This is a genomic window from Dactylosporangium sp. NPDC000555, assembly GCF_040300025.1.
In the GTDB taxonomy this organism is placed as follows: Bacteria; Actinomycetota; Actinomycetes; order Mycobacteriales; family Micromonosporaceae; genus Dactylosporangium.
In genome coordinates this window covers 1-55210 of the sequence record NZ_JBEPDB010000062.1, presented here as the reverse complement: position 1 = coordinate 55210, position 55210 = coordinate 1, and the positions used below count along the sequence as shown (strand labels likewise).

The following is a 55210-nucleotide window of genomic DNA, read 5'->3' as shown; positions in this document are numbered from 1 at the left end:
TTCCGATCGGCGGGACAGCCGGCCGCCGACCCCGCCCCGCCGGCCGAGCCGGCGCTCGCGGACAACAAGGCCCAGTAGCCGGCGAACACATGCAACGGCCCCATCGCGATCGCGATGGGGCCGTTTCTATGTGCCGGTCACCGATGCCGCGTGACGAACTCGCGGATCGACGTGGCGATGTAGCTGACCATCTCGTCGGTCAGTCCCGGATAGACGCCGACCCAGAACGTGCCCTCGGTGATGATGTCGGTGTTGGTCAGCCCACCGACGATGCGGTACGGCTGATCCTGGTACGCCGGGTGGCGGGTGAGGTTGCCGGCGAACAGCAGCCGAGTGCCGATCTTGCGGTCCTCGAGGAACTGCACCAGCTGCGGCCGGGTGAACGGCGCGCCGGGCAGCACCGTGATGACGAAACCGAACCAGCTCGGGTCGCTGCGCGGGGTGGGCTCGGGCAGCAGCAGGTGCGGCAGGCCGTCCAGCTGTTCGCGCAGGCGTCGCCAGTTGCGCTTGCGGATCGCCACGAAGTCGTCGAGCTTGGCCATCTGCGTCAGGCCGAGGGCCGCCTGCAGGTCGGTCGCCTTCAGGTTGTAGCCGACGTGCGAGTACGTGTACTTGTGGTCGTATCCGTACGGCAGCGTGCCGAGCTGGTGCTTGAACCGCTTGTAGCAGGTGTTCGAGTTGCCCGGCAGGCACCAGCAGTCGCGGCCCCAGTCCCGCAGCGACTCCACGACGCGCGCGAGGACCAGGTTCGACGTGAGCACGCAGCCGCCCTCACCCATCGTCAGATGGTGCGCGGGATAGAAGCTCACCGTGGCGAGGTCGCCGAACGTGCCCGTGAGTTTGCCGTCGTAGATCGAGCCGACGGCGTCGCAGTTGTCCTCGATGAGGAACAGGTCGTGCTGTTTGGCCAGCGCGGCCATCTCCTCGACCTCATACGGGTTGCCCAGCGTGTGCGCCAGGATGATGGCCCGGGTGCGGGGCCCGATCGCCGCGGCCACCTTCTCCGCCGTCGTGTTGTACGTGCCCAGTTCGACGTCGACGAAGACCGGGATCAGGCCGTTCTGCAGGATCGGGTTCACCGTGGTCGGAAAGCCCGCCGCCACCGTGATGACCTCGTCGCCGGGGCGCAGCCGGCGCTCGCCGAGTTCGCGCGCGGTGAGCGCCGTCACGGCCAGCAGGTTCGCCGAGGACCCGGAGTTGGTCAGGTGGGCCTTGCGCCGCTGCATCCGGCGCCCGAAGGCCGATTCGAACTTCTCCGCACTCTGGCCGGCCGCGATCCGCATCGACAGGGCGGCCTCCACCAGCGCCACCCGGTCGTCGGCGTCGAGGTACGCCCCCGACGGCCAGATCTCCGTCTCGCCGGGCACGAACAGCCGGACGGGTGAGACCTCCTCGTGGTACTTGCGCACCTCCTCGAGCAACTGCGCCTTCCGGTCATTCATCTGCGGTTCCTCTCCGTGATCGCGATGCGAGGTCTTCGAGCACGCGGGCCGCGTCGACCGGGGCCGGCTGTGCCTGGATCTCCCGGGACACGCGGAGCGCGGCCGCGCCGAAGCCCGGATCGGCCAGCAGCTCCCGGCACAGCCCGGCGACGTCGTCCGGTGTCGCCTTGTCCAACGGCACGCTCAGGCCGGCGCCCGACGCCACCACCGCGTCGGCGTTGGCGAACATGTCGTCGAACTTGGGCATCACCACCTGGACGCAGCCCGAGGCGAGCGCGGTGAGGCTGCTGCCCTGCCCGCCGTGGTGAATCAGGATCTGGCTGGTCCGCAGTACCTGGGACAGCGGCACCCGCCCGACGTGGCGGACGGCGGACGGCACCCGCGGCAGCCGCTTCGCGAACTCGTCATCGACGGCGACGATGACCTCGACGCCCAGCCTGGCCAGCTCGTCGAGCAGGTCCAACACGAAGCTGGTCAGATTGTCCTTGGCCAGGTGCGGCAGGATCGTGCCGAGGGTCAGGCAGATCCGCGGCCGGTCGGCGGGGCTCAGCATCCAGTCCGGGACCGGCGAGGCGCCGTCGTAGGGCACGTGCCGCAGGCCGAGGTGGTCCATCGCGTAGCTCTGGCGCAGGCTCGGCGGCCACGGGTTGAACACCGCGGCGGGCTCGGGCAACCCGGTCAGCCCATGCTCGCGCAGCGGATCCGCCAGGCGCGAGCGCGCCGCGGCGCGGTACTCGACGAGCTCCGACACGCCCCAGTGCACCTCGGCGTACGGGATGCCGCGGGCTGCGGCCGCGACCGGACCGGCGTACTCCGACCGTTCGGCGACCACCAGATCCGGCCGCCACTGGTCCACGATGGACAGTGTGCCGGCGAGGTTCCTGGACGCCATGAGCGCCAGCACCTCGCCGTGGTCGCGCGGCGCGTCGGCGACGCCGTACGCGGCGCCGGCATCGGCCAGCTCCCACAGGTCGAAGCCGGGTCCACAGCCAGCCACCGGCAGGCCGGTCTGCTGCGCGGCCGGCACGAAATGGTTGGTGGTCGCCACCAGGACCTCATGCCCCCGGGCACGGCAAGCCCACGCGAGCGGCACCAGGGGATAGAGGTGGCCGTGCAGCGGTGCCGTGGAGAACAGGAAACGCATGCTCGCTCCGCCCTTGCTGTCAGGAAGGTACTGCGTTGGCCAGCCGTTGCTGGAGGTCGGCACGCAGCGCGTTCTTGTCGACCTTGCCGACGTTGGTGAACGGGAGGTGCTCGACGATCACCAGCCGCTCCGGCAGCTTGAACCCGGCGACTCCGGCGGCCGACATGGCCGCCCGGACGCCGTCCAAGGTGACGGTGTGCCCGGCGTGCGGCACCGCGTAGAGGCAGATCCGCTCGCCCAGCTCCGGGTCCGGCATCGCGACCGCCGCCGCGAGCCGGACGCCGCCGGACAGGTAGGCGGCGTGCTCCACCTCCTCGGCGGGGATCTTCTCGCCGCCTCGGTTGATGACGTCCTTGTCCCGGCCCTCGATGACGACGTTGCCGTCCCGGCGAATGCACACGATGTCCCCGGTGCGGTACCAGCCGTCATCGACGAACGCGCGTCTGTTGAGCTCCTCGGCCCGGTAATAGCCCCGGGGCGTGTACGGGCCCCGGGTGAGCAGGATGCCGGGCTCGTCCGGGCCCACCGGGCGCCCCTGGTCGTCCACCAGCCGCAGCTCGTCGTCGGGGCAGACCGGCCGGCCCTGGGTGTGGCGGATGACCTCTTCGGGGTCGTCGGGCCGGGTCAGGCACAGCAACCCCTCGGACATGCCGTAGACCTGCTGCAGGGTGCAGCGCAGCACGGGGGTGATGCGGACCGCGACCTGGTCGGGCAGCCGGGCGCCGCCGGACTGCAGCAGCCGCAGCGAGCTCAGGTCGGTGCCCGGGTTCGTCTCGTGGTACTCGATCCATCGCCCGATCGCGGCGGGCACCAGCGAGGTGATCGTCACCCGCTCGCACTCGATCAGGGGCAAGGCCCGCTCCGGCGCCGGCGAGGCGGCGATGACGACTCGCCCGCCGGCGATCAACGTCCCGAAGACACCGGGTCCGGACAGCGGAAAGCCGTGCCCCAACGGCAGCGCCGCGAGGTAGGTGCTGCCCGGGCCGACACCGCAGATCCGCGCGGCTTGCGTGGCCATGTAGGCGAAATCGTTGTGGGTGCGGGGAATGAGCTTGGGCATGCCCGTCGTACCGCCGGACAGGAAGAACAACGCGATCGCGCGGGCGTCCGGCGCGATCGCGTCCAGTTCCTTGCCCGCCACGACCGGGTCGTGCGCCGGTTCGCACAACGCCCGCAGGTCGACGCCGCCCGGCCGGGTGTCGCCGAGCACGAGGACGTGCCGCACGGTCGGCGTCTCGGCGGCCACCTCGTGCGCCATCGCCTGCAGATCAAAGTCCCGGGACACGTCGGGCACCGCCAGCATGGTCGCCTGCGCGTGCCGGGCGACGGTGGATATCTCCCGCCGGCGGTGCGCGGGCAGCGCCATCACCGGAATCGCGCCCAGCCGCAGGCAGGCCGTCATCAGCACGACGAGCTCCCAGCAGTTGGGCAGCTGCACCACGACACGGTCGTCGGGGGCGAGGCCGAGCTCACGCAGCCGCACGGCGGCGCCGTCGGCACGCGACATCAGGTCGCGGCGGGACAGCCGGACGTCACCGTCGACGAGGCAGATCTCGTCGGGGTCCACGTCCGCGGAGGCGAGGTGCTCGCCGAGGGAACGTCCCGCCCAGTAGCCCTTGGCCACGTAGCGCGCGACCGCATCGTCGGGCCACGGCACCATGCCGAGGCGGCTTGGATCGGCGTTGCTTGTGAACATGACGGGCCTCCTCCGGGTAGCCGCGCTATCCCGAACAAGAGGTATCAGCCTGGACTGCGCGCACGCTTCTCTTGAAATGCGGGACAGCGCGCAACGGCGAAGCGGCCGCCGACCTGGGCTGTCGTCCCGAGCGTCGACGACCGGCACCGGCCTCACCGCTGCTGCGCATTTCCAGAGATGCCGGTCAGATCCCCTCGAAGCCACGATGTGCCCAATCCACGCGACAACACGCCGGTCGATGATCCGTCGAGCCGGGTCGGGTGACTTGGAGAGGAGCGCGATGTGAGCGACGACGCGGAGTTTGCCGACGCGATAGCCATCGTCGGAATGAGCTGTAGGTTCGCGCCGGACCTCGACTCATTGGACAAGTTGTGGGCGTTTCTCGCCGCCGGACGCAGCAGTACCAGCGAAATGCCCGACAAGCGGTGGCAGCCGTACGCGGCGACCAGCCCGCAGGCCACCTCGATCCTGCGCAACACCACTCGGCAGGCGTCCTTCCTGACCGACATCGAGGGGTTCGACGCGGAGTTCTTCGGCATCTCGCCGCGTGAGGCGGACTTCCTGGACCCGCAACAGCGCATCGTCCTGGAGCTGGCGTGGGAGGCGCTGGTACACGCCGGCATCCCGCCGTTCTCGCTGCGCGGCACCGACACCGGGGTGTTCGTCGCCGCCAACTCGAACGACTATGGCCGCCGGCTGCTGGAAGACATCTCGCGCACCGGCGCGTGGGCCGTCAACGGCACGACGTACTACGGCATCGCCAACCGGACGTCGTACTTCCTGGACCTGCGCGGGCCGAGCATGGCGGTCGACACCGCGTGTGCGGGCTCACTGACCGCGCTGCACGTGGCCTGCCAGAGCCTGCGGTCCGGCGAGACGCCGCTGGCGATCGTGGGCGGCATCAACGTCATGGCCACCCCGGCGCTGTTCGTCGCGCTCGATGCGGCCGGCGCCACCTCACCCGATGGGCGCAGCAAGGCGTTCGACCGGGACGCCGACGGCTACGGCCGCGGTGAGGGCGCGGGCGTCGTCGTGCTCAAGCGCCTCGCGGACGCGCGCCGGGACGGCGACCCGATCCTCGCGGTCGTGCGGGGCAGCGGCGTGTTCCAGGACGGCCGGTCGGAGGGCATGATGGCGCCCAACGGCGGGGCGCAGGAGCACATGCTGCGCCGGATCTACGCGCAGGCCGGCGTCGCACCGCACACTGTGGACTACGTCGAGGCGCACGGCACCGGCACCCCGGTCGGCGACCGCGAGGAGGTTCAGGCTCTGGCCCGGGTCTTCGGCGCCGGCCGCGCGCCGGACGACCCCTGCCTGCTCGGCTCGATCAAGCCGAACATCGGGCACGTCGAGGCCGGCTCCGGCATCGCCGGCGTCATCAAGGCCGTCCTCGCGCTGCGGCACGAAGAGATTCCGCCGAGCCTGCACACCGCGCCCAACCCGGACTTCGCCTGGGCGGACTCCGGCCTGCGACTGGTCGCCGACCGGTTGCCCTGGCAGGCCAACGGCCACCCGCGCCGGGCCGGGGTCTCCAGCTACGGCGTCGGCGGCTCGATCGCCCACGTGATCGTGCAGGAGGCCCCGCCGCACGCGCAGGCTCCCGCCGCGGACCGGCCGGCGGACGAGCCGCACCGGCCAGCCGGCCCTGTGGTGTTCCCCATCTCGGCGATGTCCGAGGCGGGCCTGCGGGCGCTGGCCGCCGGTACCGCGGACTGGCTGCGCGACCACCCGGACGTGCCGCTCGCCTCGGTCGGGCACACGCTCGCGCGGCGCCGCTCGCACCTGACGGTGCGTGGGGCTGTCGTCGCCGGCTCCACCGCTGAACTGGCGCTGCGGCTCGGTGCGCTGGCCGAAGGTGAGCACGCGCACCAGATCGTGACCGGGCGGGCGCCGAGCGACCAGGCCGGCGGCGCCGTGTGGGTCTTCTCCGGCCACGGTGCACAGTGGCCCGGCATGGGCCGCCAGCTGCTGCGCGACGAGCCGGCGTTCGCCGCCGCCGTCGACTCCCTGGCGGAGGTCTTCCAGGCGGAGCTGGGCTGGACACCGCGCGAGGCCCTGGAGGCCGGCGGGCCGTGGGCGAGCTACGAGGTACAGGCGCTGACCTTCGCCATGCAGATCGGGCTCGACGCGGCCTGGCGGGCACGCGGACTGCGCCCTGCCGCCGTCATCGGCCACTCCGTCGGCGAGATCGCGGCGGCGGTGGCCGCCGGTCGGCTGGCCGTCCAGGAGGCTGCCAGGTTCGCCTGCCGCCGCGCCAAGGCGCTGCGCAGCCTGGCGGGCCGGGGCGGCATGGCCATGATCGGGCTCCCCTTCGCCGAGTGCGCGGCCCGCCTCGACGGCCGGACCGACGTCGTCGCCGCGATCGCCGCGAGCCCGGACTCGACCGTCATCTCCGGCGATCGTGACACGGTGCGCGCGGTCGCCGAGCAGTGGCGCGCCGAGGGCGTCGGGACGCGGCAAGTGGACACGGACATCGCGTTCCACAGCCGTCACGTCGACGCCGTCGTCGACGAGGTGGCGACCGCGGCCAGTGAGCTGACGCCGCACGACGCGCCATCGATCCTGTACAGCACCGCGCTGGCCGATCCGCGCTCGGACGCGGCCCGCGACAGCGACTACTGGGTCGCCAACCTGCGCCAGCCGGTCCGGTTCGCCGACGCGGTGGCGGCGGCTGTCGAGGACGGGCACCGGGTGTTCCTCGAGGTGTCCTCCCATCCCGTGGTCACCCACTCGATCCGGGAATCGATGCTGCGGCTTGACGTACCGGACGGGCTGGCGGCCGGTACCCTGCGCCGCGACACCGACGAGACCGAGATGCTCGCGCGCGGCTTGGCGGCGCTGCACTGCCACGGCGTCGCGGTCGACTGGGCGGCCGAGCACCCCGGCGGCGGGCTGCTCGACCTGCCCGCGATGGCCTGGCAGCACCGGCCGTACTGGATCTTCCCGGATCGCAGCGCGGACGCCGGCCCCGGCGGCGGGCACGACCCCGAGCGGCACACCCTCCTCGGCGGCCGGATGACGGTGAGCGGCGCGCCGGCGCGCCAGGTCTGGCAGACCTATCTGGACATGTCGTCCCGCCCCTACCCGCAGGACCACGAGGTGGTCGACGTCGAGATCACCCCGGCGGCCGTCATCATCAACAGCTTCGCCGCGGCGGCCGGCCACGACGAGCGGCTGCCCGGCCTGTCCGACATCGTGCTGCGCACCCCGCTCGCGGTCACCCCGCCGCGGGTCGTGCAGATCGTCGTCTCCGAGAACACAGCGCGGCTGTCCACCCGGGTCGCCCGCGACGACGGGAGCATCTCCGACGACGAGGAGAACGAGTGGATCACCCACTCCACCGCGATCATCGACTGGAGCCTGGAGCTGCCCGAGGTCACGGTGGACACCGCCGCGATCCGGGACCGGTCTCCCGAGGAGTGGGACTGGAACCGGGTCGACGACATGTTCCGGCGGATGGGGGTCGGCGGCTACGCGTTCAAGTGGGACGTCGACGAACTGCGCCGCAACGACCGGGAGCAGCTCGCGCTGCTCACGATCGAGCCGGACGCGGATCGGGCCGGCAGCTGGGCGCACGTCATCGACGGCGCGCTGACCATCAGCGCCGTGCTCGTCACCCCGGAGTACGCGCGACACCAGTGGATGTCGTCGCACATCGACTCGATCGTGTTCCGCGGCACGCCGCCGGCGAAGATCACGGTGCACTCGGTGCGCGCCGACCATTCGCCCGAGGACACCGTCGACGTGCTGATCGCCGACGAACGCGGCCGGGTCGTCGGCGAGGTGCGCGGACTGCGCTTCTCGCCGATCTCTGACGAGTACGGCGCCGTGGCCGCCCCGCGCGACCTGGTGCACGAGATCGTGTGGCGGCCGCTGGACCTCACCGCGGGTACCGGTGCCGAGACCACCATGCGGCGGGTGCTCGTCGTCGGCGCCGGCGAACTCGCCGACGACCTGGCCGGGCAGTTCACCCGGGCGGGCGTCGCGTGCCAGTTGATCGGCACCCCCGAAGACCTCGAACCCGGGCTGCTCGAAACCGCGGACACGGTGTTCGTCGCACCGGCCCGATCGGTCGCCGGTGAGCCGGTCGAGCAGGCGGCGGAGCGCTGCGCGTGGACGCTGGTCCAGACCGCCCAACTCCTCATCAAGTCCCAGGAGACCCGGGCCGCCGCGGGCGAGACCGCGGGCCCGTCGCCACGGCTGTGGACGCTGACCCACGGTGCCCGGGCCGCGGCCGACGAGTCGGCGCTCGCCCACGCCCCGATGTGGGGGGTGTCGCGGATCATCGCTGGCGAGCACCCGGAGCTGTGGGGCGGCGTCATCGACGTCGCCGGGCCGCGGCCCGGGCTGGGTGAGCGGGTGCTGACCGTGCTGCGCCGGGCCGCCGGCGAGGAGGACGTCATCTCCGTCGACGGCGACGGGTTCGCGGTGGCCCGGCTGGCCCGGATCGAGCGCCCATCGGACGGCAAGACGCTGCAGTGCCGGCCGACCGACACCTATCTGATCACGGGTGGCCTGGGCGCGCTGGGCCTGTTGGTCGCCCGGTGGCTGGCCGACAAGGGGGCCCGCCGCATCCTGCTGGCCAGCCGGCGCGGGCTGCCGCCCCGCACGGAATGGCCCGGGGTCCGCGACCTGCGCACGCGCCGCCAGATCGAGGGCATTCTCGAGCTCGAGGCGCTCGGCGTGACGGTCCGCGCGGTGGCGCTGGACATCACCGACGCCGACGCGATCGCCACGGCGCTCGATCCCGCCACGCATGGGCTGCCGCCCGTGCGGGGCATCATTCACGCCGCCGGCGTGGTCCGCGACGCCATGCTCGACAAGGTGGACCTACGAGGGCTGCAGGACGTGCTCGCGTCGAAGGTCAACGGCGCGATGGTGCTGCACCGGATGTTCCCTCCGGGGTCGCTGGACTTCCTCGTCCTCTTCTCCTCGTGCGGCCAGTTCGCCCGGCTCACCGGCCAGACCAGCTACGCCGCGGGCAACTCGTTCCTCGACGCCCTCGCGATGCATCGGTTCACCACCGGGCACACGGAGACGACCAGCTACGGCTGGACGTCATGGCACGGCGTCGGCATGTCGGAGACGATCAGCACGACGATGATGGAGGCCAACGCTCGGGGTCTGGACGCCGTCTCGACCAACGAGGCGCTGCGGGCGTGGGCGTTCGCCGACCGGTTCCACGGGCCGTACCACGCGGTGCTGCGGGTGCTGCCCACGCCGCCGAACGTGCCGCGGATGCCGATGTTCCGTGAGCTTACGGCGACGGACGCGGGCGGCACGGACGGCGACGCCCAGGGCTTCTCGATCGACTGGGACGGCACCGCGGCCGAGCAGCAGCGCGACCTGATGGTGACCGACGTCCGCGAGCAGGTCGCCGCCGAACTCAACCTCGGCGCCGCCGACGTCGATGTCCGGCGTCCCCTGGTGGAGCTCGGCATCGACTCGGTGATGACGGTCGCGCTTCGGGTGCGGCTCCAGCGCCGGTACGGGCTGGAGATCCCGCCGAACATCCTGTGGAGCCGGCCGACGGTGGTCGCCCTCGCCGCGCACATGCTCGACGGCCTGCGGCCCACGACCGAGGAGGCGCCGGTCTCCTGACCAAGTTGCCGATCGCCCCGCGCGGGCCGTACCGCAACCGCGGTACGGCCCGCGTTTTCGCGGGCGGGCCAGTTTCCGGGTCGGCGATCACGGGCCCTCCGCCACGCGCGGCACACACACAAACGGTGCCGCCCGCACGGGTGTGCGGGCGGCACCGGATGCCGAGGCTGGGGCGGGTGCGCGCTAGCGCCTGGCCGCCGGCGGCGCCGGCTGAGCGAGCGCCGCGACCTGTTCGCGCAATGCGTCGATCGCCGCGGTGTCCACGCGCCCGCCGCGCCACAGGGCAAGCGGATCGGCGAGCAGGAGCTCCTGCAGCCGCTGCCACTGCTCCGCGGCGGCCGCGGCGTCGGCAGAAGGTGGCAGCTCGTCCAGCTGCGCACCGATCCGCTTCAGCCGCTCGCCGGCCTCGTTCCAGACCGTCTCGGCGGCGCTCACCACCTCGGCCGTACGCGCGAACAGCTCCTGCATCCGGGTAACCGCCTCGGCCGGAGTGAGCCGGATCTCGCGCCGGTCGGTGATGTGCCGCTCGGCCAGCGGCGGCGGGGCGCCGCTCAGCACCACCGACGCGCCGGTCAGCAGGCTTTCCGCACGCTCCAGGTCCGCCGCCGGGGAACGGTGGCCGCCGCCGAGCGCCTGCACCGCCGCGTCCACGGCGAGCGAGTACGCGGTGAACAGGTCCCACAGCGTGGTCAGGTCCGCCGTGGCGGCGTCCCAGCGCTGCCGGGTGCCGCCGGTCAGCTCGGAGCCGGCGAGCAACTGCCGGCCGAAGCTGCGTTCCAGGTCGACCAGGTTGGCGCGGATCGCGTCGCGGTCGGCCACGGCCTCCGCCGCGGCGGCGTGGTCCGGCGGTACCGTCGCCTCCGGAACGGCCGCGGGCCGGCCCGCGATCCGCGGCTTGCCGCCCGATGCCGCCCTGCCGCCGGCCCGGCGCAGCCGCCGGTCGGCCCAGGCGGCGATCGGCTGCTCCAGCAGGTAGAAGCTGAGCGTCGCCAACAGCAGGGAGCCGGCGAAGGTGACCAGTTCAAGCTCCCAGAAGCCGACCTTGCCGTACATCTCCCGGATCGGCCTGGTGTCGCCGCTGATGATGCTGCCCGGTTGCAGGTAGAAGTGCATCACCGCGAAGTGCCACAGGTAGATGCCGTAGGAGACCCGCCCGACGAACGCCAGCGGCCGCAGGCCGAGGACGGCGTTCACCAGCGTCGGCCGCGCGCCGGGGGCGATCAGTGGCACGGTCGCCAGGAAACCGAACATCGCCACCATCAGGTAGGTCACCAGCAGGCCGCTCACCGAGTAGATGGCATCCATACCGATGACGCTGAACGGCCGGGCGCAGTTGACCAGGTACACCACGACGGCGCCGAGCCAGAACAGGTACGGCCGCGCCACCGCGACGCGGAACACCTTCGGCGTGTCGCCCGGCGACACCGAGGAGAGCGCCAGCATGACGGCCAGTCCCATGCCGATACCGATGGTGGGTGCGAAGCCCTGCGGCCACCAGAAGACAATCCGGTTGTCCCAGCCGTTGGCCTTGACGAAGAACAGCCACGCGAGGCCGATCCCGATGAGGACCGGCACCGGCAGCATCAGGCGCCGGGCCCGCTGGAGGGGGGTCGCGCCGCGGGCCGCGAACCGGTGCACCGCCCAGGCGATCAGCGGCAGGGCCAGGTACCACTGCACCATGCTGGGCACGGTCCAGGTGATCTCCATGCCGTTCATGAGCTTGGGGGTGAACGGGCTCGGCAGGTACACCTGCAGCAGCAGGAACGGCCGCAGGAAGAACCAGACGCCGTCGATCGCGCCCCGGTTGAGCGCGAGCATCGCCACCAGGCACATCGCGTAGTAGGCCGGCAGCAGCCGCATCAGGCGGCGCACGAAGCCGGCGCCCTGCGGTGGCCGGCGGGTGCCGCTGATGATGGCCTTGGCCAGCGGCAGGTAGAGGAACATCGCCGGCAGCACGAAGAAGACGCCGATGAACGACGGCAGCCCACTGACGAAGAACCCGCCGAGGAAGTTGCTGGGTGGCCGGGGCGGATCCAGCGCCTTCGTGCCCAGCAGTCCGGAGAACATTCCAACGTGGACGGTCATCAGGCCGGCGGCGGCCAGGCCGCGGATGCCGTCGATCGCCGCCGTTCTGTTCGTCGCGCGGCCTCCGGCCGCCACCATCTCGCCGCCGGCGGTACTCACGATCGTCGTCCTTTCCATCGCCGCACCCCTTGCCGTGTGTCAGCTGATAGCGGACTTGAAGAACCCGATCGTCGCCCGGACCTGCGGCTCGTCGAAGAACTGGACCACCCTCTTGAACTCGGGCACGTGCTCGTCGAGCAGCCGCTTGACCACGCGCAGCTCCGCGGAGTTGATGCTGAGCGTCTGGGTGCCGTCCTCGTTATCGCTGATCTTGGGCATGGTGACGCCTCTCTCGTCGATCCGGCCGCTGTCGGTCTTGAGAGTCGCCCCGGGCGGGGACGCCCCGCATCCTTGAAAGTGCGGATCCGCCGGCCCGTCCGCGCCGGAGTACGGCAACGTGGAAGATGTGACCGCCGCGGCCGGCCACAAAGATGGGCACGACGACCACGTCCTGCCGTCCCGCGAGGTCACCCGGAGGAGAGCGGATGAGAGTCCTGTTCGTCCCGCATGCCAACAAGGCGCACCTGCACATCATGCTGCCGCTGGCGTGGGCGTTGCGCACGGCCGGCCACGACGTCCTCGTCGCGAGCAAGCCGGACCTCGCCGACGCCGTGATGGCGGTGGGCTTCACCCCGGCGATCGTGGGCGAGGTGATGAACCCGAACCCCGGTTTCTACCCCGGCCACGTCCCCGCGCCGCCGCCCGCGATGCCGTCTGGACAGCGGCAGGAGATGCCGCGCCAGGAGGACTTCGCGCGCGACGACCCGGCGGACCGGCTCGCCCGCGCGACCTGGGGATTCGGCCTGTTCTCGACGCCGTCGCTGATCGCCGGCCTCATCGGCCTGATCCGGGACTGGCGCGCCGACCTGGTCATCTGGGACCAGATGGTCTACGCCGCGCCGGTCGCCGCCAAGGTGTGCGGGGTCGCACAGGCCCGGATGATGATGGGCCCCGACGGCATCACCCAGCTCCGCGCCGCCGTACGGGACGGCGAGGATGCCCTGCGCGACTGGCTGGAACCGATCCTCCTGGCCCAGGGCAGCGAGTTCGGCGAGGACGTCGCGGTCGGCGACTGGACGATCGAGCCGATGCCGCCGTGGCAGTGGCGCCCCGCCGGGCCGCTCTTCGTGCCGGTACGGATGATCCCGTTCAACCCGCCGGCGCCGCTGCCGGACTGGCTCTCCGAGCCGCAGCAGGGCGATCGGGTATGTCTCACGCTCGGAGCGTCGCACCGGGACGGACGCGGCGCCGAGGCGTCCGCCGCCGATATGTTGCGAGCCATGGGCGAGATCGACGCCGAGGTCATTGCCACCTTCAACGCCAAGCAGCTCGCATCGGTGGACAAGATCCCCGGCAATGTACGCGTGGTGGACTTCGTGCCGCTGGCCGCCCTGCTGCCGAGCTGCTCGGCCGTCATCCACCACGGCGGGGCGGGCACCTTCGCCACCGCGGTCGAGTCCGCCGTGCCGCAGCTCATCATTCCCGGCACGCACTGGGGGTTCCAGTGGTGGGGGCCGCTCGGGCACGCCAACGGCTTGCAGGACCAGGGTGCCGGGCTGTTCGTCGCCGACGCGGATCACCTGAGCGTGGACGCGCTCGTCGAAGATGTCCGCCGGGTGCTCGAGGACCCCGCGTTCCGGGGCAACGCGCGGCGCCTGCGCCTGGAGTCGGTCGCCGTGCCGGCGCCCAACGACGTGGTCCCGGTGCTGGAGAGGCTGACCCGCGAGGCGCGGGACCTGCGTGACACCCCGGCGGTGCGGGCGTGATCGAGCACATCGACATCCCGACACCGGCCGGCACGTTCGACGGGCTCGCCGCGGGCCCCCGGGGCGGCCGGGGGGTGCTGCTGCTGCACGGATTCCCGCAGGGCGCGATCGAGTGGGAGCGGCAACTGGACGCGCTCGGCGCGGCCGGATACCGGGCCGTGGCACCCAACCAGCGCGGCTACACCCCCGGCGTGCGCCCCGCCGATGTCGCCGGCTACGCGATGGACGAACTGGTCGCCGACGCGCTGCGGATCGCCGACGCGCTGGGCTGGGTGCGGTTCGACGTCGTCGGCCACGACTGGGGCGCGGCGATCGCCTGGGTCCTGGCCGACCTGCACGCCGACCGGCTGCGCACCCTGACCGCGGTCTCCATACCGCATCCCGCGCCGTTCGCGGAGGCGCTGCGCCACGACGAGGACCAGCGGCGCCGCTCGGCGTACCTCGAGATGTTCCGGCAGCCGGGCGCCGCGGAGCAGCTGATGCTCGCCGACGGCGGCGCAGGCCTGCGGCGCATGCTCGCGCAGGCAGTGCCGGAGGCGAGCGTCGACGAGTACGTGGCGCGGATGTCCGAGCCCGGCGCGTTCACCGCGGCGCTCAACTGGTATCGCGCCACCCGCCCGGACGAGGTCGAGGCCGGGCCGATCTCGGTGCCCACCCTGTACGTCTGGGGCGACCAGGACGTCGGCGTCGGCGCGGCGGCCGCGCTGGGCACCGAGTCGTGGGTGACCGGGCCGTACCGCTTCGAGGCGCTCACCGGCATCTCGCACTGGGTACCCGAACAAGCCAGTGAGCGGCTCGCCGAGGAACTGCTCTCGCACCTGGGTCAGCACGCGGGATAGCCGCGGGAGAGGATCACGATGACGCAGGACATGACGCCGGTCGCGCTGGCGGGACCCGAGCACGAGCCGTTCGGCTTCCCCATGCAGCGCGACTGCCCGTTCCATCCGCCGGCGCGGTACGAGACGCTGCGCGCCGAGCGGCCGATCGTGCCCGTGCGGGTGCCCGACGGGCAGGTGGCCTGGCTGGTCACCCGCTACGCGGACGTGCGGGCCTTGCTCACCGATCCGCGGGTCAGCTCGGACCGCACCCACCCCAATCTGCCACTCACCGAATCGGTCACCCCGCAGACCCGGCGCAACATCGCCGAGGTCGGCAGATCGCTGATCGGGCTGGACCGCGCGGAGCACGGCCCGCAGCGGCGGATGCTGATCACCGAGTTCACCCTGCGGCGGGCCCAGGAGCTGCGCCCGCACATCCAGCAGACGGTGGACCGGGCGATCGACGCGATGCTGGCCGGGCCGCAGCCGGCCGATCTGGTCGACGCGCTGGCCGTGCCGGTGCCGTCCGCGACCGTCACCAAGCTGCTCGGCATGCCCTACGAGGACCGCGAGCTGATCGAGCGCGCCGCGAACGCACAGCTGCGGCAGTCGGTCCCGGCCCAGGAGCGGCAGGAGACCAGCGCGGAGCTGCACGCTTACGTGGACCGGCTGATCAGCGCCAAGGAGGCGAACCCGACCGACGACGTGCTCGGCCGGCTGATCCGGCGCAACCGGCAGACGCCGCTGTTCGACCACGAGATGCTGGTGGGCCTGACGATGCTGCTCCTGGTGGCCGGATTCGAGACCACCGCCAGCATGATCGCGCTCGGCTCGGCGTGGCTCCTGTCGAACGAGCGGGAGCGGGCGGCGATCGTGGCCGACCCGGCGGCGGCCGGCCCCGCCGTCGAGGAGCTGCTGCGATACTTCAGCGTCGTCGACGCCCTGCCCCGGATCGCCACCGACGACATCGAGATCGGCGGGGTGCGCATCCGCGCCGGAGACGGGATCCTGATCTCGTTCGCCTCGGCGAACTGGGACGACGCGGCGTTCGCCGACGCGGCGACCGTCGACATCGGGCGCAACGCGCGCCACCACGTGGCCTTCGGCTACGGAATCCACCAGTGCATCGGCCAGAACCTCGCCCGCGAGGAACTCCAGATCGTCTTCCGCACGCTGTTCACCCGCGTGCCGACGCTACGGCTCGTCGGCGACGTCGCCGGCCTGCCGTTCAAGAACGACTCCAACATCTACGGCGTCGACCGGGTACCGGTCACCTGGTGATCGGCGAGGAGACCCGATGCGACTGGAGATCGACCGGGAGCTGTGCGTCGGCTCCGGGATGTGCGCGCTGTCCGCGCCGGAACTGTTCGACCAGAGCCCGGACGACGGGAGGGTCCTGCTGCTCGTCGACCGCCGGGATCCGCAGGCCACGCAGCTGCTCGCCGCGGCGGCCGATCTGTGCCCGTCCGGCGCGCTGTCGCTGGCCGACGACTAGAGGGGACGGTGTGCGATGACCACACTGGAGGGGCGGGTCGCCGTGGTCACCGGCGCGGGACGCGGCATCGGGCAGGCGATCTGCCTGGGGCTGGCCGCGCGCGGGGCTTCGGTGGTCGCCGTCGACCTGGTCGAGCCCCGGGAGACGGTCGAGGCCGCCCAGGAGCTCGGCGGCAAGGCGCTCGGGCTGGTCGCCGACGTCTCCGACGCCGGCAACGTCGCCCGCGTCGGCCGCGAGATCGCCGATCGCGTCGGGGGCTGCGACATCCTGGTCAACAACGCCGGCATCTACCCGGCGAAGAACATCTTCGACCTCGACTTCGCGGCCTGGCGGCGAGTGCTGGCGGTCAACCTCGACTCGCAGTTCCTGATGACCAAGGCCGTCGTCGACCACATGCGCCGGGCCGGCTGGGGCCGGATCGTCAACCTCACGTCGAACACCATCGGCCTGGCCATGGGCGGGATGACGCACTACATGGCGAGCAAGATGGGGGTCGTCGGGTTCACCCGGGCCCTGGCCAGCGACGTCGCCCGCTACGGCATCACGGTCAACGCGGTCGGGCCCACCCTCACCCGCACGCCCGGGCTGTCCGAGAGCGGCGTCAACGCCGACGCGCAGCAGTTCGTCGCCTCGCTGCAGGCGATCCGGCGGCAGGGCGAGCCGGAGGACGTCGTCGGCCTGGTGGCCTTCCTGGCCGGCGAGGAGGCGCGCTTCATCACGGGTCAGACCATCATGGCCGACGGCGGTCTCGTCCGGCTCTGACCGCACCCGCGCTCATGTCGAAATCACCGGCTCAGCTTCGACAAACAGCAGGGGAGGTCGCGACCATGAGCGAAGGGAGCTGGAGCGTGCGGGCAAACGGCGTGTGGCTGTGTGTGGAGACCTTCGGCGAGGCACGCGACCCCGCGATCCTGCTGATCGGCGGGGCCACGGCCGACATGGAGTGGATCGACCGGGCACTATGCCAGCGCCTCGCCGACGGTGGCCGGTTCGTCATCCGCTACGACCACCGCGACACCGGTGACTCCACCAAGTACGAGCTGGGCAACCCGCAGTACGGCTTCGACGAGATGGTCGCCGACGCGGCCGCGCTGCTCGAAGCGATCGCGGTGCCCCGGGCGCACATCGCCGGCATGTCGATGGGCGGGGCGATCGCCCAGCGCCTCGCGCTGGACTACGACCACCTCGTCGAGACGCTCACCCTCATCTCCACCAGCCCAGCCCTGCGCCCGTGCGCGCCGCCCTATCCCGATCTGCCGGCGATGTCACCGGAGCTGGCAGAGCTGTTCAGCGGACCCGACGCCGCGCCCGGCCACAACCATTGGATGATTGACCCCGGCGAGGACTACCGCGCCCGGCTGCGGCACATCGCGGCGCCGGCGCTGGTCATCCACGGCATGCGGGATCCGCTCTTCCCGCCCGGGCACGGTGCGGCGCTGGCCCGGGAGATTCCCGGCTCGCGGCTGCTGCTGCTCGACGGGGTCGGCCACGAGATGGCCCCGCCGGAGCGCTGGGACGAGGTGATCCAGGCCATGCTGCGGCATACCGCGGACGCCGCGACCGGCGCCTGAGCCAAGCACATCCAGCCGTACGGAAGGGCTCCACCGCGCGGTGGAGCCCTTCCGTACGGGTCATGGCTTGGGCACTGCGAAGAGCGTGGGGAACTTCATGGTGAGCAGCCGGTCGCCCGAGGTCCTCAGCTTGCCCCGCATGACCATCGCGACCGGGTGGGCGTTGCCGGTGACGATCTGGAGGAATTCCACGATGCCGGTGCTCAGCGCCAGGTCGGGTTCGTGCTGCGGCCGCGGCGACACCCGCACCACGGCGTCGGCGACGACGAGCTCGTAGACGTCCTCGCCGCCGTCGGGCCGGCCGCCGATGCGCCAGTGGATGACGGCCCGCATCGCGCCGGCGCGAGCGGACCGGAACACACCGGGCATCCGCTCGAAGATCATGTCGAGGACGCCGGTCCGGGCCGGGCCGGCGACCAGCCGCCGCAGCTCGTCGGCGGACAGGCGCTTGACCAGCCGGGCGAACTCCAGCTCATCGAGGGTCGTGGGGTCGGTTTCGGTGGGTTCCGCGGTCATCGGACTCCCTTCAGGTGATCGTGTGGTTGCCGCCCGAGCGTTCGCGTCCCACGGCAGTCACCGCACGGCCTGGACGGTCATCGGCAGCCCGCCCCGAATCCGCAGCGACAGCATCGGCTCCGGCACGACGCGGTAGCCGGGCACCGTGGTGAGCCGGACGTCACGGGCCAGCAGCGCGGTGACGAACACGGCCTCCATCATCCCGAGATGGTTGCCGACACAGAACCGTGGCCCGGCGCCGAAGGGGATGTAGGCGTACCGCGGACGCCCGGTCTGACGGTCCGGGTCGAACCGCTGCGGGTCGAAGCGGTCCGGCTCCGGCCAGAACCGCGCGTCCCGGTGCAGCACGTAGGGCGAGACGAGCACGTCCGCGCCAGCCGGCACGTGGTAGCCGCCCACCTCGTCGGCGTCGATCGCCTGCCGCGGCAGCAGCCACACCGGAGGGTAGAGCCGCATCGTCTCCTCCACCACCATGGAGGCGAACCGCAGCCGGTGCAGGTCCTCGTAGGCCGGCAGGCCGTCGCCGAGCACCTCGACGGCCTCGGCGTGCAGCCGCTCCCAGGCCGCCGGGTTGCGGTCGAGCAGGTGCAGCATCCAGCCGAGGGTGCTCGCGGTCGTCTCGTGCCCGGCCAGCAGCAGGGTCACCAGCTCGTCGCGCAGCCGCATCCGTCCGGTGCCCGGGTCGGGCTCCTGCCCGGCCGAGACGACGAGCCGGGACAGCACGTCGTCGCGGCCGCCGGTGCCGCCCCGGCTCGCCGCGGCAAGCTGGTCGACGACCCGCTGGAGGTGCTTGCGCGCCCGGCGGAAGCGCAGCTGGTGCGGCAGCGGGATCCACATCGGCACCGCGCTGAGCGAGGCCAGCTCGAACATGGCCTGGTCCTGCACCGCGGCGAACGACTCGCCGAGATCGTCGAAGGCGCCCAGATCCGTGTCGAGCAGGGTGCGGCCGAGGACGCCGAGCGTCAACTGGGTCAGCTCGGTGACGACGTTGACCGGCCCGGCGCCGGCGTGGGAGCGCAGCCGCGCGACGAACTTGGCCGCCTCCTGCGCCACCGCCTCCGCCTGCGCGGCGATCCGCCGGCTCTGGAACGCCGGCTGGATCACCTTGCGTTGCTTGCGCCACAGCTCGCCCTCGCTGGTGAGCAGCCCGTCGCCGAGGGCCCGGCGCGCGTGCACGAGCCCGATGCCCTTGCGGTAGTTCGCGGCGTTGTCGGCCAGCACGCGCCTGGCGTGGTCGGGATGGTTGAAGCAGTACAGCGCCTTGTGCCCGACGGGCAGCCAGGCCGCGTCGCCGTACTTGGCCGCCGCCGACGTCAGCATGCCCAGCCGGTCCCGGCTCATGATCACCAGCTCGTTGAGCGCCGCCGCCCGGGACGGCCCGGGCGGCCTGCGCCGGCTCGGCCGGTTGCCACGCGTCGCGGACATCGGACCCTCCTTGTCGAAGTGTGGAAACTAGCGCCTGCTTCATAACTGAGGCGGGGCTGCGGCGGGCCCAGATTCCGCCTGGCGGCGTCCCGCGCAAGCCCGGTTACAACACCGGTAGCCTGGCTCCCGCGGGCCACCACCAGACGAAATCTGGACTCCGCCTCGCTCCCGCCCCAGTCATGAAACAGGCGCTAGGCGGCGAGCGTGTGGAACTGGCCGTGCAGGAACACCAGGACGTCCTCCGCGCAGCGGCGCAGGCTCAGCAGCCGGCCGATGAAGATGCTGTGGTCGCCGCCGTCGTAGGTTTGCCACACCTCGCACTCCAGGTGCGCGGCGGCGCCGGCGATGAGCGGCGCGCCGGTGGCCGCACCGGGCAGCCAGTCCACGACCTGGAACTGCTCACTCCCCAGCGGCCGGCGGCGGTCGGCGAAGTGCCGGGCGACCGGCTCCTGGCTGGCCGCGAGCACCGAGACGGCGAACAGGGGGCACTGCGTGAGTGCGTCGTGCATGATGGCATCACGCTGCACGCACAGCAGCACCAGCGGAGGCTGCAGCGACACGGCCGCGAACGAGTTCGCGGTCATGCCGTGCGGTGTCGCGCCGCCGACCGTCACCACCGTCACCCCGGTCGCGAACACACCGAAGGCGCGCCGCAACTGCTGGGTATCGATCACGTCGAGCGCCGATTCGGATTGCATGTCCACAGTGGCCTCCTGTCGCCCGGCGGCTTCAGGCCGCCATTGCCCGGCGGTACGGCTCGAGCGCCCGGACCAGCGGCTCGGGCACCAGCGCCGGCACGGTGTTGGTGTTCGGGCCGCGCATGCACGCGACCCGCTGCGCCCCGCGGGCGACGAGCAGCTCGCCGCCGTCGGGGTCGAGCCGCAGGTAGTCGAAGCCGAACTCGATCTGGGTCTGTGCGAGCTCGACGAGCCGCATCCGGATCGACAGTTCGTCGAAGGCGGTGATCTCGGCGAAGAACTCGCACCCGACCCGGAGCGTGAACAACTTGAGGTCGTCCTGCAGGTCGGCCAGCAGCTGCGGCGCCCGTTCCTTGAGGAACAGCTCCCGGCAGCGGCCCTGCCAGCGCAGGTAGTTGACGTAGTAGACGTTGCCGACGAGGTTGGTCTCCTCGAACCCGACCGTGTGCCGGTATTCGAAGTACGGCGTCATGCTCAACGCCCTCCTTCCGTGAGGACAGCGAAGACGACCGGCTCGGCGACGCCGCGCACGGTCGTGGCGAACACGGCGACCCGAAGCGACCCGGAGGAGAAGACGGTCCAGCCGATGCGCTGCTGCGGTCGCAGCACCAGCGGCGCCGAGGTCGGGCGGCCGGCCTTCTGCAGGCACTCGATCGCGGCCCAGACCCGGGCCGCGGCCGTGTCCGCCGGCTCGCCGGCCACCGTGGCGACCAGGTCGGCCAGGCTGTGATGCGAGCCGAGCATCTGCGCCCACTGCTGCGCCGGGCGACCGGTCACGACCTGCACGTCGCAGCCCAGCACCCCGGGCGCCACCGCTGCCAGCGTGAGCCCGGCGCCGTGCGAGGCGGACAGTGTGCGGTCGCCGTCGAGCTCCGGGCGGCCGTCGGGGCGGTACTGGATCGTGGCCGGGTGGCCCAGGGCCCTCGTCGCGGCCAGCGCCGTGCGGGCCCGCCGCGCCGCGACGTGGTCCGTGGCAGCGCCGGCGTCAGGCTCGTCGGGCTCAACGGCGATCGCCACCCGGACGCCGAGCAGTTCGTCGACGGACCGTTCGAGGTAGGGGCCGAGCAGCGGGGCGACCCACGGGCCGGCGCCGTCGGTGCGCCGCACGGCCCGCAGCCGTAGCCCGAGCCACCGTTCGACGATCTCCCCGGCGGGCGTTCGCAGCACGATGTCGTAGACGTACTCGTCGCCGTCCCGGCTGCGCTCGGTGGCGCAGTAGCGGAACATCCCGGTGCCGACGAGGCGGTCGCCGGCCGGCTCGACCCGCTCAATCCCGGCCGGCAGCAGCGTCCCGTCCGGCACGCAGACCTGGTTGCCGTGCATGAGCGCGTCACGAACACCGGGATCGCCCAGCAGCAGCCCGCCCGGCAGATACGGCGCGAACCAGCCGGCCGTGCCGAGCGCCTCGACGTCGGCGTCCACGTCGCGGGCGGCGGCGCGGTGGTAGCCCCGCAGGCGCTGGAAGCGCGCGCCCTGGAACAGGGTACCGCCGTAGAGGTCGGCGGCCGGGTCCAGCGGCACCGGCGGTACCGACGGCGGGGCCTGCGCCGGATCATCCGCGCCGTGCTCGGCGTGGCCGGCGTAGCGCAGCCGCGCCCGGAAGTGCTCGGCGGCGAAGCTGGTCTCGGCGCTGTGGATGACCACGTCGACCGTCTCGTCGTCGCGGACGAGCGCGGCGACGCGCACGGTGGTGCTGCCGTCGACCGGCACCACGATCGGGCGCAGGAACTCCGCCTGCTCGATCACCGGTGCCGTGGTGCGGGCGGTCGCCGCGCCGGCCACCTGGGCCATCGCCTCCATCCCGAACACCGCCGGGAACAGCAGGTTGCCGTCGAGCTCGTGGTCGGCGAGGTAGGGGTCGGTGCCGGCGTTGAGCTCGATCTCGGCGACCAGCTCGACGCCGTGGTAGCGCACCAGCGGCCGCTCGACGAAGCGCAGCAGCGGCAGCGGCGGCTGGTCGTAGCGCACCGTGTGGATCCCCTCGGTCCGGCCGCTGATCACCACGACCGGGGGCGCGTCCGGGTCCGACAGCAGCCGCCATAGCATCCGCACGCCCTGGTCCGGCGTGATCGGCGTGATGCCGTCGCGGGACAGTGCCGAGACCACCGACAGGCGCTCGCCCATACCGACCCCGGCCCAGACCGACCACTCCATGCACAGCGTGCGGCAGTTGGGGTGCTTGCGCCCCAGTTCCTCGGTGAGGTCGACGAGCCACTCGTTGGCCGTGGCGTAGTGCGCCTCGCCGCGCAGCCCGGCCCGGCCGATGATGCTGCCGAGCGTGACGAGCAGCCGCAGCTGGGCGGGCTCGACCGCGTCGATGACGTGGCGCAGGCCGTCGATCTTCGGCGCCATGGTCTCCCGGACGGTGGCCATGCTCACGCTGGTGACGGCGGCCGGCTCGTTGCGGCCGGCGCCGTGCAGGATCACGGTGACCGGTCCCAGTTCGCCGGTGAGCTCCTCGATCGCGGCGCGCACCCGCTGCGGGTCGGTGACGTCGGCCCGCGCGTACCGCGCGACGACACCGGCGTCGGCGATGCGGCCCAGGTTGCCGGCAAGCTCCCGGTCCTGCTCGGGGTCGGAGCGGCCGATCAGGGCCAGGCGGGCGCCGCTGCGCACGGCGAGGCTCAGCGCGCACTCGGTGGTGATGCCCTTGCCGCCGCCGGTCACCAGGATCACGTCGCCGGCCGAGAGCGGCTCCTGCGGCCGGGCCGGTTCGACCGGCAGCACGCGCAGTGTCGGCACCCGCCGCACGCCCTCGGCGTCGTAGCGCACCTCCGACATCGCCGTCGTCGCGGCGACCTCCGTGACGACCCAGTCGACCGCCTCCGGTACCCCCGGCACGTCGACGACCGTGGTGCGCAGGTGCGGTGCCTCCAGGTGCAGCGTCTTGGCCAGGCCGGCGGCGCCGCGGCCGCGCTGGACGAGCACGAACCGGTCGATGCCCTCGCCGGCCAGCGCCGCCCGGGCGCCGGCCAGCGCCAGCTCCAGCTTCTCCTCAGGGCACTCGTCGGGCAGGCAGACCAGCACCCCGGAGCCGACGCCGGCCCGCTCCAGTGCGCGGCGCAGCGGCTCGGCCAGCGGGTGTCCCCCATCGGCGAAAGCGTGCCAGCGCCCGGAGGCCCCCGGTGCCGGCCGGGCCGGGACCGGCAGTTCGTCGAGGTCGACCGACCAGGCCCGGACCCAGTCGCCGACGCCGCCGACCAGGTCCGGCACCGCGGCGTCGGCCGGGCGGCCGGTCCGGCCGATCTCGTCGAGGGCGGTCGCCAGCTCCTGGACCGTAGCGGTGGCGAAGTTCACCGGCGTCTGCGCCGGCGGTACCCCGATCTCCTGGGCGACCTGGTTGACCACCTGGCCGACCGTGATCGAGCTCAGGTGCAGATCGTCGAGCAGCCGGCTGCCCTCGTGGACCAGCTCCACCGGCAGCTCGGCCCGCTGCGCGGCGAGCCGGCGCAGCAGCTGCAGGGTCGACTCGCCGTCGTTCGCCGCGGCGGCACCCCCGATCGTGACCGGGGCTACCGGGGCCACCGGCAGGGCCGAGGCCGCCGGTGTCGCGGCGGCGCGGGCCGGCAGCGGCAGGATCGGAGCGGACTCGCAGGGGCTGGCGAAGAACCGGAACTCGGCGCCGATCTGCAGCGGGCGGATGAGCCGCCCGTGGAACAGCGCCGGGTCGATGTCGGCCGCGCCGACGACGAACGCGGCGGCGACCACCCGCAGCAGCCCGGCCAGCGACTCGTCGTCCGTGTCCAGCGCGACCGCCGGGAGCCCGGTCGCCTCCGCCGCCAGCCCGCTGAGCACCCGGCCCGGGCCGACCTCCACGAACAGGTCGACGTCGCCTACCGCGGCGGCCAGCGCCTGCGCGAACTGCACCGGCTCGGTGATCTGCGTGCGCAGCAGCTCGACGAGGTCCGTGCCGGCGTCGAGCTCGCGGCCGGTGACGGTGGAGACGACGCGGCGGCGGACCGGGCCGAACCGGTCGCCGTCGAGCACGGCGGCGAACGCGTCGGCCGCGTCGGCGACCAGCGGCGAGTGGAAGGCGTGGGAGACGTTCAGACGGGTCGCCGTGTGCCCGGCGCGGGCCGCGGCGGCGCAGACCGCGTCGATCGCGTCGACGGGGCCGGCGACCACTGTCTGCTGTGGGCCGTTGTAGCCGGCGACCACGACGGGCAGGTCCGCGAGGATCTCCCGGACCGCATCCGGGCCGGCGGCGATGCCGGCCATCGTGCCGGAGGCGCTGTGCCGCGCCATCGTCTGGCCGCGCAGCGCCGCGGTGCGCAGGAGGGTCTCCTCGTCGAACGCGCCGGCCCAGTGCAGCGCGGCGAGCTCGCCAAGGCTGTGCCCGACGGCGACGGCCGCCTCGATGCCCAGCGCGGAGAGGGTGCGCATGCCGGCGATGGCGCCGGTCACGATCCGCGGCTGGGCGACCTCGGTGGCGACCGCATCGGCGCCGGTGGGCAGGGCTGCCTTGGCGTACACCTCCTCGGCCTCGGCGAAGCGGCGCCGCAGCGCACCCCCGGTGACGCCGCGCCCGGAGCCCTGGCCGGGGAACAGGAAGCCGACGCGGGCCGGGCCCCGGCGCAAGCCGAGGAACGCTCGGCCGTCGGGACCGAACCAGCCTGAGCGACCCTCGTCGATGGCGGCCATGACGGCACGCGCCTGCCGTTCGGCGTGCTCCGGCGAGGAGGCGATCACGGCGGCCCGCCACGGCCGGTCCGCCAGCTCCCGGTGCAGTGTGGCGGCCAAGTCGCCAAGCTCCGCGTAGGCGACCGTGGCCACGAACGTCGCCAGGCGCTCCAGCCGCTCGCGCAGTTCCGGCGCGGAGTCCGCGTCGACGGCGAGCAGCTCGACGTCCTGCAGCGATGAGCTCAGCGCCCGCAACCGGGTGTCGAAGCGTACCCGGCGGCGCGGCTCGGGGTTCTCCAGCACGATGTGCGTGTTGATGCCGCCGAAGCCCATCGCGGTGATCCCGGCCCGGATCGGCCCCTCGGCCGGCCACGGCTCGGCCTTGCGCAGCATGCGCAGCGGCGCACCGGGCTCGGCGAGGACCTCGTGCGCGTCGAAGCAGCCGAGCGTCGGCGGGAGCACCTCGTGGTGCACCGCCATCGACGCCTTGATGAGCCCGGCGACGCCGGCCGCGGCCTTGGTGTGCCCGATCATCGCCTTGATCGAGCCGATGGCGGCGGGCGGGGCGGACGGGTCGTCGTCGGCGCGGGCCTGGGCGAGCGCGGTCAGCTCGGTGGTGTCGCCGACCTTCGTACCCGTGCCGTGGCCCTCGAACAGCGCGACGCTGCCGATGTTGAACTCGGCCCGGTCGTAGGCCCGCTGCAGGGCCAGCCGGTAGCCACCGATCTCCGGGCGGGTGATGCCGCCCTTGCCGTCGGAGGAGATGCCCCAGCCGGCGACCGTCGCGTAGACGCGGTGCCCGCCGCGACGGGCCTCATCCTCACGCATCAGCACGACCATGCCGCAGCCCTCGCCGGGCCAGAACCCGTTCGACGCCCGGTCGTAGACGCGCATCTCGCCGGTGGCCAGGGCGCCGGTCTTGGCGAACCCGATGATCTCGAACGGATCGATGGAAAGGTCGACGCCGCCGGCGATGGCCACGTCGAGCTCGCCGTCGATGAGCGCGTTGCACGCCGTGGCAACCGACAGCAGCGACGAGGAGCAGGCGCCGTCGACCGTGTAGCCGCCGCCCTTGAGGTCGAAGTGGTTGCAGATCCGCCCGGCGATGGTGTTGGACAGCCCACCGGCGAGCGTGTCCTCGTCGACCGCGGGGAACGGCGCCTTGAACGTGTCCTCGAAGGTGGTCAGGAACGTGGCGAGCTGGTCGTCGTCCCAGTCCTGGGCCTTCAACGCCGACGCGACGAGCCGGCGGACGTAGGGCCAGCGCAGCCGCAGCTGGTTGGCGCGCGAGAACTCGCCGGTCAGGGTGTTGCCCACCACGACACCGGTCCGCTGCCGCGGCAGGCCCTCGCCCATGGGGAAGCCGGCGTCGGCCAGGGCCTTCGCGGCCATGTCCAGCGCCAGCCAGTGGGTGAGGTCCGTCGAGCGGTACGTGCTGCCCGCGACCTTGTAGGCGATCCGGTCGAACTCGTAACCCTCGATGACCGCCGCATTGCGCGCGTAGAAGCGGTCCGGCGTGCTCGGATCCGCGTCCCAGTAGTCGTCCAGCCGCATCCGCACGTCCGGCAGGCGCCGGAACGCGCGCCGCCCGGCAAGCGCGTTCTCCCACAGTTCCTTCGGTGAGGCGGCATCCGGATAACGGCATGCCATCCCCACCACGGCGATCCTCGTCATGTCTACGGTCCGACCTCTCGTCAAACGGATGCGTCCAAGTCAGTTGTCCGCATGGCCGCGGAAGGCGTCGCTGATGCGGCGGCGCCACACGGCGTACGCGGGTTCGGCGCCGTCGCGCAGGCCCGGCAGTGCCTCGTCGGTGACCTTCGCGGCCGCGGCGGCCGGCATGCCGCAGAAGACCTCGGCCGCCAGTTCGTTGTGCGGCATCACGAGGGCCGCCCTCACCCGGGCCGCGCAGGCGAACGCCGCGCCCTGCGCGAGCTGCGGTCGATACCTCCCGGCCACGTGCCACAGGCGCTCCAGCCCGGCGCGGCTCGCGCCGCCGGCGTAGGTGGCGGCGAGCCCGATCCCGCTGAACAGGTCGGCGCGCCGATCCTCGGCGAAGCGCTGGAGAAGCCGGTCCACGAGGTCCGGGTCGGCGCCGGCGACGAACCAGGTGGCCCGGCCGACGCCTTGGTCGATCACGTGCGGTGCGTAGCCGGCCGGGTCGCCGACCGGCCATGGGAAGCCGCGGTGGCGGTACTGCTCGTGCACGTACCGGCGGGTCCGGAAGTACGCCTGGTGGAAGCCGTAGCCGTCGAGCACCAGCCAGCGCAGCAGCGGATCCGGTGCATGCAGGGCGGACCAGCGCATCCGCGGCACACGGGCCATCGCCCAGCCGACGCCGACGTAGACCATGTAGACATGGTTGGCGGCGCGGCCCCGCAGGAACTCCTCGACGTGGCGGCGACCGCCGACCGGCAGAGCGTCGCGCACCGCGAGCGCCATCGCCGCGCCCTCGTAGGAGAACCCGCGAAACTCGGCTGGCACCCGCTCCAGCTCGGTCTCGGCGTCGCGAGGGCGGCCCGCCTGTGCGGCGGCGCCGTATCCGGCCAGGAACGAGCGGCCGACGGTCTCTAGGCGTTCGGTGGTCTCGGTCGAACTGGTGTGGAAGCCCCGCACGTCGACACGGGTCTCGGACACGTCCGGGGTCAGCAAGCGGCGGCGGAGCCTACCCAACGCACTCATGCACATCTCCCTGTGAGAACCGGGCCCGGACTCGCGCGCGCCAGGCCTCGTAGTCGGGCTGACCGTCCACCTCGGACGGTCCGAAGCCGTTCGCCGCGACGTCGTCGGCGAGCTTGGCGGCGGTCTCCACGTCGAAGCCTGTGAAGACTGCCGTCGCCATCTCGGTGTGCGCCGGGACGAACCCGGCGAAGGCGCGAGCCTTCGCCGCGAAGACGGCGCCCTGCGCGACGTCGCCGTGGTATCCGGCGGCGGCCCGGCGCAGCGTTCGCAGGCCCTCCGCGTCGCTGCCGCCGGCGAAGGTGGCGGCGAGCGCGACGCCGCTCCACAGGTCCGCGCGGCGGTCCCGGGCGAAGCGCTCGACCGCCGCGGCGACGGCCGTCACCTCACCGCCGTGGATGAACCACAGCGCCCGGCCGATGCCCTGGTCGGCGGCGCGCGGGAAGTAGTCGGCCCGCCCCCGCCACGGGTAGGCGGGCAGCCGCTCCTGACGGGTCACCCAGCGGTCGGTCTCGAAGTAGGCCCGGTCGAAGCCGTAGCCGTCGACGGCCAGCCAGCTCATCGTCGGGTAGTACGGGGTCCCGGTCAGGTCGGGCAGCACGTTGCGCCACAGCGGGCGCGGCAGCCGGGCCATGGCGAAACCTATGCCGATGTACGTGAGGAACGTGTGCGGCACGGCCGGTCCGCGCAGCAGGTCCCGCGCCCGGTGGCCGCGTCCGCCCGCCATCGCGTCCCGCACCGTCAGCGCCATCGTGGCGCCCTCGTAGGCGAAGCCGCGCTGCTCCGGCTCGATCAGCGCCAGCCGGCTCTCCAGCTCCGGCTGGGTGCGGCACTCGATGCCCCACTCGAAGCCGCAGACGACTGCCTGCGGCACCGCCTCCAGCCGCCGCGTGGCGTCGGTCGGCCGGACCGGGAAGCCGCGCCCGGCGAACGAGATCGCGGTGAAGCTCGGTGTCAGGACGAGACGGCGGAGGGAGCCAAGGGTGGTCGGCATCGCATGGATTCCTTCTCCAGTACGGGCGCCGGGCCGGACGGATACTCCGGGGAACCCAGCGACGTGCGTCATCACATCGTGCTGTCTCGCGGCGGCGGGCCGCGTCTTCTCAAGTGCGCTGTGCCGTGCCCGCCCGGCCACCGGGCAGCACCGGGATCCGGGCACCGACCCGGGACGCGGCCGCGAAGGCGGCCCACCCGGCGGCCTCGATGAGCGTGGCATCGTCCGGGTGGTGCCGGCGGAACTCGCCAATCACGTCGTCGCCGACCTGGTGCGAGGCGAGCGCGGTCAGCAGAGCCAGGCGCGCGGCGGCACGGTCGGCCGGCGGCAGCCCGGCGACCAGGTCTTCGCACTCGGTCAGGTCCGGGCCGAACTCCTCGCCGCGCCAGCTGTTCAGCCGCCCGGACACCAGGGCCCGCACCTGCGGGCTGAGCGACCGGTCCCCCGCCGCGTCGAACGCCGCCGCCGCCGCGCCGATGGCCGCGGCGACCACCGGACTGCCGGCCGCCCACTCGGCGTCCGGCGGCAGCGGGGCGGCCGGCAGCAGGGACAGCGAGCGACCCACCGGCCGCGGGTCGCGCAGCGTCGGGCGCAGCACCCGGCTCACCCCCCGTTTGAGGCGGCGCCGGGCGCGCGGGCCGAGACCGGGCGGCAGCAGGAAGTTGGCGAGGAACACGTTCACCAGGCGGGTCACGTAGTGCTGGCCGACGACCAGGCCGACGAGCTCGGCCCGCGCCGCGGCGGAGAGCCCGTCCGGCGGGGGCGGCCCGTTGCCGGCCTCGTGCGCGTCGCGGGCCCACATGGTCAATGCCCGGTGCCGCGGGTCGGCCACGTCCCCGGCGCGGTCGGCCGCGATGGCCTCGGCCTCGTGCTCGGTGGCCAGGTCGTAGAGGCTGACGCTGTGCATGTCCACGCAGTACGGGCAGATGTTGGCCACCGCCACCGCCGTGGCCACCGCCTCCTTCAGGCCGCGGTCGAGGGCACCGTCGGCCAGCAGCGGCTCGCGCAGCAGCATCCAGTAGGCCGCGAGCAGCGGAGGCGACGGCGAGTGCAGCTGCGCAGGCGGCACCACCAGCCGCATCTCGTCGGCAACCTGCGTGTAGACCCGGGCGACCAGCCCGGTCGCGGCCGTCACCGGAACCGGGCTGACGTGCCTGACCTGTCGCTGAACCACCGATGCGGCGACCCGAGCGGCAACCATCGATCCCTCCCCGACTTGGCGGCAGACGCCTGCCAGTATTCGGGCACGCCGTGGTCCCGCCACCGTTTGCAGCCATGGTCCGCACGGCAGAAGAAGCCGCCGGCGCCCATGTGGCCAAGCGCAATGCGGAAGATGCGAGCGCTCCCTGGCGCCCGGACGATGGTCGCAATTGCCGATCGGACCGGAAGATCGCCGGGCCGCTGGCCCGGGTGCCCGGCGCGGACGAACTACGACGGACAGGAGGCGCCCGGTGCAACCGGAGACGTTGGACCCGTACGCAGAGAGAACGATGACGATCGAGGCCTATGCCGACACGATCGTGCCCGGCGCGAAGCGCTCAGCCGACGACCGCGTCGTCGCCGGGGCGGCCGACGGCGCCGGCGCGGTGGAGGCGGGCGCCGTCGAACTGCTGGAGCAGCCGGGCGGCGGCCTCGCCGACGCGCTCGACGCGCTGGCGTTCTCGCTCAACGAGCACGCGCAGGCGTATGCCGAGGAGTGCGGGCTGACGCTCGCCGCCGACCTGCCGCCGTTCGTCGCACTGCCGTTCGCCGACCGCACGGCGCTCGTGCTGCGGCTCACCACGCCCGGGCATCCGGAGCACCAGATGTGGGTGGGCCTGGCGCTGTTCAGCAACATGGCGTACGACAGCGCCGCGCACATGCACACCGCGGACGCGCTCAGGGGCGGACACCCGGGGCTACGCGACCTGGGCTACTTCGGCCCGCGCGACGACGGGCTGTGGGGCTTTCCTCGGTATTCGTACGGCCGTCCCCTGGCGCCGCTGCACCCGGCGACCACCGCGACGGGCAGCCCGGCATGAGCGCCGTCGAGACCACCGACGTCCTCGTCATCGGCAGCGGCTTCGGTGGGGCCATCGCCGCGTACCACCTGGCGGCCGGCGGTGCCAAGGTTGTCGTGCTGGAGCGGGGACCGTGGCTGAACGCCGACGAGTTCGACCACGACTTCAAGCTCGGCTCGTCGTACACGCGCGTCTTCGACTTCGTGGTGGGCGACGGCATCAGCGTCCTCGGCGGCAACTGCGTCGGCGGCGGCAGCGTCGTGTACTTCGCGACGATGCCCCGCGCGCCGCGGTTCGTCTTCGAGCGCCGCGGCAGCATCGGCCGGCGGGTGTGGCCGGCCTCGATCAGCCGGGACACGCTCGACCCGTGGTACGACCGGGTGGCCGAGTCGCTGCCGGTGACCCGCTCGTCGTGGGACAAGGTGCCCTACGCCGGCGGGCTGTGGGCGGCGGCCTGCGCGCACGCCGGGCGCACCGCCAACCCGGTGCCGTCGGCCATCGACGTCGGGCTGTGCACGAACTGCAACTGGATGATGGCCGGGTGCAAGTTCGACGCGAAGCGCTCGCTGCTGCTCAACTACCTGCCGGCGGCGCTCGCTCACGGGGCGCAGATCCGGCCGATGCACGAGGTGCAGCACCTTTCGCGCACCGACTCCGGCGGCTACCGCGTGCACTACCGCATCGTGGACGACGAGGACTACCGGGTCCTGCACGACGGCGGCAGCATCGACGCGAAGCTCGTCATCCTGGCCGCCGGCGCGGGCGCCACGCCGGTGATCCTCCAGCGCTCCGAGCCGGAGCTCGGCCCGATGCCGCACGCCGTCGGCCGTTACTTCTCCGGCAACGGCGAGCGGCTCAACACCGCGGTCTTCGACGAGGACCGGGTGCGGGAGGTGCTCGGCCTGGACCGCGGCGATGGTCGCGCCTACTCGGCGTACCAGATCGGCCGGGGACCGGTCGTGGCCAGCTGGGACCGGCTGGATCCCGGCCTGCCGGAGTTCGAGCGGTTCTCCCTGGAGCAGTTGTACTTCCCGCCGGGTCTGGGCACCATCCTCGCCCAGGTGCCCGACGCCACCGGACCCACCTGGTTCGGCGTGGAGAAGAAGGAGCTGGTGCGGCGGTGGCAGTCCTGGCTGACCATCTTCATCATGTCCGAGGATGACAACGAGGGCGTCTTCGGGCCGCCGCCGGCGACCGGCAATGCGCATCGGCTGTCCCAGCAGATGCTGGGCAACGGGCCGTTGCGCTACCGCCCGACGGCGAACACCCAGCGCGGCTGGGCGCTCGCCGACGCCGAGATCAAGGACATCCTGGAGCGCGACGGGCTGGCCCGGGTGATGCCGTGGACGAACGATCTCGTCGGGGCGTACACCGTGCACCCGCTGGCCTCCTGCCGCGTCGGTGACGACCCGCAAACCTCGGCGCTCGACGACACGCACGAGCTGCGCGGGCACCCGGGCATCTTCGTCACCGACGGCTCGGCGGTGCCCACCGCGCTCACGGTCAACCCGGCGCTGACCATCTCGGCCCTGGCCGAACGCGCGATGCCGGGCATCGTCCGCGCCGCGCGGGAGCGCGGCATCTCCGTCACCTACGGCGCGCCGCTGCCCGTCCAGCCCGTTACCTCGGGAGCCTGATCCGCACCGGCCGGCGCCGGCCCGGACCCGAACCGGCCGGCGCCGCCGCCCGCTGAGAGGAGATCGCCGTGACCTCACTGTTCGCTCGGGCGACCCGGCGGATCGGGTTGGGCCACATCCGCCACGTCCGGCCGGTCGGCTGGACCGCCGCCAACGGCCTGGTCCGCCAGGTGTACCGGCAGATGGAGACGGACTTCGGCCTCCTCGCGCCCCCGCTGGTCCTGCACGCGGCCTCGCCGGAGTCGCTCGCCGCCACCTGGCTGATGCTGCGCGAGACGCTGGTCGCCGGCGGACAGGTGGATCGGGCCGCGAAGGAGGTCGTGGCCGCCGCGGTGTCGCTGGCCAACGCCTGCCCATACTGCGTAGACGTCCACGGCGCCGTGCTGGCGGGCCTGCTGCGCAGCGCCGACGCCGACGCGGTCGCCGCCGACCGGATCGACGACGTCGCCGACCCCCGGCTGCGCGCCATCGCCCGGTGGGCCCGGGGCAGCGGCCTGGCCGCGCCCGGCGGGACGCCCGCGGCGCCGTTCCCGCAGACGCATGCGCCGGAGCTCATCGGCGTGGCGGTCACCTTCCACCACATCAACCGGATGGTGAGCGTCTTCCTGTCCGACTCGCCGCTACCGGCCGTCCCGCCGGCCACCGAGACCGTCCTGCGCCGGTTCGCCGCGCGGATGATGGGCGGGCTGGCCTCAGCTCGGGTCGAGCCGGGACGGTCGCTGGACCTGCTGCCGGAGCCGCCGCTGGGCGCTGCGGGGGGCGACGACCTGGCGTGGGCCGGTCCACCGGCCGCCGCGCCGGCCGTGGCCGGTGCGCTGCGCCGCGCCGCCGCGACCATCGACGGCATCGGCGCGCGGTCCGTGCCGGAGCCGGTGCGCCGGCTGGTCCACGCCCGGCTGGCCAGCGCGGCGGCGGACCTGCCCGGGATCAGCACGCGCGACTGGCTCGACGGCGTCGTCGCCGCCCTGCCGGACCGGCTGCGGGCGCAGGGCCGCCTCGCGGTGCTGGTCGCGGTCGCTGCCTACCGCGTCACCGACGACCTCGTCGCGGAGGTCCGCGCGCAGGGCGGCGGCGACGCCGCGGTGGTGGAGCTGGCGTCGTGGGCGAGCTTCGCGGCGGCGCGGCACATCGGCGCGGCGCTGGGCCGGGGCCTGCCGGCGCAGCCGCAATGAGCCGGCCCGTGGACCGTCAATCGCGCACCGCGGACCCCACGAGCCACTCCGGATCCTTGCCTTAAGGTTTCCGGGCACGGTCAAAATAATGGTTTTCAGCCCAATGAACAATGCCGCTCGGCAATCTCGGCTATCTACTTCGACACTGGCTTACCTTCGCCGCCCGATGGACAAACTCGCAGGTGAACGGCAGTTTGTACTTCCATGTTGCGCACCGCCGGGGCACCGGTAGCGGCAGCGTTGCCAAACGTCAGCCAGCTCAGCTAACGTCGTTTTGGGCAACCGGAATGGCAGCGAACGCCGGAGCAATCCAGCAGCTCGCGCTTTTCTTAATCACGCTGTCGACTTTACCCGTTCCGGCTCAGCCAACATTCAGCACACCGCTGAAAATAACCAACAATGCGGGGGGCGAATTGGCTACAACGGATCGGAGGTACTGTGGACGGCGCAATCGAGCAAGCTGTACGGCGAGCCATCGTTACGATGAGAGAGAACCTCGGCGAGGAGCTCACCGTCGACGACATGGCACGGGCCGCCATGTTCAGCAAGTTCCACTTCACCCGGATCTTCCAGCGCGCCACCGGTGTCTCCCCGGGCCGGTTCCTGTCCGCCTTACGCCTGCAGCGGGCCAAGCAGTTACTGGTATCCACCTCGATGAACGTCGCCGACATCAGCCTGCTCGTGGGGTACAAGAGCGTCGGCACCTTCAGCTCGCGGTTCAGCCGCAGCGTCGGCCTGTCACCGACGACGTACCGCCGCACGGCCGGATACGCCTTCGACATTCCCACCGCCAATCGCGGCCGGCCGCCCCGCCCATCGTCGGCCAGCGTCTACGGCGAAATCCGCCACGCCGCCCCCAACTCCACTGGCGTGGTGTTCATCGGTCTGTTCCCGGACCGTATCCCCGAGGGAGCTCCGGTTCGGTGTTCGGTGCTGCCGGGGCGCGGGACGTTCTCGTTCGAGATGGTGCCGACCGGGAGCTGGTACGTGCTGGCGCAGTCGGTCGGGCACGACGCGGAGGCGCTGGTGCGCGACGACGATCGGACCGGGCAGTCCGTGTCGGTGGCCACCTACGGCCCCATCACCGTCCGGGAGGACACGATGCTGCGGCTCGACCTCGAGCTGGAGCCGGTCCGCGTGGTCGATCCCCCGGTCCTGCTGGCGCTGCTGGACGTGCGGAAGCTGGCCCTCGCCCGCACCCGCCGGCAGGCCGGCTTCGCGGACCCGATAGCCGCCTGACCCGCGACCAAGGATCGGACCCGGGGCCGGCGACCACCGCGGTCGCCGGCGACGGGGCCGTTGTCCGTGCCTCGGCGCCCGTCCGGGCCGATCGCGCAAGCCCGGAGACGACATCGCCCACGCCGGGAACGTAGATTGAAGCCGAGGAATGCCTGAGCTGCTCGGGCATCGGCCGGACGAGGAGAGCGATGCGCATCTCGGACCTCAGCCGCGGGACCGGCGTCCCCGTAGCCACGATCAAGTTCTACCTCCGGGAACAGCTCCTCCAGCCGGGCCGGCCGACGGCCCGCAACCAGGCCGAGTACGGCGAAGCGCACCTGCGGCGGCTGCGGCTCATCCGGGCGTTCACGAACATCGGCGGGCTCGACCTCTCGTCGGTGCGCCTGCTGATCGGCGCCATCGAGGACGACCGGCTGGCCCTTCCGGCACTATACGGCGTGGTGAACCGGACCACCCTGCCCGAGGAGGGCCTCGACGCCACCACGGCAGAATCGATCCGCGCCGAGAGGGACGAAGTCAACACGCTCGTCAAGGAACTCGGCTGGCACGTCGACGACGACGCGCCGGGGCGGGCGTGGCTGGCCCTCGTGCTGGCCGCCTTACGCTCGCTCGGTTGCCATTGCGGCACGGACTTCTTCATACCGTACGCCGAGGCCGCCGAGCGGCTCGCGGTGCGGGAGCTGAGCCTGTTGGAGCCCGAGGAGGCCGACGCCGAACGGGCGGCCGCCGTCATCCGGATGGTGCTGCTCGAGGTGGCGATGTCCTCGATGCGGCGGATGGCGCTCGAGCACCACGTGGAGCTGCGGTACGGCGCGGCACCGCGGCGGAAGGCAAGCTGAGCGGACGCCGCACCGGCGACGACCGCCCAACCCGCACCACGCACGCCCGGTGGCCTCAGTCCCCGTCGATCGGGGGGAACTGGCCCGGGCGGCGCCCCTCACCGGCCGGACCGCGATATGCCTGCGCGATGTCCAGCCAGTGCTCCGCGACCGCGCCGGTGGCCTTGAGCGACAGGTCGTCGCGGTGCCGCCGGCGGGTCACCAGCAGGCAGAGGTCGACGGCCGGTCCGGTCACCCGCTCCGGCGACTCGGCCGGCCCGAAGGTCCACTCCCGGCCCGACGGAGCGGTCAGCTCCAGTCGCAACCGCACCTGCGGCACCGCGAGACCCCGGGCAAGGTAGCCGAAGTCCCACGTCCGCGCGGCGAACTCGACGAGGTGCCCGATGCGATCGGTGTACCCGCGGCGCACGCCGAGGGCGTCGGCGATGTCCTGCCCGTGGCCGAACAGCTCCATCATCCCGGCGGCGGCCAGGACGGCGGCGGGCAGCGGCCGGACGAGCCAGGGCACCAGGTGGCCGGGCGGCAGCGCGCCGAGCGCCCGCTGCGCCGCCTGACGCTGCTCCCGCCAGCGGCGCAGCAGCACGTCCGGCGGATCGTCGAGGAACTCGCCGAGCGCCGCCCGCACGTTGGCGTCGAAGTCGGGGCCGAGGCCGCCGGCGAACGCCTTGAACCGCTCCGGGTCCGACGCGGCCAGTCCCGCCATCCGGAACGTGGCGGCGAGGTGGGCGATCTGGTGGGCGACGGTCCAGCCGGGAGCCGGCGTCGGCGTCTGCCACTGTGCGGCTTCCAGGCCGCTCACCAGGCGGTCGACCTCGTCGCCGTCGGCGGCGAGGTCGGCGATGACATTGGCATTGTCCGTCACGCGGTTCACATCCTTCGCAGTCGATGCTCGCACCCGAGCATCCCCGGGGCCGGTGGACCCTGTCGTCTTCAGCTGTGCTCAACACCCGTGTCTGCCCTGGTCCACGGCGGCGGCCCATCGAGCACGGCACGTTGAAGGAAGCGACGCCGGTCTGCGCCGTGCTTGCATGAGGCTGCCCGCTCGGGGCTCCTGCCTTGCGAACTTCTTCCGTTGGAGGCCATCCATGGGCACTTCCCTTGCGTTGTCCGGCCGGGTTGCCCGTGCCCTGCGCCGCCCTCGCCGGCCCGCCGCCCGCCCGGGCGAACCGGTCGGGCAGCGTGCCGTCGTCATCGGCGGGAGCATCGCCGGCACGCTGGCGGCGCGGGTGCTGTCGGAGTCGTACGGCGAGGTCGTCGTCGTCGACCGCGATGAGGTGCTGGGGGTGGCCGGGCCGCGGCGCGGCGTGCCGCACGGCGCCCACGCCCACGGCCTGCACGCCCGCGGGTATCACATCCTCTCGGAGCTCTTCCCGAACCTGCTCGACGAGACCCGGGAACTGGCCGGTCTCACGGTCCGTGACTTCGGCGGCATGCGGTGGTACTTCGACGGGCGCCCGATCCGCCCCGCCGACACCGGCCTGCGCTCCATCGCCGGGTCCCGCCCGGTGCTGGAGAACTACCTGCGCAACCGGGTCGCCGCGCTGCCCAACGTCACGTACCGGCAATCCACCGAGGTCGCCGGCCTGCTGACCACCCCGGACCGGGCTCGGGTCATCGGCGTGCGGCTGCGCGAGGGCACCGGCGCCGAGCTGGACCTGGCCGCGGACCTGGTCGTCGACACGGCCGGGCGGGGCTCCCGGACGCCGGCCTGGCTGGCCGAGCTCGGCTACGAGCGCCCGCCGGTCGAGCGGGTGAAGATCGGCCTGGCGTACACCACTCGCAGCTTCCGCCGGCGGCCGGGCACGTTCGGCCCGCCGCAGGCGATCAACCCGGTGGCGTCGCCGAACCATCCCCGCGGCGCGTTCTTCGGACAGGCGATCACCGGCGACTGCCGGCTGTCGCTGACCGGCATCCTGGGCGACCATCCGCCCGCCGATGACGAGGGATTCCTGGAGTACACCCGGTCCCTGCCGGTGCCGGAGATCTACGAGGCGATCCGTGACGCCGAGCCGACCAGCGAAGCGGCGACGTTCACGGTGCCGGCGAGCGTATGGGTGCACTACGAACGGCTGACCCGGTTTCCCGACCGGCTGGTGGTGCTCGGCGACGCCGTCTGCAGCTTCAACCCGGTCTACGGGCAGGGGATGACGGTCGCGGCGATGATGGCCATGGCGCTGCGCGAGCGCCTCCGCAGCGGCGGCCATCCGGACTCGCTGGCGCTCGCGACGGCCTTCGCCCGGGCCATCACCGACGCGTGGCGCATCTCCACCCGCGGGGACCTGGACTTCCCGGGGGTACCCGGTGAGCGCCCGCCGCGGGTCAGGCTCTTCAACGCCTACATGAGGCGCCTGCAGTACGCCACGACCAAGGACCCGGCCGCGACGACCGCGCTGATGCGGGTCACCGGACTGGTCGACCGGCCCGGCAAGCTCTGGCGTCCGGCACTGGTGGCGCGGGTGTTGTGGCGCTCCCGGGACCTGCCGGCCACGAACGGGGCCACGACGACCCGGCCGGCGTCGCCGGTCAGCACGGCCGTGTAGCGAGCCTCGCGGCGAAGCGAAGGCCGGGTCACCAGGCGGTGACCCGGCCTTCGCCGTGGGCCTCAGATGTACTGCGTGTTCGGCTCCAGGCCGCACAGCACCCGGCCGTACAGCTCGAGGTTCGTCGTCGGCACCATGAGCGCGTGCAGGTTGGCCGCGTGTATGTCGCGGGCGAAACGCTGGATCGGCACGTCGCGGTAGAGCGACGAGCCACCGCTGGCCAGGCTCAGCAGGTCGATCGCCTCCCGGCCCAGCTTGCAGATGATGCCGACATCGGCCCGGGTGCGCGCCCGCTCCGGCAGCGTCCACGGCTCGCCGCTGACGCCCTTGGCGTCGACCAGGCGGGCCACCCGCTCGGCGTGGAACTCGCACTGGTCGACCTTCATGGCCGCCTCGGCCACCTGCACGTGGGTGACCGGAGCCTCGCTCTGCTTGCCATAGGTGGTGTAGGCGATCGAGCGGCCGTCCAGCCGCTCCAGGAACAGCTCCAGCGCGCCCTTGGCGAGGCCGGCCAGCATGCCGACCGAGGTGGCGTTGGCGACCCCGAGCAGCGGGCTGCGGTACATGGGCAGCGCGTTGTTCAGCGGCGCGGCCGACTGCCCCTGCAGCACGGCCGGCATCGGCAGCACCCGCTCCTGCGGGACGAAGACGTCATTGGCGACCGTGGTGACGCTGCCCGAGCCGCGCAGACCGAAGGTGTTCCAGTCGTCGACGATCTCCAGGTCGGACATCGGGACGAGCGCCACCACCGGCCACATGTTGACCCCGTCCGGCGCCGGCGCCATCGCGATGACCTCCTGCCAGTGGCTGTGGAGGGCACCGCTGATGAAGCCCCACCGTCCGTTGACGACGATGCCGCCGGGCTTCGTGGTGGCGGTCGCGGACGGGCTGAGCGTGCCGCAGACGCGCACGTTGGGGGTCGAGTAGACCTCCTGCTGGACCTCCTCCGGGAACATCCCGACCATCCAGCCGGGGATCGGCCACACCGACGCGTTCCAGGCCACGGAGCCGTCACCGCGGCCGAGCTGCGCCAGGACCTCGTTCAGCGTCCGCGCGTCGGACTCGTAGCCGCCGAAGCGGCTGGGCACCCGCATCCGGAAGTACCCCATGTCGGCCAGGCCCTCGAGGGCCTCGTCGTGCAGCCGCCGGTTCTCGTCCTGCCACTCGGCGTGCCTGCGCAGCACGGGCACCAGCTCGGCGGCGCGCCGAACCAGCTCCTCCCGGGGTGGTGCGGTGATAGCGCTGGTCATGTCTCCTCCTGGGTCACGAGCCTTCTCGACACGATCAGTGGGCGGTCGCGGTCACCGGCGAGCGCAGTGTCGCGGCGCCGCTGATGAGCGAGGCCGCCTTCTCGGCGATCGCGATAACGGCCGCGTTCGGGTTGCCGCGCACCTGGGTCGGCATCACCGACGCGTCGACGACCCGCAGGCCGTCGACCCCGAGCACGCGCAGTTGCGGGTCGACGACGGCACCCATCGCGCAGGTGCCCGCCGGGTGGAAAATCGAGTGGGCGTACTGCCGGATGTACGCCCGCAGGTCGGCGTCCGAGTCCGAGGCCGGCGGCTCGAACTGGCCCACCGTGTAGGGCGCCAGCGCCTCCTGCCGCGCGATGTGCATGCCGATCCGGGTCGCCGTGACGGCGTCGTCCAGATCGGCCGGCTGCTCGAAGTAGTTGTGCACGATCTTCGGCTTCGCGGTCGGGTCGGCCAGCGCGAGCTGCACGCTGCCGCGGCTGCGGGGGGCGAGCATCGACGGGCCGAACGAGAACGAGTGGTGCGTCGGGGTGCCCAGGCCGCTGTCCGCGAACATCACCGGCGCGCCGAGGAACTCGACATCCGGTGCCGGCAGGCCGGCGCTGGTCCGGATGAATCCGCCCGACTCCGGGCCGTTCGCGGTCAGCGGGCCGCGCCCGTGGGTGACGAACTGCTCGACGTGCTCGGGCTGCCCGGCGACGAGCAGACTGATCGGGATGTCGTGGGTGTAGACCAGCGGAATCAGGGCGTGGTCCTGCAGATTCTGCCCGACCTGCGGCTGGTCCAGCACGACCGGGATGCCGAGCACGTCGAGCAGGCCCGCCGGCCCGATGCCGGAGAGCATCAGCAGCTGCGGCGAGTGGTAGGCCCCGGCGCAGACGATGACCTCACGCTCCGCCCGGATCGTGACGATCTCGTCCAGTCGCGCCCCGGTCACCCCGACCGCCCGGCCGTTGTCCGTCAGCACCCGGTGCACCTGCAGGTTGGTCTCGACGGTCAGGTTGGGCCGCCGGCCGGCCGGGTGCAGGAACTCGGTCGCCGTGCTGGCCCGGCGGCCGTCGCGCTGGGTGAGCTGGAAGAAGCCGAACCCGTCCTGGCTCTCCCCGTTGAAGTCGTCGTTGATGGGGTACCCGGCCTGAGCGCCGGCTTCGATGAAGGCGGCGGACATCGGGTTGCGGTCCCGGCCGTCGGAGACTCGCAGCGGACCGCCCATGCCGTGGTAGTACGACTCGCCGCGCTCGTTGTCCTCGGAGCGCTTGAAGTAGGGCAGCAGGTCGTCGTAGCGCCAGCCGGGCTGGCCCCACCCGTCGAAGTCGATGGGATTGCCGCGGACGTAGACCATGGTGTTGATGGAGCTGGTGCCGCCCAGCACCCGCCCTCGGGGCAGGTAGATCCGGCGCCGCCCGAGGAAACGCTCCTCGTGGGTGGCGAGGTCCCAGTCCAGCTGCGTGCGGAAGAGCCGGCCGAAGGCCACCGGCACATGGATGTTCTCCGCGACGTCCGCCGGTCCCGCCTCGATGAGGCACACCTTGACGTCGGGGTCCTCCGACAGTCTGGCGGCGAGGACGCAGCCGGCCGATCCCGCGCCGACGATAACGTAGTCGTACATCTGACCCTCCTTTGTGGATGGCTGACTGCCGGCTCACCCAGATCTGGACACGGGCGTCCCGCAGGATGGCCGAGGCCGTCGCTGCGGGCCGCACGTGAGGTGGGTTGCGCTGTCGCGTCAACCTTTGATCGGACTGCCTTGATGTGAGACGAGACCGAGCCGGCCGTCGGGCTGCCTGACGACCACCCACGTGGCCCGGATCAGGTTGCTGTCCTGGATTTCCCGGTCGCCGGGCATCAGAATGCCGCCCTCGGTGACGAACATGGCCACGTCATCGCCGAGGAACGTGACGGCGATGGGCCAGCCCTTGACGTGGGCGCCCTTGAGCGGGCCTTGGAAACCCCGGGTCATGTACGAGCGGATGTCCTCGCGACTGGTGAGTTGCTCGTCGCGCATGAGGAGACTTCCGTTCTCGGTGAACACGTCGGCGAACGCGTCCGGGTCGTTCACCTTCCACGCGGCCTGGATGCGCATGGCCACGGTGAGCGCGGCCCGCTCCCGATCCCGCGTGAACTGGCGGTAGTAGGACGCGTCCTCCGCCACCCCGGCGTCGGCGAGCAGCGCCGACGCGTCACCCCACGAGGTCGTGTTCATGGTGCGCCCCTTCGTCCGGCGTCAGTTCCTGATCGGGCAGGACTGGTAGGAGACGATCCGCCAGTCGCCGTCGTGCCTGACCGCGACCCACATCGCGCGGACCAGGTTGGCCGGGTCGACGGTCTCCTCCCCCTCGCGCACGAGGCCGCCGTCGGTGACGATGATCGCGCTCGAATCGGTCAGCAACCGGACCTCGCGCGGCTCCTCGAAGAGCCGGGTCGCCTTGTACGGCCCGGCGAACGCCTCCACCAGGTAGCCGCGGATCTCCTCGCGGCCCTTGAGCTGGGTGTCCCCGAACAGCGCGCTGCCGTTGTCGATGAAGATGTCGGCGAACGCGTCCGCGTTGTTCTCCGCCCACGCCGCCCGGGCCCGTAGCTGTGCGGTCAGGGCGTGCCCCTCCGGCCCGTTGGAGTACTCGCCGTAGTAGGTCGCCCACTGCTTGGCACCCTCGACGAGCGCCGCCGCTTCCTTGGTCATGCTGTCTCCTAGGTCGTCGGTAGTGGTCGTCACCAGCGCAGCGTCGCGCCGGCGCCGCGAGGGCTGTTCTGGTAGCCGGCGAGCTGCCACTCGCCGTCCTTCTTGACGGCGACCCACGTCGAGCGCACGGCGAGTTCCGGCGCGATCTCGGTCTCGCCGGGGGCCAGGATGCCGCCGTGGGTGCGGATCAGCGCCACGTCGTCCGAGATGATCCGCAGGTCCGCGGGCTGGCCGGTGACGTTGCTGTCCTTGAACGGTCCCGCGTAGGCGGCGGCCATGAACGAACGGATCTCGTCGCGGCCCCGCTTGTACACGTCACCGGGCAGGATGAGGATGCCGTCCTCGGTGAAGACGTCGGCCACGCCGGCCGCGTCATTGCGCGCCCACGCCGCGACGAGCCGCAGCGGCACGCTGAGGACCTCCTTCTGCTTGTCGTCGGTGAACGGCCCGTAGTAGGCGTCCAGCTTGGCCTGGTCCGCCACCTGGCCAGTGGTCGTGGTCATGTCAGAGCTCCATTCCGGATTCGGCACCGCAGTGACTGACGCCGATCGTCACGCACGCCCACCCGCGCTGCACCTCTCATATTGCTGAGGCGCCGGAGCACCGCGCCGCAGGAAACTGGGCAACATCGAAGATGTCCGCACGATCGCCACGCCGGTACGGTTCCGGGAGCCCAACGACCAACCAGCGGCGGAGCCGACTCATGACGACTGACATTGCCGCCGGCATCGGCGGCGACAATCGCCTGCACGCAATGGACGCGCTGCGGGGCGGGGCACTCCTGCTCGGCGTCGCCTTCCACGCCACACTGTCCTTCATGGAACCGCCGTTCTGGGTGGTCGGCGACAACTCGACCAGCCCGGTGATGAACGCGGTCTACTTCGTGTTGCACATATTCCGGATGACGCTGTTCTTTCTGATCGCGGGATTCTTCGGGCGGATGCTGCTGCACCGCCGCGGCACGCCGGGCTTCGTGCGGGACCGGGCCAAACGCATCCTCGCACCGCTGCTCATCTTCTGGCCGGTCGTGATGGTGATGACCGTCATCGCGATCATCTGGGCCGACGCCCAGGCCGGCAAGACGTCGCCGCCCGCCGCGATGACGCTGCGGACGTTCCCGCTGACCCACCTGTGGTTCCTGTACTACCTGCTGCTGCTCTACGTCGGCGCCTTGGCCCTGCGCGGCATCGCGGCGGTGGTGGATCGCACCGGCGCCGGGCGGGCGCGGATCGTCGATCCGCTGGTCCGCGGCATCGTCCGGGCCGACCTGACACCGCTGGTGCTCGGGGCCCCGCTGTGCCTGACCCTGATCCTCAAGTCCGGCTGGGCGCTGTGGTTCGGGGTGCCGGCCGCGGAGAACGGGCTCCTGCCCAACGCGGGCGCGCTGGTCGCCTACGCGACCGCGTTCGGGTTCGGCTGGCTCTTGCAGCGGCAGAGCGATCTGTTGCGGCTGTGGGAGCGGCGCTGGCGGCGCTACCTCGTCGCCGCGGTCGTCCTGACCGGTGCCGCGCTCTGGCTGGCCGGAACCGCCGCTTCCTTCGACACCGCGCGGTCGCAGGGGGCGAAGGTCGGCTACGCGATCGTCTACGTGCTGGCCATCTGGGCGTGGACCATGGGCATCGTCGGGCTGGCGGTGCGTTATCTGTCGGTGTATCGGGCCCCGGTTCGGTATGTTGCCGACGCGTCGTACTGGATCTACATCAGTCACCTGCCGGTCGTGATGCTGCTGCAGGCCGCGTTCATGCGGGTTCCGCTGCCATGGCTCGTCAAGTACGTGCTGATCCTGGCGATCGCGTTCCCGGTGCTGCTGCTCAGCTACCGGTACCTCGTGCGCTACACGTTCCTTGGTTCGCTGCTCAACGGCCGCCGGCTGCGGCGTCAGGCGCGGCCGACGGTCGAAGCGGCCCTGGCGACGGAGTAACCGCCGTGGTCCGCTTGGTGACGCGGCGCCTCGTCTGGGCCGTGCCGATGCTCTTCGTCGTCACGTTCTTCTCGTTCGTCCTCGTCTCGCTGGTGCCCGGCGACCCGGCCCGGTCCGTGCTGGGCCAGCTCGCCACCGAGCAGCAGGTCAGCGAGTTACGGCAGGAGCTGGGACTGGACCGCCCGATACTGCCGCAGTACCTCGATTGGCTCGGCCGAGCGCTGCGAGGCGACCTCGGGCACTCGCTGGTCACCGGCGGTGACGTCGGCCGGCTCATGGGCGCCCGGCTCGCCCCGACCCTGTCGCTGGTCGTGCTGGCCACGCTGGCGGCCGGACTGCTCGGCGTCGGGCTCGGCATGCTCAGCGCCGTGCGCGGCGGCGCGCTGGGCCGGCTGATCGACGTGCTGTCCGTCGCCGGGCTCGCCGTCCCCGGCTTCTGGCTCGGCCTGCTGTTCGTGTCCTGGTTCGCCGTGCACTGGCGGCTGTTCCCGGCGACGGGATACACACCGATCGCCGAGTCGCCGATCGGCTGGCTCCGCTCACTCGTGCTGCCGGTCGCCGCGGCGTCGCTCGCCGCGGCGACGGCGGTGGCCAAGCAGACCCGGGACGCCGTGCTCGACGTGCTGAGCCGGGAGTACGTGCGGGTCTTCGAGGCCAACGGGCTGTCTCGCCGGTCGATCCTCTTCCGGCATGTGCTGCGCAACGCGGCGGTCCCGATCATCTCGCTGCTCGGCGTGGTCTGCGCCGGCCTGCTCGGTGCCGCCGTGCTCATCGAGAACATCTTCGGCCTGCCGGGGATCGGGTCGGGAGCGGTCGTCGCCGCGATGCAGCACGACATCCCCGTGCTCCAGGGCGCGGTCGTCTCCTTCACGCTCATCGTGATCGCCGTCGGCCTGGTCGTGGACCTGTTACAGGCGTGGCTCGACCCGCGGGTGCGGACCCGATGACCCGCGGCCCCAAGACCCTGCTGCGCCGGCCTCTCGCCGCCGCCGGGCTGCTCTGGCTCGTCGTCGTCATCGCCTGCTCGCTCTTCCCACGGCTGGTGACCGGTACCGACCCGGCCCGGCAGGATCTGCGCAATGCGCTGCGCGGCCCGACGCCGGCGCATCCCCTGGGCACCGATCGCCTCGGCCAGGACTTGCTGAGCCGGCTGGTGCACGGCGGTGGCAGCACCCTGTCGGGGGTCGCCATCGCCACCGGCGTCGCGGTCCTGGTCGGTGTGACGCTGGGCCTGGCCGCCGGCTATCTCGGCGGGGTGGCGGACGCGCTGGTGCTGCGCCTGTCCGACGTGCTGTTCGCCGTGCCGGGAATGATCCTGCTGCTGGTGGTCATGGCGGTGTTCCGCAACAACGTCGCCGCCGCGATGGCCACGTTCGGCGTGCTGATGGCGTCCGGGCTGATCCGGGTGGTCCGCTCGGCGACCAGGTCCACCCGCGAGGAGCTGTTCATCGCCGCGGCGAAGGTGTCCGGGCTGTCCGGCGCGCAGATCCTGCGTCGTCACCTCCTGCCGAGGCTGACCGGCCTCGTCATCGTCCAGACCGCCCTCATCGCGTGCATCTCGCTCGTGACGCAGGCCGGGCTGGCCTTCCTCGGGTTCGGGCCGCCACCGCCACAGCCGAGCTGGGGCGGCATGATCGCCGAGGCCCGCGCCGTCATGACCGAGGCGCCATGGGCCCTTGTCCCGCCCGGTCTCGCCGTCGTGCTCACCGTGCTGGCGATCAGCCTCCTCGGTGACGCCGCGCGGGACGGCAGCACCGGACGGTGGTCCGCGCGGAAGCTCGCCCCCGCCCGGTCCCGCCGCGCCGCCGCCCCCGCGCCGCCGCAGCGACCAGGGACACCCGGGCAGCCGGACCCGGAGAGGCTGCTCTCGGTGCGTGGCCTGACCGTGGCGATCCCGGCGCGCACCGCCCGGGGGCAAACCGATATCGCCGTGGTCAGCGACGTCTCCTTCGACATCGGCGACGGCGAGGTCGTCGGGTTGATCGGTGAGTCCGGATGCGGCAAGACGGTCACCGCGCTGAGCGTCCTCGGACTGGTGCCGGGCGGCGGCCGGATCACCGGCGGGTCCTGCGGCTTCGCCGGCGTCGACCTGGTCCGGGCGAGCGCGCCACAGTGGCACGCCGTGCGGGGCCGGGGGATCGGCTACGTCGCGCAGGAGCCGTCGGCCGGGCTCGACCCGGCCGAGCGGGCCGGGACACAGCTGGCCGAGGCGGTGCGCCGGCACACCGGGGCGTCCCGCGCCGCCGCCCGCCTGCGCGCGGTCGAGTTGCTGCACGACGTGGGCTTCCCCGAACCGCACGCGGTCGCCCGGCTGTATCCGCACCAGATGTCGGGCGGCATGGCGCAACGGGTGGCGATCGCATTCGCGCTGGCCGGCTCCCCTCGCCTGCTGATCGCGGACGAGCCGACGACCGCGCTGGACGTCACGGTACAGGCGGAGATCACCGGCCTGCTGCGCCGGCTGGCGATCGATCGGCGGATGGCGGTACTCCTGGTCACGCACGACCTCGGCGTGGTCGCGCAGACCTGCGACCGGGCGGTGGTGATGTACGCGGGCGAGGTCGTGGAGGACTGCGACGTGCCGACCATGTTCGCCCGGCCCGCGCACCCCTACACCGCGGCGCTGCTGGCCGCCGACCCGCACCGGATCGCCGAGGGGGGCCGGCTGCCGGCCATCGCCGGCACCGTACCCGCGCCCGGCGACTGGCCGGCCGGGTGCCGCTTCGCCGACCGATGCCGTTACGTCACGCCCGCCTGCCGTGACGTCCCGGTGTCACTGCGCCGGCCGGATCCGCGCCACGCCACGCGGTGCCTGCGGACCGGGGCGCTCGACACCGTGGGGGGCAGGCCGTGACCGGCGCACTGCTCGACATTCGCGACCTGCGGGTGGACTTCTCACGGGGGCGGCGGCTCGTCCGCGCCGTCGACGGCGTGAGCCTGTCGGTGGCGCCCGGCGAGACGGTCGGCCTGGTCGGCGAATCGGGCTCCGGCAAGTCGACGATCGCCCGGGCGGTCACCGGCCTGACGCCCGTGTCGGGCGGCTCGATCCGTTTCGACGGCGCGGACGTCACCCGGGCCGGCCGCCGGGCCCGCCGGCGGCTCAGCGCGGCCCTGCAGATGGTCTTCCAGGACCCGTACAGCTCGCTCAACCCGGCCCGCACCATTGGCGACACGCTCGCCGAGCCGCTGCTGGCCCGCCGGGAGGTCCGCCGCAGCGGGCGGCGTGAGCTCGTCGCGGCGGCGCTGGAACGGGTCGGCCTGCCGGCGGACGCCGCGCGCCGTTACCCGGCGGAGTTCTCCGGCGGGCAGCGCCAGCGCATCGTCATCGCCCGGGCGCTGGTCAACCTGCCCCGCCTGGTGATCTGCGACGAGCCGGTCAGTGGCCTGGACACGTCGGTGCAGGCCCAGATCATCAACCTGCTGCTCGACCTGCGGGCCGATCTCGGCCTCGGGTACCTGTTCATCACCCATGACCTCGCGGTGGTACGCCATCTCTCGCACCGTGTTGTGGTCCTCTACCGGGGGCAGGTCATGGAGGCCGGCCGCACCGCGACCGTCGTGTCCCGCCCGGCCCACCCGTACACCCGTGCGCTGATCGCGGCCGCCCCGGTGCCCGATCCCGGGCATCGGCCCCCACTCGTGCCGCCGGCCGGGCCGGCGCCGGTACTGTCCGCGACGCCCGGCGCGGCCGACCGGCCGGGCTGTCGCTTCGCGAGCCGCTGCCCATACGTCGCGCCGGTATGCCTTGCCCGCCGGCCGCCGCTGCGCGAGTCGGCCACCGGGTCGCTGGTCAGCTGCGTGCGTCAGCACGAACTCAGCGAGGTTCACCTCAGCACTGGCACTCACTGAAAGGTCCGTCATGGCACAGCTCGTCCGCTCCCGCGCGCGCCACGGCTTACTGGCCGCGACCATCCTCGCCACGTTCACCGCCCTCACCGCCTGCTCCGGCGGAGCGGCACCGGCCGGCGACAAGGCCGGCCGCACCCTGACGATCGCCGTCTCCGCAGCCCCGACGCTCGACCCATACAAGGCGAACGTCGACCCGAACAACATCCAGACCGCCTCGCTGGGGTATGCGTCGCTGATCCGGCTCAACGCCGACCGGACGTACAGCGGCGACCTCGCCGAGTCGTACGGCTACACCGACACCGAGAACAAGATCTTCCAGATGAGGCTGCGGCCGGGTCTGAAGTTCGCCGACGGCACACCGCTGGACGCCGCGGCTGTGGTGGCGTCGCTGCAGTACATGCTGAAGGTGAGCCCGAACGCGAAGTCCTGGGCCGGCACCATCACCGGCATCACGGCCAGCGACGCGTCGACGATCGTGGTCACGAACAAGTCGCCCAACCCGGTCATGCGGCAGCTGTTCAGCCAGGCCGTGCTCTCCGGCTCGGTCGTTTCACCGGCCGGCCTCGCCGACCAGGCAACGCTCGCCGAGCGGACCTTCGGCGCCGGCCCATACGTCCTGGATCCGGCCGGCACCGTGCCGAACGACCACTACACGTACACGATCAACCCGAACTACTGGAACAAGAACGGGCAGCACTGGCAGAAGGTCGTGGTCCGGGTGATCCCCGACGCCAACGCCACCGTCCAGGCCATCCAGGCCAACCAGATCGACTACGCGTCGCTGAACGCCGACGCGGGGCCGGCGGTGAAGGCCGCCGGGCTCAAGCACGTCACCTCCAGCGTCGCCATGATCGGCATGATGCTGGCCGACCGGGACGGCACGGTCGCCCCGCAGCTCAAGGACGTCAGGGTGCGCCAGGCGCTCAGCTACGCCATCGACCGCGAGGCGATCGCCACCGCGCTCTTCGGCGAGTTCGCAAAGCCCACGAGCCAGACCGCCGCACCCGGCTTCGACGGCTACGACAAAGCCCTTGACGCCCGCTATCCGCACGATCCCGAGCGTGCCAAGCGCCTGCTCGCCGAGGCGGGCTACGCCGGCGGGTTCACGCTGCGGATCGCCTCGACCGGCGCGTTCGGCATCGGTCTGGTCACCCAGGCGGTCGCCGCGCAGTGGAAAGAGATCGGTGTGACCGTGGAGCTGAACACCGACGCCCAGATGGCGCAATGGCAGCAGAGCGTGCTGTCGCGCAAGTTCCCGGTGAGCGGCTACGCGTTCGGCAACCTGCCGACCTACCTGCTGTCGCTGAACTTCGCGCTGCCGGTGGCCAACCCGTTCAACCCGTTCGCGACTCAGGACGAGGCCCTCACCGGGCTGCTGACCCAGGCGAGCAACGAGGCCGACCAGGCCGCGCAGGCCGGCCTCTACCGGCAGGCGAACGCGCGGCTGACGGAGCTGGCCTGGTTCGCGCCCGTGGTACGCATCGAGGGCATCGCGGTGATGGGCCCGCGGGTGGCAGGTGTCGAGCAGACCTCCGACAACGGCCTGCCCAACGTCGCGACGGTGCGCCCGGCGGCGGCGTAACCCGTCGGCCTGTTTCGCATATCCGGACCGGCGCGGGGCGGCGTCCCGCGCCGGGGCGGCAGCGGGACGCCGGGTGTCCGCGTGGCGGGCTACGACGCGTAGGCCTCCATTTCGTATATGCGCGCCGCGGTGTCGGAGTCGCTGGTCGGGGTGATCACATTCAGGCGGACGTACCGCGTCGCCCGCGGTGTGAAGGTGTGCGTGGTGACGCCCGCGGTGTTGCCCCGCGCCGAGGCGACCGTCGTCCAGGTGTTGCCGTCGGTGCTCACCTGGACGTCGAAGTCCTTGGTGTTCCAGCTCGCCTTCTCGCCGCCGGCGGCCGCGTGGCGCAGCACCACCTTGCCGACGGTCTGGTTGGTCTGCAGGTCCGCCCGCAGCCACTTGTTCGAGCCGAGCGCGCACCACTTGTCGGCGTTGCCGCCGGTCCAGCTTCCGTTGACCGCCTTCTCTGGGCCCTCGGAGGCGGCGCACTGCCCCGAGGCGGTGGCCGGCTTGTTCAGCGCCAGGTTCGGGTTCGGGGTCGCGGTGTCGGGGACGAACAGCTTGATGTCGGTCAGGCCTGCGTTGCCCTCGTACGCGTTGGTGTACAGGTCGCCGATGACGAAGTAGTCCGGGTAGGACGAGCCGGCCGGCCACTGGTTGGGCCACGAGGCGCTGCCGTTGGCGTCGTTCTGCGTGAGCGTGCCGTTGAACTGCCCGTTGTACTCCGCGGCGGTGGTGTTGTAGTGCCAGATCGGCACGTTGTTGACGACGAAGTCGCGGTGGAAGCGCAGCGTCTTCTGCCCGGCGCGGGCGAAGTTGCCGCTGGCCTCCAGCGTGTACCCGGTCGCGTCGCGCTCGATGGCGAAGGTGTAGTACTCGTTGGGCATCAGCTCCGGCTGCAGCTCGGCGGCGCTGGAGAGCTGGTTCTCGGCGACGCCGCCGGAGCAGCTGGTCATGAACCACTGGGAGTTGCCGGGCAGGCCGCCGGGGCCGGGGTTCCAGTTCGGCATGCCGCTGATCCACATGTTGACGGTGTTGAAGTTGCCGTCGCGGTAGTTGTAGTAGGTGTTGTTGGCGGAGTTGCAGACGCGCCCGCCCGTGCCGGTGCCGACCCGGTCCGGATGCTGGGCGAACTGGTCCATGAGCACCTTGCGGTGGTAGTGCCAGAAGTGGTTGTTGCGCGGCGCCGGGTTCGGAAAGTCCACAATGGACAGGAAGTGGAAGCCGTTGTACCCGTACGTGCCCTCGCGCACGCCCTGCCACTGGCAGTACGGCACCGACGCGTCGCCGCTCCAGCCCGGCGACCTCGACCCCTCGCCCCACGGGTGCTGGGTCTTGCAGCCGGTCGCGTTGTAGCCGTTGATCTTCCCGTCGTAGTTGATGGCGCCGTTGCGCTTGCCGCCGAAGTTGAGCGTCTTGAGCTTGTACTCGATGCGGTACTGGTCCGGCAGCCGGTTCGTGGGCCGGAAGATGGCCCCGCCGGTGTTCTCCGGCACGTTGAGCACCGCGACGTGCTCGTTGCCCAGCGCCTGGGTGGTGATCGAGGGCGGCGACTCGATGACGCCGTCCGCGTTGAAGTCCCGCGCCGACAGCGACGCGGTCAGCCAGCCGTCCTGGCCGACGCGGAACTCCTTGCGGTAGGTGCCGAACGAGTTGAGCTGGGTGGTCCAGGCGGGGCCGTAGTCGTTGCGGTACCACTGGCCCGCGTCGTCGGTGATGGTGTCGAAGCCGGTGGCGTACGTGTCGCGCGCCCACGGCACCGAGTCGCTGTTGAACGCGGTGGCGAAGTTCTCGGAGTACAGCAGGCGCCAGTTCGGTGCGGCGAGGGCCGGCGGCGCGGCGACCAGCGGGACGGCGACCAGCGACGCGGCCGCGACTGTCGCCGCCACTGCGAAATGAAGTCTCATGGCGATTCCTCAGGAGTTCAGGTACTGCGCGGCGGTTTCCTTGGTGATCTGCGGCGACGGCACGACCGTGTCCTTCTCGACCTTCGCCCCGCCGAGCACGTTGACGGTCCGGTCCAGCGCCAGCTTGCCGATGACGTTGGGGCTGTTGAGGCCGGTGACGACGTAGTTGGTGCCGTCGAGGATCGCTTTGAGCGCCTCGGCCTGGCCGTCGACGCCGGCGAGCACGATCTGGCCGGTCTTGTTCGCCGAGGCGATCGCGCGCTGCGCGCCGAGGCACATCGCGTCGTTCTCGCAGAAGACCGCGACCAGGTCCGGGTGCTGGGTCAACAGCCCCTCCATGACCGTCAGCCCGCCGTCGGAGCCCCAGTTGCCGAAGTCGGGCGCCTCGACAAGCGTGAACCTGGAGTCCTTGCCCAGCACCGACTTCAGCCCGCTGGTGCGGGCCAGGCCGATGGAGTTGTCGGCCGGTCCGCCCTTGATGACGGCGACCTTGCCACCGCCGGTGAGCCGCTGGCTGAGGAACTGCCCGTCCTGCTTGCCGATCGCCTCGTTGTCCGGGCCGATCCAGCTGGTGTACTCCCCCACCGCGAACTTACGGTCGACGAGCACGACCGGCTTGCCGGCCGCCTTGATGGCGTTGAGCGCGGCCGGCGCCGACTCCAGCGGGCCGCCGGAGATGATGATCGCGTCGACGTTCTTGCTCAGCAGGTCCTCCACGTTCGCGGCGAGCTTCGCCGCGTCACCGCCGGCGTCGGTGCTGATGGTCCGGACGTTGCCCTTCGTCTTGGCCTGCGCGGCGATGGCGTTGTCCATGCCGCTGAAGTACGGCCCGCTGAGCAGGAAGTTGGCGATCCCGATGGTGTACGTCTTCGCGCCGCCGCCGGCGTCGTCGCCTTTGCAGGCGGCGGCGGATAATGCGACGCCGGCGGCCACCAAGCCGATGAGGAGCTTCTTCATGCGCGTCCTTTCGCGGAGCGCGGCCGGTTCGTGCGCTGCACGAGGATGACCGCGACGATGATCAGTCCCTTCGGCACCTGCTGCCAGAAGTCCTTGTGCACCTCCCGTAGCGCCAGGGTCACCGAAGGGGTAGCCTCGCCCGCGTAGCCACGGAAGATGCGCACGACCGCCTCGACCTCGCCGCGGGCCTGCTGGACGGGCTTGCCGTTCTCAGTCGCGAGCAGCCGGGCCAGGTCCTCACGCTGTCCTCACGCTCGGCCTCGATGAGGTCGGCGACCCGGCGCAGCGGCGCCTCCCGCTCGTGCGCGGGCAGCGCCGGTACCGGGATTGCGCACGGTGGCAACGGGCATGCTGAAGCCCCTCCTCTTTCGGCGGTGTGCGTGCGGGCGCGCCAATTCGCTGCACGAATGGTTCTGGCGGTCCGCCGGCGCCGTCCGGCGAGGTGTTACGGGCAATGACGGCCGAGGCACAACCGTCGAAGCGGCTGCCGTCATGACAGCGCTGCCATTAATCTACCCGGCGTACCGGGGAGCAAGTCAAGACCCTCTATGGCCGGGGGATCGCTCAGCACGGCGACAGTGCGGGCAGCGTCACCGTCTTCGATGTCCGCCATGCCGGCAGCCCTGCGTGATCGCGTGACGGCGGTGCCGTACGGTGTTCCGGTGAACGATCGCGCCGCCCGGCAGCGTCCTGCCGCCCCCAACCGTCCCGGCACCGGCTCGGCTCTGCCGTCCAAGGCCGAGAAGCGCACCGCCGCCAAGGCCGCCAAGGCGCGGGCCGCAGCCGCGGCCAAGCGTCGCCAGGTGCTGACCGTCGCCGGCGCGGCGGCGGCCGTCATCGCCGTCATCGCCGTCGTGGTGGTGCTGGCGGTCCGGTCCGACGACCCGGCGACGCCGACCCAGAGCAGCGTCGGCGCCGGCTCCGCCGCAAGCGCGGACACCACCGCCGAGGCCACGCGGCCGGCATTCCCGCCGGTGCCGGAGGGTGCCGACCCGGCCCTGTCCACCAAGCCCGCTGCCAAGGCCGGCAGTGGGAGCGTGTCCAAGCTCGAGGTGACCACGCTGATCGAGGGCAATGGCGCGGCCGCGCAGTCGGGACAGACGATCACGGTGAACTACGTGGGTGTCACGTTCGCCGACGGCAAGGAGTTCGACTCGTCCTGGCGACGTTCGCAGCCGTTCAGCTTCCCCCTCGGTGGCGGCAAGGTCATCAAGGGATGGGACCAGGGCCTCGTGGGGGTCAAGGTCGGCAGCCGGGTGCAGTTGGACATCCCGGCCGCCCTGGCCTATGGCGACCACCCGGCCGGCGGAGCGCCGGGCGGCACGCTGCGGTTCATCGTCGACGTCCTGTCCGTCGCGTAGCCGGGCCACGTTAAGGCACACCGCCGACGTCGGCGGCATCCACCAGGCGGGCTTCCCAAGGTTCCAGGTCGTTCCTGTAGCGCCGGCCCGCCACGTGTGTGCCGCCAGCGGTCGTCACCGACAACCGCGTGAACCGCCAGAGCCCTCCGGTGATCGACAGCCGCGCGGAACCCCTCAAGATCGCCGCGGCGAACTCTACGACGTCCTCCCGCAGGACGCCGTCAAAGGTGTACTCCTCGCAGAGGATCTGAGTATCGGGCAACGTTGGCGGCGCGATGATGATGAGGTCCGGACCCTCATCATCGGTCGAAACGATCGTGTATGTACTTCCGTTCTCGAGGAACCGCATCGAGATCCACCCCAAGAAGAGATTGACGTATCTCTTTTTCTATCGAATATCGAGACGACACCCGGCCGAGGTAATGCCTGATTGGTGCCGCCACCGGTCCACGCCCGGTCGCCTCACTTCCTTGGGGGATGAATGTTGATGGACATCTCCATAGCGGCTTGGCGCAGCGGGTCGAGCTCATTTGCGCTGACAGACCAGTTTGATGTCCTGTTCGGCGTTGACGGCAACCGTGACCGCCTGCGCGAGGCAGATGCCATCGACGCTAACGGCCCTCAGCTCATATGTGCCGGGCGGCAGACTGAACTGGAAGCGTTCGCCCTCGGTGAGCTTCTGCCTGGCGACCTCGCCTCCGTCGCGGCTGACCGTCACAGTGCCGGGGGCGCCGGGTGGCTCGGCCGGCGACGCGCCCGGGAGAGTCGGCGACGCGCCCGGGAGAGTCATGGGCTGCGAACCGCCGGACAGCACGATCGTTCCGGCCACGGTGCCGGTCGGGCCGCCGTCGCCGCCGGGCGCTTCGCCGCATCCACTCAGCGCCGCGAATGCGAGCAAAACGGACGCCAATCCCGCGATCGACCCATGGACAGACATACACAGATCGTAACCAGCCCGCTCGCGGCTTATTGTACCGAACCGGCCGGATTTGTCTGGTGCATTGCTCGGCCGAAATTCCCGTTGGCACGGCCTTGCTGTATACGGCGAAGGCGTGTCGAATCGATCACGCGACATGGGGCGGCCACCAGTTCCTTGGGCACGTCGACCATGGCACGGTATGTGATCACGTGGAGTCCTCACCGTGGAGAAGGATCTTGTGGTGAGAACTCACCTACCGAAGGTTCCACGCCCCGTCCATAATTGTCCAGTGTGGATGACCCAGGCGTGTCATCCAGATTTCGCAGGCATCCTCGTTGAGATCACCTTGATATGGACTGCCGTTCGGGGCGGTGGTTTCGGCCGGATTCTGAGATAATTGCATGCATGGGGCAGCTGGGATTGTTTTCAAGGGCGGAGTTGGCTGCCATGCGTGACCGCACCAGGTCACGTCGTTATTCTCCGGCGAATGAGCAGTTCCGCCGTGAGCACGCACGGCATCGAGACTGGGGCCTCGCCAGACGTCACGCCGACAAACTCCGCCGTCTCCGCGGCGACACCCCGCCAGCGATCAGCGACCAGCGCGACGGTTCGGTGCACGGCTCGGTGCAGGGGCCGGTGCCGCCCTCGCCACCTCCGCCGGTCACGCAGCCTGACCAGGCACAACATTCCGCGAGCAACACCGCGGCGAACGACCGCGAACCCGCACCCCGCCAGGTGGACGGCGACGGGCGGCCCGGTCCTGGCCCGAAGCGTCGTCGCGCA

Annotated in this window: 43 protein-coding genes and 1 pseudogene; 20 read left to right on the top strand and 24 right to left on the bottom strand. The window is 72.0% G+C overall.

Translation table 11 applies throughout. From position 1 onward, the window contains the following. Positions 1-137: 137 nt before the first annotated feature. From rfbH to ABT297_RS30090, 3 genes are read right to left on the bottom strand one after another with little or no spacing between them, the layout of a single operon-like run. Complete coding sequence (gene rfbH, locus ABT297_RS30100; protein WP_350555733.1) at positions 138-1442, bottom strand: lipopolysaccharide biosynthesis protein RfbH; 1305 nt, start codon at positions 1440-1442, stop codon at positions 138-140. Next, positions 1435-2586, bottom strand: a complete 1152-nt coding sequence (locus ABT297_RS30095; RefSeq protein WP_350555731.1) for a nucleotide disphospho-sugar-binding domain-containing protein — start codon at positions 2584-2586, stop codon at positions 1435-1437. The genes rfbH and ABT297_RS30095 overlap by 8 nt, the downstream gene beginning before the upstream one ends. A 19-nt stretch (positions 2587-2605) precedes the next feature. Next, positions 2606-4282 carry a (2,3-dihydroxybenzoyl)adenylate synthase gene (locus ABT297_RS30090; protein WP_350555728.1) on the bottom strand — a complete coding sequence of 559 codons (1677 nt, stop codon included), beginning with the start codon at positions 4280-4282 and terminating at the stop codon, positions 2606-2608. A gap of 282 nt (positions 4283-4564) precedes the next feature. Here ABT297_RS30090 and ABT297_RS30085 point away from each other — a divergent pair, with 282 nt between their 5' ends. Next, a complete protein-coding gene (locus ABT297_RS30085) occupies positions 4565-9883 on the top strand; it encodes a type I polyketide synthase (protein WP_350555726.1) in 5319 nt (1772 codons plus the stop codon). Between the two features lie 183 nt (positions 9884-10066). Here the strand turns inward: ABT297_RS30085 and ABT297_RS30080 are convergent, their stop codons facing one another. Together ABT297_RS30080 and ABT297_RS30075 are read right to left on the bottom strand one after the other, a co-directional pair. Further along, on the bottom strand, positions 10067-12067 hold the full coding sequence (locus tag ABT297_RS30080) for an acyltransferase family protein (RefSeq protein ID WP_350555724.1): 2001 nt from the start codon (positions 12065-12067) through the stop codon (positions 10067-10069). Positions 12068-12106: 39 nt separating this feature from the next. After that, positions 12107-12286 carry a hypothetical protein gene (locus ABT297_RS30075; RefSeq protein ID WP_350555722.1) on the bottom strand — a complete coding sequence of 60 codons (180 nt, stop codon included), beginning with the start codon at positions 12284-12286 and terminating at the stop codon, positions 12107-12109. 206 nt (positions 12287-12492) lie between these two features. Here ABT297_RS30075 and ABT297_RS30070 point away from each other — a divergent pair, with 206 nt between their 5' ends. From ABT297_RS30070 to ABT297_RS30045, 6 genes are all read left to right on the top strand, one after another. Beyond that, on the top strand, positions 12493-13773 hold the full coding sequence (locus ABT297_RS30070) for a nucleotide disphospho-sugar-binding domain-containing protein (RefSeq protein WP_350555720.1): 1281 nt from the start codon (positions 12493-12495) through the stop codon (positions 13771-13773). Continuing rightward, complete coding sequence (locus ABT297_RS30065) at positions 13770-14612, top strand: alpha/beta fold hydrolase (protein WP_350555718.1); 843 nt, start codon at positions 13770-13772, stop codon at positions 14610-14612. The genes ABT297_RS30070 and ABT297_RS30065 overlap by 4 nt, the downstream gene beginning before the upstream one ends. 18 nt (positions 14613-14630) lie before the next feature. Continuing rightward, on the top strand, positions 14631-15872 hold the full coding sequence (locus ABT297_RS30060; RefSeq protein ID WP_350555716.1) for a cytochrome P450: 1242 nt from the start codon (positions 14631-14633) through the stop codon (positions 15870-15872). 16 nt (positions 15873-15888) lie between these two features. Further along, complete coding sequence (locus tag ABT297_RS30055; RefSeq protein WP_350555714.1) at positions 15889-16086, top strand: ferredoxin; 198 nt, start codon at positions 15889-15891, stop codon at positions 16084-16086. A gap of 15 nt (positions 16087-16101) precedes the next feature. Beyond that, positions 16102-16848, top strand: coding sequence for an SDR family NAD(P)-dependent oxidoreductase (locus ABT297_RS30050; protein ID WP_350555712.1), 747 nt, complete (start codon positions 16102-16104; stop codon positions 16846-16848). 65 nt (positions 16849-16913) lie between these two features. Then, positions 16914-17657 (top strand): alpha/beta fold hydrolase, encoded by a 744-nt coding sequence (locus ABT297_RS30045; protein WP_350555710.1) that lies wholly within the window; start codon positions 16914-16916, stop codon positions 17655-17657. 60 nt (positions 17658-17717) lie between these two features. Here the strand turns inward: ABT297_RS30045 and ABT297_RS30040 are convergent, their stop codons facing one another. From ABT297_RS30040 to ABT297_RS30005, 8 genes are all read right to left on the bottom strand, one after another. Beyond that, positions 17718-18173, bottom strand: a complete 456-nt coding sequence (locus ABT297_RS30040) for an SCP2 sterol-binding domain-containing protein (protein ID WP_350555708.1) — start codon at positions 18171-18173, stop codon at positions 17718-17720. A gap of 57 nt (positions 18174-18230) precedes the next feature. Beyond that, positions 18231-19598 carry a cytochrome P450 gene (locus tag ABT297_RS30035; protein WP_350555706.1) on the bottom strand — a complete coding sequence of 456 codons (1368 nt, stop codon included), beginning with the start codon at positions 19596-19598 and terminating at the stop codon, positions 18231-18233. Positions 19599-19789: 191 nt separating this feature from the next. Continuing rightward, positions 19790-20296 (bottom strand): flavin reductase family protein, encoded by a 507-nt coding sequence (locus ABT297_RS30030; RefSeq protein ID WP_350555737.1) that lies wholly within the window; start codon positions 20294-20296, stop codon positions 19790-19792. Positions 20297-20327: 31 nt separating this feature from the next. After that, positions 20328-20768, bottom strand: coding sequence for an acyl-CoA thioesterase (locus ABT297_RS30025; RefSeq protein ID WP_350555704.1), 441 nt, complete (start codon positions 20766-20768; stop codon positions 20328-20330). Positions 20769-20770: 2 nt separating this feature from the next. Continuing rightward, complete coding sequence (locus ABT297_RS30020; protein WP_350555702.1) at positions 20771-26590, bottom strand: type I polyketide synthase; 5820 nt, start codon at positions 26588-26590, stop codon at positions 20771-20773. A 39-nt stretch (positions 26591-26629) separates the two neighbouring features. Beyond that, on the bottom strand, positions 26630-27598 hold the full coding sequence (locus tag ABT297_RS30015; protein ID WP_350555700.1) for a DUF1702 family protein: 969 nt from the start codon (positions 27596-27598) through the stop codon (positions 26630-26632). After that, positions 27582-28589, bottom strand: coding sequence for a DUF1702 family protein (locus ABT297_RS30010; protein ID WP_350555698.1), 1008 nt, complete (start codon positions 28587-28589; stop codon positions 27582-27584). Before ABT297_RS30010 ends, ABT297_RS30015 begins: the two co-directional genes overlap by 17 nt. A 109-nt stretch (positions 28590-28698) precedes the next feature. After that, positions 28699-29724, bottom strand: coding sequence for a carboxymuconolactone decarboxylase family protein (locus ABT297_RS30005; protein WP_350555696.1), 1026 nt, complete (start codon positions 29722-29724; stop codon positions 28699-28701). A gap of 355 nt (positions 29725-30079) precedes the next feature. Between ABT297_RS30005 and ABT297_RS30000 the strand changes: the two genes are divergently transcribed. The 5 genes from ABT297_RS30000 to ABT297_RS29980 all read left to right on the top strand — a co-directional run bounded on the left by ABT297_RS30000 (position 30080) and on the right by ABT297_RS29980 (position 35476). Next, entirely contained in the window at positions 30080-30610 is a 531-nt protein-coding gene (locus ABT297_RS30000) for a DUF5987 family protein (RefSeq protein WP_350555694.1), read from the top strand. Beyond that, a complete protein-coding gene (locus tag ABT297_RS29995; RefSeq protein WP_350555692.1) occupies positions 30607-32226 on the top strand; it encodes an FAD-dependent oxidoreductase in 1620 nt (539 codons plus the stop codon). Before ABT297_RS30000 ends, ABT297_RS29995 begins: the two co-directional genes overlap by 4 nt. A gap of 68 nt (positions 32227-32294) precedes the next feature. After that, the gene (locus ABT297_RS29990; RefSeq protein ID WP_350555690.1) at positions 32295-33398 is read left to right on the top strand and encodes a carboxymuconolactone decarboxylase family protein; all 1104 of its coding nucleotides are present in this window, start codon (positions 32295-32297) and stop codon (positions 33396-33398) included. A gap of 438 nt (positions 33399-33836) precedes the next feature. Continuing rightward, positions 33837-34637, top strand: a complete 801-nt coding sequence (locus ABT297_RS29985) for a helix-turn-helix domain-containing protein (RefSeq protein WP_350555688.1) — start codon at positions 33837-33839, stop codon at positions 34635-34637. A 188-nt stretch (positions 34638-34825) separates the two neighbouring features. Beyond that, positions 34826-35476, top strand: a complete 651-nt coding sequence (locus ABT297_RS29980) for a MerR family transcriptional regulator (protein WP_350555686.1) — start codon at positions 34826-34828, stop codon at positions 35474-35476. A 55-nt stretch (positions 35477-35531) separates the two neighbouring features. Here ABT297_RS29980 and ABT297_RS29975 read toward each other — a convergent pair whose 3' ends face one another. Further along, the gene (locus ABT297_RS29975; protein WP_350555684.1) at positions 35532-36338 is read right to left on the bottom strand and encodes a TIGR03084 family metal-binding protein; all 807 of its coding nucleotides are present in this window, start codon (positions 36336-36338) and stop codon (positions 35532-35534) included. A gap of 223 nt (positions 36339-36561) precedes the next feature. Here ABT297_RS29975 and ABT297_RS29970 point away from each other — a divergent pair, with 223 nt between their 5' ends. Then, positions 36562-38016: an FAD-dependent oxidoreductase gene (locus tag ABT297_RS29970; protein ID WP_350555682.1), complete on the top strand. Its 1455-nt coding sequence runs from the start codon at positions 36562-36564 to the stop codon at positions 38014-38016. A 62-nt stretch (positions 38017-38078) separates the two neighbouring features. Here the strand turns inward: ABT297_RS29970 and ABT297_RS29965 are convergent, their stop codons facing one another. The 5 genes from ABT297_RS29965 to ABT297_RS29945 all read right to left on the bottom strand — a co-directional run bounded on the left by ABT297_RS29965 (position 38079) and on the right by ABT297_RS29945 (position 42452). Next, on the bottom strand, positions 38079-39266 hold the full coding sequence (locus ABT297_RS29965) for an acyl-CoA dehydrogenase family protein (protein ID WP_350555680.1): 1188 nt from the start codon (positions 39264-39266) through the stop codon (positions 38079-38081). A gap of 34 nt (positions 39267-39300) precedes the next feature. Then, on the bottom strand, positions 39301-40878 hold the full coding sequence (locus ABT297_RS29960) for a GMC family oxidoreductase (RefSeq protein WP_350555678.1): 1578 nt from the start codon (positions 40876-40878) through the stop codon (positions 39301-39303). A gap of 117 nt (positions 40879-40995) precedes the next feature. Next, positions 40996-41472 carry an SgcJ/EcaC family oxidoreductase gene (locus tag ABT297_RS29955; protein ID WP_350555676.1) on the bottom strand — a complete coding sequence of 159 codons (477 nt, stop codon included), beginning with the start codon at positions 41470-41472 and terminating at the stop codon, positions 40996-40998. A gap of 21 nt (positions 41473-41493) precedes the next feature. Next, positions 41494-41949, bottom strand: coding sequence for an SgcJ/EcaC family oxidoreductase (locus ABT297_RS29950; RefSeq protein ID WP_350555674.1), 456 nt, complete (start codon positions 41947-41949; stop codon positions 41494-41496). 29 nt (positions 41950-41978) lie between these two features. Then, positions 41979-42452 carry an SgcJ/EcaC family oxidoreductase gene (locus ABT297_RS29945; protein WP_350555672.1) on the bottom strand — a complete coding sequence of 158 codons (474 nt, stop codon included), beginning with the start codon at positions 42450-42452 and terminating at the stop codon, positions 41979-41981. Positions 42453-42652: 200 nt separating this feature from the next. Here ABT297_RS29945 and ABT297_RS29940 point away from each other — a divergent pair, with 200 nt between their 5' ends. Genes ABT297_RS29940 through ABT297_RS29920 form a run of 5 tightly spaced genes read left to right on the top strand, consistent with a single transcriptional unit; the run spans position 42653 to position 49301 of the window. Further along, complete coding sequence (locus ABT297_RS29940; protein WP_350555670.1) at positions 42653-43870, top strand: acyltransferase family protein; 1218 nt, start codon at positions 42653-42655, stop codon at positions 43868-43870. Positions 43871-43875: 5 nt separating this feature from the next. After that, positions 43876-44817, top strand: a complete 942-nt coding sequence (locus ABT297_RS29935; RefSeq protein WP_350555668.1) for an ABC transporter permease — start codon at positions 43876-43878, stop codon at positions 44815-44817. Then, entirely contained in the window at positions 44814-46724 is a 1911-nt protein-coding gene (locus ABT297_RS29930) for a dipeptide/oligopeptide/nickel ABC transporter permease/ATP-binding protein (RefSeq protein ID WP_350555666.1), read from the top strand. Before ABT297_RS29935 ends, ABT297_RS29930 begins: the two co-directional genes overlap by 4 nt. Beyond that, positions 46721-47719, top strand: coding sequence for an oligopeptide/dipeptide ABC transporter ATP-binding protein (locus ABT297_RS29925; RefSeq protein WP_350555664.1), 999 nt, complete (start codon positions 46721-46723; stop codon positions 47717-47719). Before ABT297_RS29930 ends, ABT297_RS29925 begins: the two co-directional genes overlap by 4 nt. Before the next feature lie 10 nt (positions 47720-47729). After that, complete coding sequence (locus ABT297_RS29920; RefSeq protein WP_350555662.1) at positions 47730-49301, top strand: ABC transporter substrate-binding protein; 1572 nt, start codon at positions 47730-47732, stop codon at positions 49299-49301. Between the two features lie 89 nt (positions 49302-49390). Here the strand turns inward: ABT297_RS29920 and ABT297_RS29915 are convergent, their stop codons facing one another. The 3 genes from ABT297_RS29915 to ABT297_RS29905 are packed head-to-tail and all read right to left on the bottom strand — an operon-like array spanning position 49391 to position 52380. After that, positions 49391-51190 carry a discoidin domain-containing protein gene (locus ABT297_RS29915; protein ID WP_350555660.1) on the bottom strand — a complete coding sequence of 600 codons (1800 nt, stop codon included), beginning with the start codon at positions 51188-51190 and terminating at the stop codon, positions 49391-49393. A 9-nt stretch (positions 51191-51199) separates the two neighbouring features. After that, positions 51200-52147: a substrate-binding domain-containing protein gene (locus ABT297_RS29910; RefSeq protein ID WP_350555659.1), complete on the bottom strand. Its 948-nt coding sequence runs from the start codon at positions 52145-52147 to the stop codon at positions 51200-51202. Then, positions 52144-52380 carry a hypothetical protein gene (locus tag ABT297_RS29905; RefSeq protein ID WP_350555735.1) on the bottom strand — a complete coding sequence of 79 codons (237 nt, stop codon included), beginning with the start codon at positions 52378-52380 and terminating at the stop codon, positions 52144-52146. Before ABT297_RS29905 ends, ABT297_RS29910 begins: the two co-directional genes overlap by 4 nt. Before the next feature lie 429 nt (positions 52381-52809). Between ABT297_RS29905 and ABT297_RS29900 the strand changes: the two genes are divergently transcribed. Further along, positions 52810-53508: an FKBP-type peptidyl-prolyl cis-trans isomerase gene (locus tag ABT297_RS29900; protein ID WP_350555657.1), complete on the top strand. Its 699-nt coding sequence runs from the start codon at positions 52810-52812 to the stop codon at positions 53506-53508. A 10-nt stretch (positions 53509-53518) separates the two neighbouring features. On the opposite strand, the gene ABT297_RS29895 is transcribed toward ABT297_RS29900, so the two are convergent. Beyond that, on the bottom strand, positions 53519-53857 hold the full coding sequence (locus tag ABT297_RS29895; protein ID WP_350555655.1) for a hypothetical protein: 339 nt from the start codon (positions 53855-53857) through the stop codon (positions 53519-53521). A 177-nt stretch (positions 53858-54034) separates the two neighbouring features. Further along, on the bottom strand, positions 54035-54445 hold the full coding sequence (locus ABT297_RS29890; protein WP_350555653.1) for a hypothetical protein: 411 nt from the start codon (positions 54443-54445) through the stop codon (positions 54035-54037). A gap of 387 nt (positions 54446-54832) precedes the next feature. Between ABT297_RS29890 and ABT297_RS29885 the strand changes: the two are divergent. Beyond that, a pseudogene (locus ABT297_RS29885) lies at positions 54833-55210 on the top strand (hypothetical protein); the annotation flags it as partial.

Excerpts from the sequence above, each read along its gene's own strand:
- rfbH (WP_350555733.1), bottom strand. The coding sequence starts at position 1,442 with ATGAATGACCGGAAGGCGCAGTTGCTCGAGGAGGTGCGCAAGTACCAC.
- ABT297_RS30095 (WP_350555731.1), bottom strand. The coding sequence starts at position 2,586 with ATGCGTTTCCTGTTCTCCACGGCACCGCTGCACGGCCACCTCTATCCC.
- ABT297_RS30090 (WP_350555728.1), bottom strand. The coding sequence starts at position 4,282 with ATGTTCACAAGCAACGCCGATCCAAGCCGCCTCGGCATGGTGCCGTGG.
- ABT297_RS30075 (WP_350555722.1), bottom strand. The coding sequence starts at position 12,286 with ATGCCCAAGATCAGCGATAACGAGGACGGCACCCAGACGCTCAGCATC.
- ABT297_RS30070 (WP_350555720.1), top strand. The coding sequence starts at position 12,493 with ATGAGAGTCCTGTTCGTCCCGCATGCCAACAAGGCGCACCTGCACATC.
- ABT297_RS30060 (WP_350555716.1), top strand. The coding sequence starts at position 14,631 with ATGACGCAGGACATGACGCCGGTCGCGCTGGCGGGACCCGAGCACGAG.
- ABT297_RS30055 (WP_350555714.1), top strand. The coding sequence starts at position 15,889 with ATGCGACTGGAGATCGACCGGGAGCTGTGCGTCGGCTCCGGGATGTGC.
- ABT297_RS30050 (WP_350555712.1), top strand. The coding sequence starts at position 16,102 with ATGACCACACTGGAGGGGCGGGTCGCCGTGGTCACCGGCGCGGGACGC.
- ABT297_RS30045 (WP_350555710.1), top strand. The coding sequence starts at position 16,914 with ATGAGCGAAGGGAGCTGGAGCGTGCGGGCAAACGGCGTGTGGCTGTGT.
- ABT297_RS30040 (WP_350555708.1), bottom strand. The coding sequence starts at position 18,173 with ATGACCGCGGAACCCACCGAAACCGACCCCACGACCCTCGATGAGCTG.
- ABT297_RS30035 (WP_350555706.1), bottom strand. The coding sequence starts at position 19,598 with ATGTCCGCGACGCGTGGCAACCGGCCGAGCCGGCGCAGGCCGCCCGGG.
- ABT297_RS30030 (WP_350555737.1), bottom strand. The coding sequence starts at position 20,296 with ATGCAATCCGAATCGGCGCTCGACGTGATCGATACCCAGCAGTTGCGG.
- ABT297_RS30025 (WP_350555704.1), bottom strand. The coding sequence starts at position 20,768 with ATGACGCCGTACTTCGAATACCGGCACACGGTCGGGTTCGAGGAGACC.
- ABT297_RS30020 (WP_350555702.1), bottom strand. The coding sequence starts at position 26,590 with ATGACGAGGATCGCCGTGGTGGGGATGGCATGCCGTTATCCGGATGCC.
- ABT297_RS30015 (WP_350555700.1), bottom strand. The coding sequence starts at position 27,598 with ATGAGTGCGTTGGGTAGGCTCCGCCGCCGCTTGCTGACCCCGGACGTG.
- ABT297_RS30010 (WP_350555698.1), bottom strand. The coding sequence starts at position 28,589 with ATGCCGACCACCCTTGGCTCCCTCCGCCGTCTCGTCCTGACACCGAGC.
- ABT297_RS30000 (WP_350555694.1), top strand. The coding sequence starts at position 30,080 with ATGACGATCGAGGCCTATGCCGACACGATCGTGCCCGGCGCGAAGCGC.
- ABT297_RS29995 (WP_350555692.1), top strand. The coding sequence starts at position 30,607 with ATGAGCGCCGTCGAGACCACCGACGTCCTCGTCATCGGCAGCGGCTTC.
- ABT297_RS29980 (WP_350555686.1), top strand. The coding sequence starts at position 34,826 with ATGCGCATCTCGGACCTCAGCCGCGGGACCGGCGTCCCCGTAGCCACG.
- ABT297_RS29970 (WP_350555682.1), top strand. The coding sequence starts at position 36,562 with ATGGGCACTTCCCTTGCGTTGTCCGGCCGGGTTGCCCGTGCCCTGCGC.
- ABT297_RS29965 (WP_350555680.1), bottom strand. The coding sequence starts at position 39,266 with ATGACCAGCGCTATCACCGCACCACCCCGGGAGGAGCTGGTTCGGCGC.
- ABT297_RS29960 (WP_350555678.1), bottom strand. The coding sequence starts at position 40,878 with ATGTACGACTACGTTATCGTCGGCGCGGGATCGGCCGGCTGCGTCCTC.
- ABT297_RS29955 (WP_350555676.1), bottom strand. The coding sequence starts at position 41,472 with ATGAACACGACCTCGTGGGGTGACGCGTCGGCGCTGCTCGCCGACGCC.
- ABT297_RS29950 (WP_350555674.1), bottom strand. The coding sequence starts at position 41,949 with ATGACCAAGGAAGCGGCGGCGCTCGTCGAGGGTGCCAAGCAGTGGGCG.
- ABT297_RS29945 (WP_350555672.1), bottom strand. The coding sequence starts at position 42,452 with ATGACCACGACCACTGGCCAGGTGGCGGACCAGGCCAAGCTGGACGCC.
- ABT297_RS29940 (WP_350555670.1), top strand. The coding sequence starts at position 42,653 with ATGACGACTGACATTGCCGCCGGCATCGGCGGCGACAATCGCCTGCAC.
- ABT297_RS29930 (WP_350555666.1), top strand. The coding sequence starts at position 44,814 with ATGACCCGCGGCCCCAAGACCCTGCTGCGCCGGCCTCTCGCCGCCGCC.
- ABT297_RS29920 (WP_350555662.1), top strand. The coding sequence starts at position 47,730 with ATGGCACAGCTCGTCCGCTCCCGCGCGCGCCACGGCTTACTGGCCGCG.
- ABT297_RS29915 (WP_350555660.1), bottom strand. The coding sequence starts at position 51,190 with ATGAGACTTCATTTCGCAGTGGCGGCGACAGTCGCGGCCGCGTCGCTG.
- ABT297_RS29910 (WP_350555659.1), bottom strand. The coding sequence starts at position 52,147 with ATGAAGAAGCTCCTCATCGGCTTGGTGGCCGCCGGCGTCGCATTATCC.
- ABT297_RS29895 (WP_350555655.1), bottom strand. The coding sequence starts at position 53,857 with ATGCGGTTCCTCGAGAACGGAAGTACATACACGATCGTTTCGACCGAT.
- ABT297_RS29890 (WP_350555653.1), bottom strand. The coding sequence starts at position 54,445 with ATGTCTGTCCATGGGTCGATCGCGGGATTGGCGTCCGTTTTGCTCGCA.